The following is a 57,671-nucleotide window of genomic DNA, read 5'->3' on the forward strand; positions in this document are numbered from 1 at the left end:
AGGCGCACCCGCGCAACCCTGCAGCGGGACGGCCAATACAGCGAGCGGAGGCAGGCGTCGCAGGCCTGGCAAACGTACCATGGGCAGGATGGCATGGACGGCCCGGAAAATGGTCACGCCAATATAGCAGCGCAGAATCGGGATTGTCCAAGGGACAAAGAAAATTTAAAGTGGCGGCTGAAAAATGCCAAATCAGAATGGCAGAATGGGCGTCCCATGCGCAGGGGAGTACAGGCTGACGGGCATCGAACTCTCAGGCCTGTTCGTCGAACGGCTTGCTGCCCAGCACGCCCACCACATGATCGACAAAGCAGGTAATGCGCGAGGCAAGGGCGGTGTTGCGGTAGTAGACCGCGTTGATGGACTGACGCACGTCGAGCGTCTGCCGGGCGAACAGCGGCACCAGGCGCCCGGCCCGACGGTCGGCGCGCGTCATGAAATCGGACAGACAGACGATGCCCTGGCCCGCCAGCGCTAGGCTGCGCAGCGTCTCGCCGCTCGATGAGGCGATGGTCGGCTTGATATGGACGGTATCGCCGTCGTTGTCGCGCAGCGGCCAGTCGTTGAGCGAATCGGGCTGGCTGAAGCCCAGCAGCACATGGCCGGCCAGCTGCTCTACCTTGGTCGGCGTCCCGTGGCGCTGCAGATAATCCGGGCTGGCAAGCACCCGGATGCGGCTTGTGCCGATGGGACGCGCATGCAGCGTGGAGTCTTTCAGCGCGCCGATGCGGAAGGCCACATCGGTCCGCTTTTCGATCAGGTCGGTGATGCCCTCGTTGGAGTTCAACTCCAGTTCCACCTCGGGATAGCGCAAGCGAAAGCCTTCCACCAGGGGCACGATCACATGCAGCATGAAAGGCGTGGCCGCGTCCACGCGCAGCCGACCGAACGGACGCATGCGCCGGGCCGCCATCTGCTCTTCGGCCTCGTCCATCATCGACAGGATGGCGCGCGCATGCTGCAGGAAGGCGGCACCTTCCTCGGTCAGTTCGAGCCGGCGCGTCGTGCGGCGCAGCAGGGTGGTCTGGAGCTTCTCTTCAAGCCGGCTCAGCGTCCGGCTGGTGGCTGACACGGTCAACCCCAGGTGTTCCGCAGCGGCGGTGATCGAGCCGGTGTCCACGACAGCCGCGAAGGCCAGCAATTCGTCGATGGTCGTTTTCATTCTTGATTCCAGATCAAATGAAACCGACTTATACACGGCTTTTTTCGCAAAGGTAAGTCTGCCAGGCGGCGATCGCCAGGTTGGAACGGATCACCGGGCCTGCACCGCCGTCTGCGATTGGGCGCGCCGGATGCAGGTCACCAAAAGCACGACGATGGGCAGCGCCACGGCGGCATAGCCGAACCGCGTGTAGGCCAGCGCGCCCAGGATTGCTCCAACTGCGAAGGACAGTACGCTGGGGACCATCTTTCCCAGCCTGGCGCGAATCGGGCCCCGTGCCTCTGGCGACGCAGAAGGGAGGTCCACCAGATCGATAATTACCTGCGTGCTGTTGCCGGTCATGATGGTGGTCGGACCAAGATCCGCCAGCGACGTGCGCGACAATGCGTTCTGGATCGCCATGGCCGCCACGGCCAGCAAGCCGGCAAGCATCGCCAGAGTCGAGTCCGTGCCGGCGCCCAGGGCGTGCATCCGCAGGCCAACCCCGGCAAACGCTGCCAGCAGCACGATCTCGGCGGCAATGAGCGGCACCACCGGGCCGCGACCGCGCTGGATCAGGCGCTTCTCGGTCAACCGCGCCAGGGCGACCGCGCCAACGAAGACCGGTAGCGCCACCACCTTCAGGAACAACCCCTCGGTGCTACCCACCGACTCCACCCCAATCATGATCAGATTGCCGGTCACATGCGCGGTGAACAGCCCCGCCAGCGCGATAAACCCGATCACGTCCGTATAGCCGGCCACGAAGGCGAACGCCCCAATATCCAGCTTGCCCCCGCTGGCTGCGTTGCCTGCGTTGCCTGCGTTGCCTGCGCTACCGTTTGTGGCCATGCCAACTCCTTGTTCAAACCATCCGGACGGACCCAATCACGCCTTGCGCGTCCCATGTGCCGAACTATAGTGATTTGCTGGCCCGCACAAAGGCGCCTGTGCAGTCAGAGTCATTCAAATTTACTGAAACGAGGGAGCCGAGATGAAAAAGGGCTACTGGGTGGCCGCCGTCGACATCGCCGATGCCACCGGCTATCAGGGCTACATCACCGGCAACAAGGCCGTCTTCGACAAATACGGCGCCCGGTTCCTGGTCAGGAATGGCGAAAAAACGGTGGTCGAGGGCTCGCCACGCTCCCGCATCGTCGTCATCGAATTCGAAAGCTATGCCCGCGCGCTGGAATGCTACCGATCACCGGAATACCAGGCACTGATCGCGCTGCGCGCACCGTACTCGCAGGCGGATATCGTGGTGATCGAGGGGTATGAGGATTCGGGTGGGTGATTGGGCGCGATATGGCGATGTTGGCGGGCTCGCGGCATCTGCAGCACAGTGGGAGGCTATATTTTATTTAACATAATATGTATTATTTCTGGAAGGTATGTCAGGGCCAATTAGACTTGTCGTACTTAGGCCAAATAGAAATGTCGTACCCCCTTGCCAGGACTGGCATGCTGGTGGCTTTCCGTCTATCCGAACCGGAGGCCGCGATGCGCAAGCCCGAGACCATCACGATGACGATGCGAGAACTCGATCGACTCAAGGTGATTCAGGCCGTGGTCGACCACGGCCTGACGGTCTGGCGCGGCCGAGAAACTCGGTTTGTCGCGGCGTCAGGTGGCGACACGAGCGTAGAAAAGATGACGTGATGTATCCAGGCTCATCGAGTCGCTCGACGCTGGCAGCGCAGTTCCCCACAGCTCTGTGATTGGGTGCGTACGTTGAAACTCAACCACGCGCGCATTGGGGCGCGACAGCCGGCCCGACCGATGCTGCCCACTTTCCGCAGTGGTCACCTGCCAGCGTCAATCGAACTCGATCTTGCACTCGCTCAGCGGACACAAGCGGCCGTCCGAGACCACGAACGTATCGCCTTCTATCCGGGCCAGCAGAAGGTGCAACGCCTGTGCGCCAGCTTCTATGTCCTTCCGCCAGCCCTCAAGATCGCCATGGTAGCCAATTGCATGAAACAGCTGACCACAAGACAAGGTGATCTTACAACCTCGCTCGTTAACTCCACCGTGCTTAGCATTCGGCGGGTTGGTGAACTCCGTAAGGTTTCTAAACTGCTTTCGGAACTTGTTCTTACCATCGTCAGCGAAGTACACAAACTCCGTGCCCTCTACAGCGACAGTGCCCGGAATCACCCGTGCATCTTGCCTCTCAAGCTTTCCTCCTAGAATCTGCTCTAGCCGCTCCAACTGGCTGGTCATAACTTTCTTCCTATCACTTGGTCGGCGTGATCACGAACTTGAAGTTCTTGACCCCCGAGTTGCTGAACACCTGACTATAGTAAGCGGCAAGCTGCGGGCTGTTGGTATGGTACACCACGCCACCATCGAAGCCCGCCGCGTATTTTTGCGCTTGGGAAACCATGTTTTGCTGTTCGACGCGAGCCCAGGGAGTCATCCCATTGGGGCTGTTTGGGTTACGCAGCGACGTGGCCCAATCATCTACGTATTTCGCTTCGACGGCAGTGAGCCTTCCGTCAAGAATCGCCACATCGTCAGCAATACCGTTAACCCGCTGACCATTTACAACAGCCGTATATTGCCGCTCCGCGAAGGGAGTATTGTTGTACATCCCTTGGACAGCGTTCTCATAGCTTTGAGCCTTATCGATCGAACGGTTCCCGGTTACGGAAACAGCGTCCGTCGTTGGTAGACCGCTCGTGCTGTTGCCGGAGCCGCCCGCCGATCCACTTTCGCTATCGCCGTTTCCGCTGGAGAGTATTGCATTACCAGGTGCCCCCGGTGACGCAACCGGCGGGGTCAACACACACTGACCACTTGGGCCGCAAGCCATCAGCGGCGGCGTCACTACGGCTCCGCCCGTCGCCGGCGGATTGCCTCCGTTTGTCGCATCCACCAACGGATTCGCCTCCGTCGGTGGCGTCTGTCCCGGCATCATGCCCACGAACTGGCGATACCAGCGAGCCAAGTCGCCGCCCATGTTGCCGTAGTTCTGTTGCAACCAATCAGCCATCGACTGGGTAAGTGTCTTGGCACTGGTCGAGTTATTGAGCGCCTCGTTCTGCGCCGCGCCGGCCGCCGCGCTCGCGTCCCGTCCGAGTGCACCTGCCAGTGCCCCACCCGCCAACATCGCGATGGCCGCCGTCGCCGCGTTGTACGCCCGGTTATCGTAGCTCGTCGTCGTGGTCACCGTCCCGTCGCCATTCGCCGTCGTTGTCACGGTCTGGCTGCCGTCGTACAGCCCGTCACGCACCAACGGCGCCACTACTGCGCTAGTGGCCCCGCCAATGGCACCACTAGCGCAGTCAGCTCCCATCGCACTTTGTGCAGCACAACCCAGCGCAGCGTGGGCGGCAACATTCTGCAGCGTTAGCGGATCTGTGGAGTTACCAATCGCGTTAGCGCCCAGAGCGGCTGTTTGCGCCACAAGGTTATTCAGGAACGCCTGCCCAAAGCTGCCGCCGTTGAAGGCGGTATTGACTCCGGCGCTGATCAGGCCGGTACCGACCATACCGATGGCCTGCTGGTAAATGGTGCCTGTGGCGCCGTCCTTCGCCGCCTGTAGCACGCCTCCGGCCGTATTGCTGCCTGCGAGGTTCGCCAGAGTCTTAGTTCCCTCCAGCGATTTCCCCCACTCGCTCAAGCCAAAGCTGTTGCCGTCAAACGTGATGCCGTTGGTCAACCCGGCGGTAACCGCACCGATCAGGCCAGCCTGGGCAATCTTGCCGAAATTGAGGCCTTGCCCGGAGACAATCTGGCTCGCGAGGCTGCCGGCCATGCTGGACAATGCCGCCACGACCATTGCCTGACCGAGGGTCATACTGGCCAAGGCGACACCCATCGCGGCGGCAGCAGCGCCGGCCGTCACGATGGACGCCGCCACCGCCGCCACCATCGCCACAATCTGGCCGATGATGCCGAAGCCCTTCTTCTCCTTGATAAACCGCGTATGGATGTCGTCGGCGACCGTGCCTTCGGTGTAGTTCAGCCCCAGGCTTTCCTTGAGCTGCGCCACCAGCGCTGCGCTGGCGTCAGGGTCGACCGAGCCGTCGGCGCGGGTCACGCGGAAGGCGTCGTTGATGGCGCGGATGCTGTCGGCTTCGATGTCCATGTGCATCGCCGACAGGAAGCCGCCGGGCTGCACCACGGTGCCGGTCACCACGTTCCAGCCGCCCTGGGCCTTGTACGCGTTGGTGCCGATGGACACCACGTTCGGGCTCAGGTCGATGCTCTCAGCCTTGACCGTCAGCGTGTCGCGCGCGATGACCTGACCGGTGTTGCGAAGCTGGCCGTCGACGGTCAGCTTGATGTTCTCGCCGCTGATCGTGCCACCCGTAGGCACCGCCAGCGCCTGTGCATAGCCCTCAGGCAGATAGACCTGCGGCACGAGCGCATTGACGCTCGGGCAGATCGTGCTTGCGAGCGTGCATCGGGGATCGGGTACCGCCTGCTCGACGTACCACAGCATCGGCGCGTCCAGCGCCTTCACCTGGTCGACACTCAATGCCTGGCCCAGCGCGAGATTGTGTTCCTTCGCGTAGTCCGCGGCATTCTTGTAGAGCGCCAGTTTTTCCTGATCGGTCACCGACAGGTTGTTCTGGCTATCCCACGACAGGCCGCTGATGAAGCTTTCCTGCCCCGTCTGCGCCAGCGCGGCATGCTGTAGTTTCTGCCCTTCGGTATATGGGTCGTAGTAGAACGTCACGTTGCCTGGGCGCAGTTCTGGCGGCAATTGCGCCAGCAGGCTGTCCGGCGTCACGCCAGCCAGCACCCCGGTAGCCGGGTTCGGGTTGACGTACTGCGCACGGTCGTTCGACGTGGTGGGGGCGGTCACCGGCGTGCCGTCCGGCTTGGCATTGAAGTGCCAGTCGACGGCAGGCGGTGTCGTTGCCGTTGGCGCGGTCGGCGTGGCTACCACCACTGGCGTGAACTGCCACGGCTCGGTAGGGTCCGGCGCGACTGTCGCCGTAGGCGGCAGCGATCCGGCCGGCACCGGCGACAGACCGAGCGGGATGACCTGCTGCGGCGGGGCGATGGGCGGCGTGGGCTGGTTCGGGCTGGTAATGCCGTTGACCATGGACGCACCGGTCAGGTCGACAGCCTGGCCCAGCAGATTACCGGTGTTGACGATCTGGCCACCAGAATTGACGGTCAGCGCATTGCCCGCCTGGATGCCGGACGCGATGCTGCCCAGCACCGAACGGCCGCCGGTATCGTGCCAGCGGTCGCCGCCGCTGCGGTCTTCCTGCCAGCGACCGATCCAGTCGGCATTGAGCGCGATGGCGGTGTTGTCCACCCCGCCGCTGGCCTGCACGTTGACATTGCGGCCGCCGCTGATCAGCGCGCCATTGTTATTGAGCGACCCGGTCTGGATCGTGACGTTCCGGGCGCCAGAGATTACCGCTGCCGGACCGGCAGCAGCGTCCTCGGTGGCGCGGCACTGGCTGTTGCCATAGGTACCGCCCGGATTGCAGCCACCGGCATACGCAGGATTCTGGCCGCCATAGCTCTTGTTCAGCTTGACGGGATCGACGGACTGGTTGATAAGCGCCGCCGCCGTGATCGAGACATCGCCAGAAATCGACTGGATCGCACCGGCCCGGTTGGTTACCGTGCCGCCGGTCGTGAGGTCCACATTGCCCTGCGCGGCCAGCGTGGCATTCAGGTTCTGCACGCCGCCTGCGTTGATGGTCAGCGAATTGCCGGCTGCAATGGTGGAAGGCGTCTGTTGCCAAGCCACCGACTGCACGGTGGGATTGCTATCGTCCGGACAGTCGCCACCTGGCACACAGCCGACCTTCGTCGAAACACTGACGTCGTACACCCCCTTGTTGGTGAAGGTACCCGGGGTCTTGATCTTGACGTTGCCAGCAGCGGCGATATCCCCAGCGTTGGTCAGGTCGCCCGATCCGGTCAAGGTCAGGTTGCCGCCCGAGGTGATCTGCCCTGCCTTGCCGAGCTGGTAAGTTGTCGACGACTGCGTCGGCGCCGCCACAGCAGCGTTGTTGACGTCGCGACCAATGTTGACCGGTGCGCCGGTGATGGGTGGCATGCCACAACTGTCACCCATGCATGGCGGTATGATGACGCCAAACAGCAGTTGCTGGTTGTCTCCCTTGAGCCCAGAAAACGGAACTGTCTGTGCCAGCCGGTTGAGCGTGGCTAGGAGCGCATTGAATTCGGCCTGGTTGACGACGTCTGTCACGTTGTCCATCAGCGTCGCCGATCGGCCATTGTCGAAGTTTCCGACGTTGAGCGCGACATTGCGTGCGGCTGAAATGATGCCGCCCTTGTTGGACAAGGTCGACGCGACGATATCGAGATTGCCCCCAGCGATGATTTGGCCAGCAACGCCGTCCGCCTGCTTGATGATGGTGCGGTCTACGGTCGGCAACGCGATCGCCGTGCCCACGGCATTGGCCGGGTACGGACTGTTGGCATCGACCAGTTGCCACATCGGAATCCATGAGATGCCGGCATCTCCACCCGACGTATAGGGGTAGTAGCCGACCTCCGGCGCCAATGCAGTGCCGTCGAGAGTGCGACGGATATCGCTCAGCTTCAGGTTGGTGGGCGTGCCCGCCGTAGGCATCCATGAGCATGAATCGCAGCCAGACTGCTCCCACGGCGCGTAGCTGCCGATCACCGCCGAGTTGATCAGCGCCTCGTTGCTGACCTTGCCGGTCGTACTCCCCCCATCCACCGGCCCTGCACGGTCGTTGACCACGGCCCCCGCCGCGATATGCATATCGCCGTTGGCGCCGACCACGCCGGCCACGTTGGTAACCGTGCCGCCGATGTCGATCTTGAGGTTGCCGTTGGCCTGGATCTTGGCGCCGGTATTGTCGAAGTTGCCACCCGTGATGGCGATATTGCCCAGCGCCTCCGCCACACCGCGGTTCGTGACGTTGCCGTCCAGCGCAAGGTCGCCATTGGCGTGCAGCGTGCCCGTATTGGTCAGGTTGCCGGAGGACAGCGAAACATTAGCGCCGCCGATAATCTGCCCGGTGTTGGTCAGGGCACCGCCAGTAGCCAGCGACAGGTCGCCCGCCTTCTGGATCGTGCCGCTGTTGCTGATGCCCTGGCTGGCGTTGAGTACGACGCTGCCGCCCGGCACCGTCCACGTGCCGGTGTTGCTGATCGCCAGTGCGCCCAGTGTTAGCGTGCCATTGGCATCGAGCTTTCCCGTGGCCATGGCCGATGGGTCGAAAACCTGGTTCGGCGCGTTGAGTGTCAGGTTGTTACCCGCCAGCACCTGACCGCCGACGTTATTGAAGCTGCCGTTGCCACCAAGCACGGTAAACGCCAGATTGCCGCTCAGCGGATTCTGGCCGCTGAGGTCGCCGGCAAACAGCGTGCCGCCCGAGTTGTTCACCAGTGCACCGGCCGACACCGTGAGCGTCTGGGCACCGGACAGCAGCCCCGCCGCATTGTCGAAGGCGTTGCCAATGGTCGCGTTGACGTTCTGCCCACCCAGTACGCCACGGTTGGTCAGGTTCCCCACGTTCAGCGTGACGGCACTGCCGGCCAGCGTCCCGGTGTTGGTCACCGTGCCGCCCGAGACCTGCATCTGTTGCACTGCCGCTGTTCCACCCGCGTTGATGACGGTCGCGCCGCTCAGCGTCACGTTGGTCGCCGTGGTGTCGCCGGTCAGCGTCAGGCCACGCGTGGCGGCGACGTCCAGCGTACCGCTGACAGCGTTCTGCTGGCCCGGCGGCGCGCCTATCGAGACGTCGCCACCGCGCAGCGTGGCATCCTTGCCGATCCAGGTGAGGTCGCCCACCTTGAGCGTCCGGCCTGCCGACGCACCGAGACTCCCGCCCACCAGCGTGCTGCCAGATAGCGTCGCATCCTGCGCGGCCGTGACATTGGCATTGCCCAGGCTCGTCAGCGACCCACTGATCGTGGCCGAACCCGTTGCAGCCGACACGCTGGCGTTGCCGCCGCTCGACAACTTGCCGGAAACGTTCGCGCTGCCGCCGGCCGCGATAGCGATATTGCCGTCGCTCGTCAGTGCCCCGTTGACGACAACGTTGCCGCGTGTGGCGGTGATGGCCGTATCGCCCGCGCTTTGCGCCTGGCCGCCCACCGTTACATCCTGCGCCGCCTTCAGCACGATGCCGGCATTGCTGCCGATCTGCCCGCTGGTGCTAATGCTGCCAGTCCGGGCCGCGACGTCGAGCCGGCCCGTGGCCACCACCTGGCCACCCAGGCTGACATCGGTACCCGCTTGCACGGTGAGCGTGCCAGGCGACACAACATTGCCCGCCGTGGTGACGCTACCGTCTACGCCGGTCAGCGACACATTGCCCGTGGTACTACCCGCAGCGCCGCGAATCGTCAGATTGCGCTGTGTAGCCAGGTTGAGGTCGCCGGCCGACACGGCGCTACCGTCGATGACAGTGTCCCGCGCTGCCTGCAGCGCGATAGTGCCCGGCGACGTTACGTCGCCGCCCAGGCGGATATCGCCCTGCCCGTCCTGCCCCGCCGCCTTGACGACAATGCTGGCGCCGTTGATGGCTCCGCCCACATCCACATTGGTCGCTGCGTCGAGCGCTACGGCATCCTGTGCCTTGACGCCACCCACACCACGAATGACGCCGCCCGACGTCACGGCGATGCCGCGCCCCGCCTCCAGCGTGCCGCCCAGGGTCACGTCGCCAGCCGCGTTGACCGTATAGCCCGCCTCGGCGCGGCCGTTGCCGGATGCCTCCAGCGTACCGGCCGCGTTCAGCGCCGCCGCCTGCTTCGCGTAGGTGCTGCCCACCTTCACGTTGCCCGACGCATCGATGGTCAGATTGCCCGCCGATGCAGCAAGGTTGCCATCGGCGCGCACCCCCACACCTACGGCCGTGCTGACGATGCGGATCTGCCCGGCATTCATCGCCCCGAACGCCGTGGCATCGATGGCTAGGCCGTTCGTGGCCGAGGTGTTCGTGGCGGCATTGTTGACGCCGGTGGGCGTCGTCGTGAACCCGTCGCCATCTGGCTTTACCAGTTGGCGCCCCGCCACCAGGTTGATCTGGCGGCCGGCGTTCAGCGCCGCATCGATGCCGATCGACTCGCCGATCAGATTGATATTGCCGACCGTGCCTTCGATGCCGGTGCTGGCCGACCCCGGCGTCGGGTTGCCGATCTGGATGCGGCCGCCCTGCACCAGGAATCCCGCCGACGCGGCAGCATCGAAGCTTGTGGCGGCGCCTGTGGCCGAAAGCCACTGCGGCGTGCCGGTCGTCAGTGTCACCTGCGACGTGTTGGTGAAGCCCGCGCCGTTGGTATAGACACCGCCCGGTGCCGCTACCACCACGCCGGCCTGGGCGCCGAACACCTCGACCATGCCGTTGATCTGCGCCGGCGCATTGCTGGTCACCTGGTTGACAATCAAACGCGCCGGCCCCGACGTTGCGAGGTTGCCATTGGCCGCCACCTGGCCGCCCAGGAACGCGCCACCGCCGGTGGCGCTGTTGTTCAGGATCAGCCCAATCGGATCGACGACGAACGAGCGGTACTGGTTCAGCGAGATGCCCTGGGCATTCGGCGCGGTGATGCCTACGACAGGCACGCCACCTTGCGGTGCGCCCGGGCCGGTCGTGGCAGAGATCGTCGGCGTGAAGCGGATCGGCGCAGCCGGATCCGTCACTGGTACGGCCATGGCCTCGGCGGGGCCGAAGCGCAATACCACCGGAACCTGGTCCATTGCCCAGCGCAGCAGTCCCTGCCGCACTGCGCCGACATGCGTGGCGAAGGCATCCACAGGCGTTGCGCCCGCACCTAGTACACCTGCCGCCTGCCTGGACTGCTGCAACGTGATCGACATCGGCCCTATCCACAGCGTCGTGGCCAGACATGCCGCCAGGGCACGCGCCGCCAGGCTGCGGCGGCCACGGTCGGCCAGCGACAGGTCGGCCGGCACGTCCGTGGGAACGTCAGCGGAGGTCGAGGAAACGGGGTACAGCGTGGCCGAGCGGTCGCGTTGCATGGTAGGGCTGAACAGCGTCAGACAAAAAACTTGGAACGGCAGCGTGAAACGCCGCCGGCGAATCGGGCGTAGCAAATGCGGCGCGAATTACTGGGTGATCTTTGCCTTGGTCAGCAGGCTCGTGACCAAGGCAAGCGTGGCGCGCTCCAGCGCCTGCGCCTGCAGCGCCTGCCGGATGCCGGGCGCCGCCGTCTCGAACGCAGGGATCTGCGTCGGGCGGACGGCATCGACCTTGACCAGATAGCGGCGTTCGCCCAGCGAGACCGGCGCGGGCGTAATGGCACCCGGCGGCAGCGATGCAATTGCCTGCGCAATCGGCAGCGGCAGGTTCTGGGTCTTGCCCTCCTGCACCGGCACCTTGAAGCTGATCCATTCCATCGCACCGCCAGCGGTTTTTGACGGGGCGAGGCTGATGTCCTGCGCCACCTTCGCGAAGTCCTCGCCGGCCTTGATACGTGCCAGCGCAGCGCTGGCCGCGGCATCGTCGGCCACTTCGATGACCCGGGCCTTGTATTCCTGGCCGCCCAGCGTGGCCACAATGGCGTCGTAGCGCGCCCGGACTTCTGCATCGGTCACCGGCGCGGGCTTGATATGGTCCTTGAGCCAAGCCTGCATCAGCACCTGATTCCGCGCGTCACGCAGCGATGCCTGCACGTCAGGGCGCTGCTCCAGCGCCTTGTCCTTGGCGGCCTCCTGCCGGAACAGTTCTTTGGCAATCAACTGCTGCTTGATCGCCTCGCGCGCCTGCGGAGAATCGGGCAGGCCCGCCGCCTGCAGGGTGTCGGTGATAGCCGTATCGGCGATTGCCACGCCATTGACCGTGGCAGCGTGCGCGCACTGAAGCCCCAGTGCGATGACGGCACCCAGAGCGAGACGAGTAAAGTTGCCTTGCATGGCTTGTGCTCCCAATTTCTAGTAGATCCAGTTCAAGGTGGCCAGCACGACACCGCGCTTCGGCCCGAGATTGGCGGGCTGCGCCAGCGGCCCGCCCACCAGCAGTTCGCTCGTGAAAGTTTGTTTGGCCCACTGGGCTGACAGGCGGATGCCTGCGCCCGCCCCCACCACGGCTTGCCATCGGTGGGTGGCCACGTACTGGGTTTCGCCGCCATCGAGAAAGACATAGGGCTCCATGCGGATGCCCGCAATCGCCGGCGCGTTGGCCCATGCGACCTCATTGCGCAGGTACGCCCCCCGGTCTCCCGCAATCACTCCTTCCCGAAAGCCGCGCACGGTGCTCATCCCCCCCGCGTAGATCTGCTCGGAGCCAAACAACGCAACGTCGGTCCACTGCCCCACCAGTTGCGCCCGCCAGGCCAGTTGCACGCGCTCCGCGATGACCGGGAGCGGCAATTGCAGCGTGGTATTGGCGTCGAGCTTGTTGAACTGCGCGTGGGCCTCGTCATGGCGGATGTCGGATGGGTCTGGCGTGGCGTGGAATGCCGACAATCCACGCGAATAGCCGGCTTCTGCCGTGACATAGCCTTGCTGGCCGTTGGCAGCAAAGCGCCAGAGCCCATTCCACGCGGCTCGCAGTACTGTCAGCCGTTGCGGATCCAGTTCGAGGTTGTTGATCTCACGCTCGGTCTTGCGCCAGGTCAGCGTCAGGTCCAACGCCTGTCGCCCGTGCTGGTTGCGCGTAATGACGCGATTCCAGCCAAACGTATGGCCCAACGTGCGGCCATAGAGCAGCGCCGTATCGCCAATGGTGTTCTGGTACTCGGACAACGACGCCGTATAGCTGAACGTGTTGTAGCCAAACGGCACGGCCACCGACGCCACGGCCGCATTGGTATCTGTCGTGCCAACGTAGCTGACGCCGAGCGATTCCTGCAGACCGAGCGCATTGTCGGCATCGATACCCAATCGCGTGCGGGAAATGCCGGTCACGCGACTACCGTAGTTGTCGACGCCCGCATTGAAGCGGAAGCGGTCGCCGGGCTGGTTGGCCAGTGCCACGACCGATCCGCCGGGCGTCTGGCCCGGCAGGATCTGCATCTCGGCCCGATTGCGGCGCAGACGGTTGAGTTGATCGACGCCCTGCTCTAGATCCGCCAGCCGCAAGGTGTCGCCCGTCGCCGGAAACTGCCATACCGTGCCCGCGTCGGTGATCCATCCGCCTGCCACCGTATCGAAGAGCGGCAGCGGGCCAGGGCGTAGGGTCTTGCCGTTGAGCTGGAACGACTCCACCCGCCCCGGCACCACGGTCACGCGCAGGACACCACTGGCCAGGTTCTGCTCGCCCAGGTAGGCGCGCGTGGTGATATAGCCGCGCGCGACAAACGCCTCGGTGAACCGGCGCAGCAGCAGGTTGATGCGATTGGCACCAAGCTGGCGGCCAGCAAACGGGGCCGTAATGGCTTCGACGTCTGCGTCAGACAGTACGGTGTTACCCACCACCTCGATACGGTCGATGGCAAACGTGGTGGCCGTCTCTTCAACATCCTCGACGCGCACGTCCGGCGCCGTGGGCACGCGGTTTTCGATCTGGGCGGGCGGTTGCGTCGCCTCGCGCTGCAGTTCGCGCTGGCGCTGCTCGCGCAGCAGTCGCTGGGCCGGGTCTTCGGGCGGCACGAGTCCAACTGGCGGCACCTGCGCCATCGCCGATCCGGCAGCGGCCACGAGCCAGCATGCGGCGGCGCGAAGATGGTTTCGTCGCGTCGTGGATGTCATCGCCACATCCACGACGTCAGGCCAAGATGGCTTTCCACGGAAACCGGTGTCTGCTGGCGAGGACGGGATATGGTGGTGGCACCGGCGACCGACACATCGCCATCGAAGCTGCCTCCCGACACGACGGCATCGCCGCCAATGCGGGTGCGGCCCGTTGCCATCCAGCTACCGCCTACGTCCATCGCGTAAAGGCGCGCCCAGGTATCGCCGAAGAACACCTTGAAGCCCCGATCACGCGCGATGGCTGTGTAGCCTGTCACACCCGAAGCGTAGGTCACTGGCGAATTGACCGTCAGGTCGCCAATGGCCAGCACGCGCCCGCCAAGGTTCTCGGCCAGCTTGCCTGCGGTGATGTCTATGCTGCCACCAGCGGACAGCAGACCGCCCGTTACTGCGGTATCGGACGATGCCGAGGTACGGCACACGATCATGCAGGTCCGCGAATAGTGTGCCGATCCCGTGGTCACCCCTTGCGTGCGGAACGTATCGGCGGCATGGATCGTGATCGCGCCGTTGTTGGCATAGATCTCGCCCCCGGTGTTGATCACATTGCGGCCGCTGAGCGAGGTGCCGGTGTCGGACAGCAGATAGGCAATCTGGCCGGGACGGTCGGCGGCGCCATAGTCAATATCGAACGTGCTGCGGCGTTTGGTCAGCACCAGCCACCGACGGGCGGATTCGGCATCAACAACGGCCTGCTCGCCATTCGCACCTGGCTGCTTGGTGATCTCATTGATCAAGTCGCCGGTCGCGGCGACATCGAGCCGGGCGTTGGACAGCATCCGCGCATGCCGGTTGACGATGTCGCCGCCGGCACGCACGACAACGTCGTCGGCTGTGCCGAACAGGATGCCCAGGTATTGGGGTGTCGAATCGTTCCAGAGCAAGCCGCCCGTACGCACGGTGACCGCCCCTTCGGCACCCGGCAACGTACCCCGGCGCTGGCCCTGGACCAGGGCACCGGTATTGACGAGGTCACTGTCGACATTGACCACTACGCCCCCGCCATTGGCGACGATGGTGGACTGGCGGCCGGCCGATGCCAGCACCATGGATCCGCTGTGGAGCGTGACGTCGGTGGCCGCGAGTACGTCGCTGTCCTGCTGTCGCCACGCCCCGGCAACGTCTGCGGTCACCGCGCCGCCCGAGGAAGCGAAGACAGCGTCTTGCAGCGCAATGTTGCTGGCTTTGGCCGAGGCACCGCCGACGCCGTCGATATCGGCCCCGTTGAGTTGCAGGTCCGTCGCGGCGATCGACACTGTGCCTCGGAGCGACGTCAGCGATGTGCGCGTACGCCCGGCGCTGACGACGAGTCCGCCTACGCCCTTGCCTTCCATCAACACATTGCCGTTGGCGCTAAGCTGCACCCCCGAAAGCGCCACGCCAGCGCCAGCGTCGAACACCCCCACGCCACCACTGGCGTTCAGCACCGTGTCAGTCAGGGACACCGTTCGGCTGTGCGCCTGGCCCGATGCGCCGATTACGATGTCACCCGTTGTCGCCGTGCCAGCCGTCAGGGCGCTGTCGGCCATGCTGATGCGGTCGGACAAGACCTGCATGTGACGTCCGGCCGCGATCGTGCCCGTGCCTTGCAGCCCGCCGCTTCCGATCAGCACGTCGCGGTTGGCGGTGATCTTGCCCGAGCCGAGCTCCAGGTCTCCACTGCCGGAGATCACGAAATCCCCAGCAGTGGCGTAAGCCGCGCCAGCGTTGCGAACGCCCGCGCCCTGGTCGGTCACGATCAACTCCACGCGACCGCCAATCAGGCTGCCTGCTGCGGTGATATCGAGCGCCATCTGCTTGGACGTCGCGCCAGTACCGGCCGTATAGGAGATCCACGGTGTCAGGTTGTCGCCCGGCGAAACGCTGGCATCGATTTCCGCATGGCTGTCACCGACCACGGCGCGTACGCGCGAATTGGCGTCGGTGTAGTAGTTCTCGACCTTGCCAGCGACCCGCAATTGCTTGGCGATCAGTTCGAGATTGAGCAGCGTGCCGGACAGGCCGCCAGGCCCGATGTCGATCAACCCCTGGTTTGTGGTCAAAACCAGATTGCGCTGCAACTGCCCGTTGACCGTGAAGTCGTTGAACGACACCTGGCCGGTGGTCAGGGCCAGGTTGCCGATGTTCTGCACCACCATGCCGTTGACACTGATGCCGTTCGGATTGGCGATCACGACATTGGCACGCGGACCCAGCACGCTGAGCGGACCTTCGAGCAGCGACGGATTGGTGCCCGTCACCTGGTTCAGGATCGTGCGGGCTCGGGCCGTCGCGTTGTCCAGGTCCACGCCCGCGCGTGGCACGTTGAACTCGCGATAGCTGTTGGTAGAGACGCCACCTACGGCGCCCGCCACGCCAACCGTGATGCGGCCGCCAGTCCCCACGTTGACGGTGGTGGCCGTGCTGCCGTCCGCCACAACACCTGCCCCTTGGACGCGCATGGCCAGCGCGGCGAACGCCAATGCCGTAACAGTGCGCCACGCGCGCGAACAATGCGCCTGCGGCGCAGGCGCACCCCGTAGAACCCGAAATCGAAACAACGAACCGCTCCCTTCTATTTTTTGATGCGTAGGGAGCGTGGTCGCTTGCAGCGCCGCCCCCCTACTTCTTCATAGGGCGCGAAATTATCAAATTTGGACTTACTGGCAAATACCTCTTGCGGGCGTAAGGATCTTGGATGTAGGCGGGACGCAACGCCTGAGCATTGCGCTCATCGGCCTACCCGGATCAAGGCCCGTGCGCCCTACGAACTCGCTAGGGGGTATAGACCCGCGAATGTAGGAGGGCCAATCCCTTTGGATGTGAGCGTTTGAGAGCAATCGGCAAGGCTCAAGGAATCCCCGGGAATGCCGTTAAGCAGGATGCGGTGGCATTCGCCCCAAATTTTCGGTGCTGGTCTCCTCCCCTCGGTTGGGGGAGCCTCACCCTACTGCAGTAGGATTTGCAAGCGTGCGCGTAGGCCGTTACCCGGGCGAAGCTTGACGGCGCAGGCGGCAATATGACGCATCGCGGACCGTTGACCCCCATTCAAAACACCTCGCAAGCCTGATCTTCCCAGGCACGCGAAATGCGTCCACCCGGTTGCTAACGGCCTATGTAGAGGCGCGCCAGCCCTTCCCATAGGCGTTGTGGGACGAAATGGCTATGTCTACACGCGAGGGCAATCTGTGGAAGCGTTTCTTTAGCATCGCCAAGCCATACTGGCTGTCACGGGAAAAGTGGAAGGCTTGGGCGTTGCTGGCGATGCTGGTGTGCCTGTTGTTTGGCCAGACGTGGACCAATGTGCTCTTCAACCGGCAAACGGGGGAGTTTGCCTCCGCGCTCGCTGCCAAGGACGCCGACCGGTTCTGGGACGCCATCAAGGTCTTCGTCTACGTCCTGATTGCCGCCGTGCCTGTCTATGCCTTTTACTACTACACCCGGCACAAGCTGTTCATCCAGTGGCGAGCGTGGATGACGCACCACTATCTGGACAAGTATTTCGGCGGCTGCGCCTTCTATACGCTGAATGCAAATACGGCCATCGATAACCCGGATCAGCGTATATCAGAGGACATCAGCACCTTCACGCAGCAGTCGCTGTACTTTCTGCTCTTGATGCTGGGCGCGGTGCTGCAGCTGATCGGGTTCAGCAAGGTACTGTGGTCGATATCGCGCGAGTTGGTGGCGTTCCTGGTGCTCTATGCCATCTGTGGCACGGTGGTCTCGGTGCTCTGCTTCGGCAAGGTGCTGATCGGGCTGAACTTCTACCAGCTCAAGTGCGAGGCCGACTTCCGCTTCAGCCTGATCCGTGTGCGCGAGCATGCCGAATCGATTACTTTCCATCGCGGCGAGCAGCACGAATCCGATCATGTGCGCAGCCGGTTTCAGCATGTGTTCGCCAATTTCAACAAGCTGATCCGCTGGGAGCTGAATCTCTACCTGTTCCAGTATGCCTATGCGTTCCTGACCCTGATGCTGCCCAGCGTTATCGTCGCTCATCGCGTACTGGATGGCGAACTCGAAGTTGGCAGTGCGATCCAGGCCGCCGGTGCCTTCGCGGCCGTGCTGGCGGCACTGACGGTCATCGTCGATAACTTCGAGAGCCTGAGCCGGTTCCTCGCGGGGGTGGACCGGCTGACCACTTTCGCCTCTTCGCTGGCCTCCACGCGCATCGTTCGCCGCAAACCTGGCAGCCACATCGAGCATCGTCGGGGCAACACGCTGTCGCTGGAGCACCTGACGCTGCATACGCCCGACTACCAGCGCACCTTGCTCAATGACCTCACCGTAACGGTGGCGCCAGGCAGGAACCTGCTCATCGTGGGGCCCAGCGGCGGTGGCAAGAGTTCGATATTGCGCGCCATTAGCGGCCTGTGGAATTGCGGCAGCGGCCGAATCGTGCGCCCTGAGGCGGACCAGATGGTGATCGTGCCGCAGCGTCCCTACATGGCGGTCGGCAACCTTCGCTGTCAGTTGCTCTATCCCGCCTGCGCGGGGCGGCACATACCGGACGTCGAGCTTCTGAAGCTGCTCGATATGGTCAACCTGCCCGACATGGTGCAACGGTTCGGCGGGCTCGATGCGGAACTGGATTGGGGCAAGGTCCTGTCGCTCGGCGAGCAGCAACGCCTGGCATTCGCCCGGCTGCTGCTGGCGCGTCCCCGCTATGCCTTGCTTGACGAAGCGACCAGCGCGCTGGACATCGGCAATGAGACCCGCCTCTACAGCCAGCTGGTCGCCGGCCCCACCACGATCGTCAGCGTCAGTCACCGCCCCACCCTGCTGCCGTATCACAACGAGGTGCTGGAGTTGTGCGGCAATGGCGACTGGCAGCTTTACCCCACGCACGATTACCGGTTCGCCCGGTAGCCAGGTGCCGGCGTCCTGCATGACTGGCGATCCACACCCGACAACCGGACGTTCTTCGTGAGGCAAATGGCTCCGCGTATGGCGAGTCTCGGCAGCTTTACAAAACAGGAAGTTCTGTCTTGGTCGGGATTGCTTTTTTGGAGGTGCGTGTGGCCGGGACGTGTCGCGGTCAGGGCCGGCATGCCGTTTGCTGACCTTACCCCAGTGAGTTGGACGGCAGGCATGGGGAGACGCATCGGAAATGAGAATTGCACAAATCGCCCCCCTGCACGAATGTTGCCCTCCCAAGCAGTACGGTGGCACCGAGCGAGTCGTCGCCTACCTCACCGATGAACTTGTCCGTCAGGGTCACGACGTCACCCTGTTCGCCTGTGGCGATTCCTCGACACCCGCCCGCCTGGTCAGTTGTGTTGACCAGGCCCTTCGATCCAACCCCGCCGTCAGGGACCCGTTGCCGTATCACATCATGATGCTCGACGAGGTGTGCCGGCGGGCAGATGAATTCGACGTGCTGCACTTCCACACCGAGATGCTGCATTTCCCGCTCATTCGGCGCATATCCCAGCGCACCGTCACCACGCTTCACGGCCGGCTAGATCTGCCTGACCTGAAGCCGTTCTACGAGACGTTCTCCGATGTGCCGCTAGTGTCCATCTCGCTGGCCCAGCGCCTGCCCATGCCGCCGGTCTCTTGGGCCGGGAATGTCTATCATGGGTTACCGGAAGGCTTGCTGGCATTTCATTCCATAGCACGCGGAAGCTACCTTGCTTTCCTGGGCCGGATTTCCCCGGAAAAACGCCCGGACCGCGCCATCGAGATTGCAGTACGCTCGGGCATGGCGCTCAAGATCGCCGCAAAGGTTGACGCGGTTGACCGCGCTTATTGGGACACCACGATCGCACCGTTGATCAGGCGCCACCGGAACGTCGAATACCTGGGCGAGATTGGGGAACGCGAGAAAGCCCGGTTTCTGGGTGACGCCAGCGCATTGCTGTTTCCCATCGATTGGCCGGAGCCTTTCGGCTTGGCCATGATCGAATCCATGGCATGCGGCACGCCGGTCATCGCGTTCCGTTGCGGTTCGGTGCCGGAAGTGGTGGAGGATGGCGTGACGGGCTTCATCGTCGATTCCATGGATGCAGCGGTGGATGCTGTCCGCCACATCGGCGATATCGATCGCGCTGGTGTCCGCCGCAGGTTCGTCCGGCGATTCAGCGCGACGCGCATGGCGCACGATTACATTGCGCTCTATAACGGCACCAGATACGCCTCGGAACCTGCCAGGCAGGTGGCGTTCCCGGCCTCACCTGCAATCGCTGGCCTGGCGGCCTGATCTTGGAGGGCGAACGATGCTAGATACTCCGGAAGACGCCGGCAATCAGACTCCTGACGCCGCCCCTGCCGCACCGATCATCGTCGCGGCCTCACGCTCTCTGCGGGAAGGCCACACGCGTACGCTCAAGCATGGCGACATCTTTGCGGTATTCGACCAGCGCGGCGATGCCGTTTCGGGCGGAGGCGGATCGGACGGCCTGTACTACCGGGACACCCGTCACCTCTCCCACTTCCACCTTACCTTTGGCGGCTGGTGTCCGATACTGCTCAGTTCCGTGCTGCGCGACGACAATGCCGCACTCACCTGCGATCTGACGAATCCTGATCTCTTCGATGCCGATGGACGGCTCGCGATGGCGCACGATCTGATCCATTTGCGTCGATCAAGATTCCTGTGGGACGGCACATGTTATGAACGTCTGGCCCTGAGAAACTATGACGAACGACCCCGGCGGATTGCGATCGAATTGGCCTTTGCCGCGGACTTCGCCGACCTGTTCGAGGTGCGAGGCGCCCGCCGCGTCAGGCGAGGCAAGATGCAGGCAACGGAAATGTGCACGAATGGGGCAACGCTGGCCTACACCGGTCTGGACGGATACGAGCGCACCACACACCTTCGCTTCGACCCGCCTCCCACGCGCCTGAGCGAGAACGAGGCCGTGTTCGATCTGGAGTTGCCCCCGCTGAAAACCCAGTTGCTGTATATCGAAATCTGCTGCGACAGCACCCGGCAGGACGACAGTTCGCCGCGTCGGGCGTTTCCGACGGCATTGCGCGCCGCGCGTCGTTCCCTGCAGACGCTATCCAGCCGTGCGGCACGCATCGTCACATCGAATGACATATTCAACGAGGCGACGGGCCGCAGCATTTCCGACCTCTATATGCTGAGCACCCGCACGTCATACGGCCCGTATCCGTATGCCGGCATTCCCTGGTTCAGCACCTTCTTCGGCCGCGACGCACTGATCACGGCACTGGAAACACTCTGGCTGGACCCCGCCATTTCTCGCGGTGTGCTGTGCTATCTGGCCGCAAACCAAGCCACAACCCTGGACCCGGCGGCCGATGCGGAGCCCGGGAAGATCCTGCATGAAAGCCGCCAGGGCGAAATGGCCAATCTCGGTGAAGTGCCGTTCCGGCGCTACTACGGCAGTATCGATTCCACGCCGCTGTTCGTCATGCTGGCCGGTGCCTATATGGACCGCACCCACGATCAGGCAACGATAAGGGAGCTTTGGCCGCATATTGAAGCGGCGCTTCAGTGGATCGAAGACTACGGCGACCGGGACGGCGACGGCTTTGTGGAGTACGGCCGGTATTCGTCCGATGGGCTGCTGAATCAAGGGTGGAAGGACAGCCGCGATTCGATCTTTCACAAAGACGGCACGCTCGCACAAGGGCCCATTGCCCTTGTGGAAGTCCAGGCGTATGTCTATGGGGCGTGGAAGGCCGCCGCCGGCATCGCGCGCCGCCTGGGGCATGGCGAGCGCGCCGCGGCGCTGGAGGCGAAAGCACACGATCTGCGCGCGAGATTCGACCAGGCGTTCTTCGATCCCGAACTGGGCACCTACGCACTGGCGCTCGATGGTGACAAGCAGCCTTGCCGCGTGCAGAGCTCCAACGCGGGCCACGCGCTATACACCGGCATTGCCTTGCCGGAACGCGCCGAGACCGTTGCGGCCGCACTGATGGGAAGCGCGTCGTTCTCCGGCTGGGGTGTGCGCACCGTCGCCGCGACAGAGACGCGCTACAACCCCATGAGCTACCACAATGGATCGGTATGGCCCCACGACAACGCTATCGTCGCCGCCGGGTTCGCGCGCTACGGCATACATGACGCGGCCCTGGGCATCTTCGACGGTCTATTTTCGGCCGCGACGCATATTGACCTGCGCCGGTTGCCCGAGCTCTTTTGTGGTTTCGCGCGTCGGCGCAATCGCGGGCCGACCCTATATCCGGTGGCATGCAGTCCACAAGCCTGGGCCGCCGCGACGCCGCTGTCGTTGTTGCAGTCCTGCCTGGGACTCGATTTCGACCTGGCCGCCGGCGAGATCAAGTTTCGTCATCCGCGTCTTCCCGATTTCATGGACGAAGTGGCGCTGTATGGACTGACGCTTGGCAGCGAATCGGCAGATGTTCTGCTCAAGCGTGCCGCCCGAAGCGTCATGGTCAGTGTCCTGGGCCGGCGCGGAAATGTGGTCGTCACCACCACAAACTGATGGTTGGCCGACATCGGGGCCAGACTTGCCTTACCACGCATACTTGATCCCTACCCGTACCGCATACTGGTAAAAGCTCTGTGCACCCCACGCACCTGACACGTTGGTCCAGCCCGTCCAGCGTTTGCCCAGATCGGCATTGAGGCCGAGCTTGACCTCGTAGCGATTCGACGGGTACATGCTGCCCAATGGCAAGTCGTTGAACGATATGCTGCTGGTCACACTGGTATGCCACCAGTTCAGCGTCAGATATGGTTGAAGCTTGCGGTCGTCCGGGCGCAGGAACGTGCGATGCAGGCGGGCGCCGAGGCGTGTGATCCAGCCGTGGGAGTTGGCGCCCGTCACGCGCGTGCCGCCGGGCTCGGTGATGTCCGATTCGCTATAGCCGACATAGACGACCTGGCCTTGCGGCTCGATCACCCAGTCGTTGCGCAACGGCATGGCGTAGCCCGTTTCGCCGGAGACCGCCCAGCCCTGGGCGTTGTACCGCACCGATGGCAATTGCTGGCCATCGACGTGGTTGGTGAACCAGCCGTACTGGAACCACGTGTCGACATAGGCGCCAAGCTTGTTCGTCGTTCTGGTACCAGGTGCCGTAGCCGCCCACGCCCCACCCTTCGACGGTTCCCTTGGCGCTGAACGGATTGCCCTGGGCCGTCGCGTTGGTGTTGGCATAGCCGTAGCTGCCCATCAGCCCGACGTGAGCGCGGTCGGCGCCACTGAAGACCTGCCATTTTGCAAGCTCGGCGCCCCCGTGCATCAGGAAGGAGTTGGTGCTGGCCTTGAAGATGCCATTGGCGCTTTTGCTGCCCTGCCAGTTACCCACCACCCGCAGCCATCCAGCACGCGGCTTGTCCTGGCCGGGATCGAAGCCCTGCCCTTCCACATACTGCGGCTCACCGAGCCGATCGTGCAGGCTATGGACGAACATCTGGCCTGCAAGGTGCTGATTGGCCAGATAGGCTGAAACTTCCGGCCGGTAAAGCGGCGTCGGCGGGCCAGGCGGCGCGGGCGGGTCCGGTGGCGTGGGCGGATTGGGCGATGTCTGCTCCGAACGCAGATACCACGCATCGGCACTCGACCCGTCGGCCGCGCCACGGAACAGGCGGTATTCGTAGGCGCCAGCCACGGCACGGCCGTCCAGCGCGAAGGCGGTCGCGGCGGTGGTGCCCCCGTTCACGGCGTCCACCACCTGTATGCCATTGGCGGTGGTCACAGCGCCAGCGCCACCCGCGTTGGCAATCCGCAGGCCAGTGGTGCCTGCCGCGGTGCCGCCGTTGATCACGATCCTGTCGCTGGCGGCGCCATCGCCAGCCAGCACCGTATTCAGTCCAATGGTGCCGTTGCCGCTCAGCGCCCCCTGGATGGTCAGCGTCTTGAACGCGCCGCCAGCGGGCGGCTGAAACTGCACCAGCGCGCCGCTTGCCATGCCAAGGTTGGTGAGCTGGGAATTTGCGGTCATGTTCCAGCGGCTGGTGCCGTCGATGGTCACGCTGACTGGATCGATCTTGCCGGTCAGCACCGCGCTGTTCTGCAGGTTGGCCGTGACGACGCTCGCGGCGTCGGCGGTGATGTCGCCGGTCAGGCTGGTGCCATCCATGACGAAGCTGACCCGGCTGCCGCTCGTGCCCGATCTCAGCGCGTTCAGCAACAGGCCGCTGCCGGTGCTGGCCTGCACGCCTCCGGACAGCGTGATACTGGCCGACGTCCCCTCGACACGAAACAGGTCGCCGCCTGCGCGAATGCTGCCGCCCTGGACGGTCACGACATTGGAAGCCGGCGCCGCGGGCGGCTCCGCCGTCACGGCCGTCGTCGCACCGTCGGGCACTTCCGGCGGCAGCGCGGCAATCAGTCCCGATTGCGCCACGATGCTGACACCGTGCTGCGCCGCCGTGAGCGCGGTATTTGTGAGTCCGACCGTGCTGTTTCCCACGACCAGCGCCCCGACGCCCGCATTGCTCGCCAGGCTGGCCCCCGTGACGCTGACAGTCGAAGCCCGCGCGGCGATGGCAGCGGCATCGGCGCCGCGCGTGGTGACGCTGCCGCCGTTCAGGGACACCACACCGCCCTCACGGGCCAGCAGGCCGTGCGCCTGGACGCCAGCGGTATCGATCGTGCCTGTGATGCCCAGGGTCAGGGTCGACGGCTTGCCGTTCAACAACCCGCCCGCGTCGGCGCCGTACGCGCGGTCACCCTGGGTCGATATCTTCAGCGTGCCATTGACATTGACGGCCGCGCCAAGGCCCGCGTGGATGCCAATGGCGTCGGCGCCCGTCGTGGCGATATCCATGTCGCGCAGCGTGACGCCGGCGCCGGTCAGCACCTGGACGGCCGTCGAGCCTGCGCCGGCCGTGGTGATCCTGACACCGCTGGCGGTCAGCACGTCGCCGGTAGGGCCACCGGCACTCAATCTGTCTGCATACAGGCCGAACGAGTTGGCGCCATTCACCGCCACCGTGCCGCCGGTCAGGTTCACCGTTGAACTCAGCGATGAAGCACCGCGCAGCTGGTCGCCGGTGACAGCAATGTTCGTGTCCTGCGTGGTAATCGTCGCGCCGCCTTGCGCCAGCACGGCCATCGCGGGATCGGAGCCGCTGACGCGGTTCAGTGTCACGCTGCCCCCATTCACCGCGATGCGGCCGGCATTGTTGCCGACTACGGCCGACGAGGCCGTGCTGATCACCGCGACGTCGTTGAGCGTGATCGATGAACCGGTTGCGCGCGCCAACACCGTATAGGAAAGCGCGCCTGGAAAGCTAGATCCCAGCAATCCACCAGATAGCGTAGCAATTCCGCCAGTGTCCGCGGCAATCGCCGATGCGCTCGATGTATTGGTTGTCGCGGTCAGATTCGTGCCGGTCAGGCGTCCCGTCCCCGTCACGTAGATCGCGGAACTGTCACGGCCCGAACTGGTGGCGCTGGCGTATGTGGTGTTGTTCGCCGTGACCGGCGTAACGCCATTGACGATGAGCTGAGCCGCCGCCGCAGTTCCCGGTAGACCCAGCGATATTGCATCGCCGGCCATCGCTGCGAAAAGCAGGCTCCGCCGCATTGCGCGGCGACGGGAATCACGCAGGATTTTCATTTTGGTTTCTGTCCAGAATTCCATCACTCGCCGCACGGATATTGGGGCTTCGTGGAGAATAAGATTGGCAGATCACCAGGTGAAGTGAATCGTTTTTAAACGTCAGATAAACATCTTCTTGTCACTTACGCACATCCATTCCCAACTGCAGATATTTTCGCTATCCACCCGCGACACGGGAATATCAAACAGATTCTGATTATTCAGAATATTCGGTTTCGTGATGCACGGATATTTCGCGCACCGCTACCTTCGCGCGCGAGCCCGCTCCACAACCTCGAATACCCCCATGCCGGCCAGCATGGCCGCGACAAAACCGACGGCCTTGGGATACCCCGCACCCAGCGCAACCAGTGCCGGGCCCGGACAAAATCCTGCCAGCCCCCAGCCGATACCAAAGCACGCACTGCCCAGCACCAGCCGCGCCGTGACGCCGGTATTCGCCGGCCACTGCAGCGGCAACCCCAGAAACGTTCGTCCGCGGCGCCGGGCGACAAATACGCCGAGCAAGGTCAGCGCGATGGCGCCGATCATGACGAACGCCAGTGAAGGGTCCCAGGAACCAGCCAGATCGAGAAAGCCAAGCACCTTGGCCGGATTGGCCATGCCGGACACGATCAGCCCGATGCCGAATACCAGGCCGGCCAGCAGCGCAAACAGGAATGGCATGCTCAGGCTCCCAAAATGTGCCGCTGCACGAAGACTGTCAGAAATCCGGCCGCCATAAAGGTCAAAGTCGCCACGATGGACCGGACCGAGCCGCGAGACATTCCGCAAACGCCATGTCCGCTGGTGCACCCACTGGCGTAGCGCGTGCCCAGTCCGACCAGAAAGCCGGCCACCATAATTTCGGGCCAGCCTGCATCGATACGGGACATTGCCGGCAGACCAAATGCCGCCGCCATAACCGGTGCGCCAATCAGCCCCATGAGAAAAGCGACGCGCCACGCCATGTCTTTGCGCGGCAATCCGAGCAAGCCGCCCAATATCCCGCTGATGCCGGCGATGCGGCCGTTAAAAAGCAGCAGGACCGTGGCGGCGATACCAATCATGACGCCGCCCGCAAGCGAAGCCCACGGGGTGAAGCTGGAGACGTCGACCAGCATTATCGTAGTTCCTCCAAGAAAGCCGTGATCATGCCATGCGCCTTGTCCGGAACCCAAACGCCGTCAAAAGCGCATCGTCGCCGTGCGCAAATGGTGGAGCAGCGCCACGCTATGCTGCCCGTAAAACCACAGATCATCGGAAACAAGAAAGGCGATCAGCCATGAGGCCGCGACGACAAACAGGTCGCAGCGCCCGCTTTTCCACCAGTTCAGCGAATGGCGCCCGGCGATCCACGGCACGCCCAGCGGATTTGGCCAGTCGGCCAGCAGGTGCATGACACCGCCGCATGCGAAGCCAAATGCCGGCGCAGCCAGCGCATGTGTGCCCAGCGCGTGCCAGGACCACACCAGAAGACCGACCCATGCGACGCCCCAGTGCGTCCAGGACCGGTGGGTAATCCAAAGGCGCCGCGACCTTGACCACCAGGCCACTTCCAGCCAGTCGGGCGCGGTGCTGCCGCACAACGCGGCCACGAAACCGAGCACGCCCGCCCAATACCACCCGTCCCCGCCGTGCCTGGCAATGACGGCAACGGCGATAACGGCCGCCGCCCATCCGGTGGCGTGATGTGCCTTGTTGGAAGCCATGGTGAAGCGATGCGTTGTCGGCGGCGGTGGTCAGGGGGCCGCAATCTTGGCAGATGTCCACGGGAAACGCCAGCGATGCAGGCAAGGCCCGCCCTGATTGTCTTGACGAGCGGGCAACCCCGGCCCGGCGATCATAGGACCTTGGTCCAATGGAACACGCGGCTTGATCGGACTACCGTGAGCAGACCTTACCCTGGAGCCCAAGCATGAAGCCCATCGTCATTCTGACCAGCGCCATCCTTGCCCTGTCCGCCTTGCCCGCCATGGCGCAATCGGCAAGCGGGGCCAAAGCCCAGCCACCCAGCGACGAGATTGTCCATATGCGGCAGGAAATCGCCGCCGCACGCAAGACATACGACACCAAGGTCGCCGAGGCGAAGAAGGTCTACAACGAGGCAAAGGCTGCGGCAGCCAAGGAACGTGATACGGCGATTGCCGCCGCGCGCGCCACGGCGAATCAGAAGAAGTCGTAGCCACATCCATGGCGGCGCGCCCGATTTCCGGACGGCGCGCCCCACACCGCGCAGGGCATCGTCCTTGACGCCATGCCCATCCGCGACGATCTGAGCCGAAGCCCTGTGTAGGTTCGGCCGGACCCGCCAGCGACGTCCCCGCCCTCCTTCGCGCCAACGTGTCGATGCGCCGAGGTACCGCCAGCCGGTACAATCGCCCGGCGGCCATCGCAGCACACGCTCCCCACCCAACAAGATCCATCGCCTGCCCGGCTGGCAACGCGGCCCGCATCGTGCCGCCGCGCCAGTACTCCCATGAAAACAACCCGCATCGATTCCACCACGCTGTTCCTGCTGACGTTTCCGCCACTGGCCTGGGCCGGGAATGCGATTGTCGGGCGACTGGCAGCGGGCAGCGTGCCGCCGATCACGCTGAATCTTGTGCGCTGGCTTATCGCGGGCCTGCTGCTGGCGCCCTACGCGTGGCCAGGCGTGGTTGCCCATCGGGCGGCGCTGTGGCGGCACACGGGCATGCTGGTCGCCATGGGCGTACTGTCGATCGCCAGCTACAACGCGTTCCAGTACCTGGCGCTGACCACCTCCACGCCAATCAACGTCACGCTGATCGGCGCATCGACGCCGCTCTTCCTGCTGATTATCGGGGCCTGCTTCTTCCGGGAACGACTGCGGACGTGGCACGTGGCAGGCGCCCTGCTGTGCCTGGTGGGCGTGTCGTTCGTATTGATGCGTGGCGAGCCGGCCCGGCTGGCCCAGATGGCATTCGTCGCGGGCGATCTGTTCATGCTGGCTGCAACGATTGCCTGGAGCGTCTATACCTGGCTGCTGCGCAAACATCGACCGGATCTGCCGCTGCAGGTGTTGCTGTTCGCGCAGATCGTAGCCGGCGTGATCGCGAGCATCCCGTTGGCCGCGTGGGAGGTCGGCACCCTGAGCCAGCCGTTGCAATGGAGCAGCAAGGTCGGCTGGATCCTGCTCTATGTGGGCACCGTGCCGTCGTTGCTGGCGTACTTTGCGTGGGATCGCGCCATTGCGCGCGCCGGTGCCCAGCTGCCGGTGTTCTTCATCACGCTGACACCGCTGTTTGCCGCCGTGCTGTCGACCGTGCTGCTGGGCGATTCCCCGCATTGGTATCACGCCGCCGGCCTGGTCTGCATTGGCGCCGGCATCTGGCTGGCCCAGCGCCGCTAGGCCACGCGGCCAAGGAAGCCCGGCCAGAAGGCCGGGCCAAAAGCGGGTCAAGCCCGGCGCCAGATCGCTTTACCGCACCGATCTGAACGCCGCCCGCAGTTCCTCCGCAAACAGCTGCGGCTGTTCCCACGCCGCGAAATGACCACCCTTGGCCACCGCGTGGTAGTAGTACAGCGACGGGTATGCCTGCTTGCTCCAGCTTTCCGGCGCCTGGTAGATCTCGTGCGGGAACACGCTGATGGCCACCGGCACCTTGATATCGCGCGTCTTCTGCGTCTCGGCGCTGAAGTTGTTGTTGTTGTTCTCCCAGTAGAAGCGCGACGACGATGCGCCGGTATTGGTCAGCCAGTAGAGCGTGATGTCGTTCAGGATGGCATCGCGCGACAGCACGCGCTCGGGCACGCCGCCACTGTCGCTCCATTCGGTGATCTTCTCGTACGTGAACGACGCCAGGCCCACAGGGGAGTCCGACAGCGAATAGCCGATGGTTTGCGGACGCGTCACCATCATCGCGCCATAGGCGGCATTGCGGCCGAAGAAGCGGCTCAGGGACTGGTAGGCCTTGCGCTCCGGATCGGTCAGCTCGGAGGGCCCCGCCTCGCCGGCCAGGATCGACTTCATCAGCGGGCCCGGCACCGTGGCGGGCATGTTCAGGTGGATGGCCTTGAGTCCCGGCGGCGCCTGGCGGGCGAGCGCGTCGGAAATGACCGATCCATGGTCACCGCCTTGCGACACGTAGTGCGTATAGCCCAGCCGCTTCATCAGGGTGTCCCAGGCACGCGCCGTGCGATCCGGGCCCCAGCCCAGTTCAGCAGGCCGCGCGGAGAACCCGTAGCCGGGAATCGACGGAATGATCACGTCGAACGCATCTTCGGCGCGGCCACCATACGCGGTGGGGTCGGTCAGCGGCCCGATGGTCTTTGTGAACTCGAACACCGAGCCCGGCCAGCCGTGCGTCAGGATCAGCGGCAGCGCGTTCGGATGGCGCGACTTCACGTGGATGAAATGGATGTCCAGCCCATCGATCTTCGTCACGAACTGTGGCAGCGCATTGAGCTGCGCCTCGGCCTTGCGCCAGTCGTACTGGGTGCCCCAATACTTGACCAGTTCCTGCACACGGGCGGTCTGGATGCCCTGGGAATCGTCGCTGACGGTTTCCTTGTCTGGCCAGCGCGTGGCCGCGATGCGGCGGCGCAGGTCGTCCAGCTGGGCCTGCGGCACGTGTACGTGGAAAGGGCGGATGCTTTCGTCGGCGTTGGCCTGGGTGGCGGCGGCCTTCGCCTTGGGGGCAGCGTCCGCGGCGCTGGCGGGCTGCAGGTATCCGGCGAAAGCGATGGCCGCCAGTGTGGCCGCGGCGGCAACGGTCCGGCGAGCCGTCGGGAAATCTTGGGTCAGAGCATGCGACATCAATGGTTCTCCTGGTTGGCGCCGCCTGTTTCCTGACGGCAGGAAACCGTAGCGGGCGTGAATGAACCATCGCAGTCTAGAAACGGAATGCTCGCGTTAAATGTCGATCCATGCACCTTTTTGGATCGTCATGTATCGCCTGGCCACGGCGATACAAGCGGATACAGATCGCGCAGCCGGTCCGGCGACACGGGGGCGCACACCATGCTTCTACGCGCATCGGACCGGACCGGAGGCCGCCGACTACCTGGCTTCGACGTACCGTTTGAAATTGTCGAGAATGCTCTGCCAGCCCTGTTGCTGTTGTTCCACCGGGTATTCCGACTCCGGGTCGAAGCTCACGCGCACCGTCACGCCTTGCGGGCTATCGGCAAAATCGACCTCGGCGTTCCGGTCGCCAAAGGCGTACACGATGCGCCGGTTCGGCACGATCTCGGTGTAGGTGCCCGCGAAATCAAAGCCCATGCTGCCGTCCTTGGCCTCCATCCGCGACGAGAACGCGCCGCCAACGCGCAGATCGACCGACGCGGCCGTGGTGTGCCAGTCATCGGACGCAGCATTCCACTGCTTGATGTCCTCGGGCGTGGTGTAGGCGCGCCACACGTTGTCGATCGGGGCGGCGACGGTGGTTTGTACGGTGAGCTTCATTGTTGCGTCTCCTAAATAGTTAGCCGGACGGATAACTATAGGTCGCCGTCATGACGAACGCAATCGCAATCTTCGACGGATACCCATCCCTTGGCCGCCTGGCCTGCCACTTTTCCATTCCCCAGATGATTATGTTGGAGATGGTCGGGATGGCAGCACATCATGCCGTCGCGCTCCGTTTGCACCGCGCAATCCGGGAGGTTCTGTTCCGGTCCGGCCCCTAAAATCGATGTCACCACAAGGGCATTCGCATCCGGAGACCGATCATGGGCCGCGCCGAACCACTTCAGCCACTGCAGATCGATGGCGATATCGATCCGCTGGAAACACAGGAATGGATGGACGCCCTGAGCGGCATCGTGTCGGCGGCGGGGCCCCGGCGCGCGGGCTTCCTGCTGGAACGGCTTGGCGAGCATGCCGCCCATCTGGGCCTGGACACACGCCCGCACCCCTACTCCGCCTACCAGAACACCATTGCGCCGCAGGCGCAGCCGCCCTACCCCGGCAACCTGGCCATCGAACAGCGGCTGACGGCCATCCTGCGCTGGAATGCGCTGGCGATGGTGGTCCGCGCCAACAAGGCGTACGGCGAACTGGGCGGCCACCTGGCCAGCTACGCGTCGGCCGCCGAGATCTTCGAAGTGGGCTTCCAGCATTTCTTTCGCGCCGATACGCCGGAGCGCAAGGGCGATCTGGTCTTCTTCCAGCCGCATTCGGCCCCCGGCGTCTATGCGCGTGCGTTCCTGGAGGGCCGCCTTTCCGAGGCGCAGCTGAGCCGCTACCGGCAGGAAGTCGATGGCGGCGGCCTGTGCTCGTACCCGCATCCGTGGCTGATGCCCGATTTCTGGCAGTTTCCCACCGGCTCGATGGGCATCGGCCCGATCAGCGCCATCTACCAGGCGCGATTCCTGCGCTACCTTGCGCATCGCGGCATTGCCGCCACGGCCGGCCGGCGCGTCTGGGGCGTGTTTGGCGATGGCGAGATGGACGAGCCCGAATCGCTGGCCGCCTTGTCGCTGGCCGCCCGCGAAGGCCTGGACAACCTGACGTTCGTGATCAACTGCAACCTGCAACGGCTCGATGGCCCGGTGCGTGGCAACGGCCAGGTCATCAACGAGCTGGAATCCCTGTTCAGCGGCGCGGGCTGGAACGTCATCAAGGTGATATGGGGCTCGGAATGGGACGCCCTGTTTGCCCGCGATACCAGGCACGCGCTGCTCAAGCGTTTTGCGGCCATGGTCGACGGCGAGTACCAGAACCTGGGCGCCAAGGACGGCGACTACAACCTGTCGCACTTCTTCCACCAGGACCCGGAACTGAAGGCGCTGGTGGCGGGCATGAGCGCGGCCGACATCGACGGCCTGCGTCGTGGCGGCCACGACCTGCGCAAGCTGCATGCGGCCTATCATGCCGCCGCCCATCATCCCGGCCAGCCTACCGTGATCCTGGCCAAGACCAAGAAGGGCTACGGCATGGGCAATGCCGGCGAATCGCGCATGACCGCCCACCAGCAGAAGAAGCTCGACATCGAAGCGCTGCGCGCGTTTCGCCACCGTTTTGCGCTGCCCATCGACGACGCCGCGCTGGAATCGATGCAGTTCTACAAGCCAGCCGACAACAGCCCCGAAATGGCGTACCTGCGCGAGCGTCGGGCTGCTCTGGGCGGGCACCTGCCCCGGCGCACCGCCACCGCGCCGGCCTTGCCGGTGCCGCCGCTCGACAGCTGCGCCGGCTTCGCCCTGACGCCGGACGGGCGCGAGGTATCGACCACCACGGGCGTGGTGCGTCTGTTCACCAACCTGATAAAAGACCGCACGCTCGGCCCGCGCATCGTGCCGATCGTGGCCGATGAAGCGCGCACCTTCGGCATGGCCAACCTGTTCCGGCAGATCGGCATCTACGCGCCGCAGGGCCAGCTCTACGAGCCGGAGGACGCCGGCTCGATGCTCTACTACAAGGAAAGCCGCGACGGCCAGCTACTGGAGGAAGGCATTACCGAGGCCGGTGCGATGGCGTCGTGGACGGCGGCGGCCACGTCGTACAGCGTCAGCGGCGAGCCGATGCTGCCGTTCTATATCTACTACTCGATGTTCGGCTTTCAGCGCGTGGGCGACATGATCTGGGCCGCCGCCGACCAACGCGCCCGCGGTTTCCTGATCGGTGCCACGGCCGGCCGCACCACGCTTTCCGGCGAGGGCCTGCAGCACCAGGACGGCAGCAGCCAGCTGGTAGCCGCCACGGTGCCGAACTGCCGCGCCTATGACCCGGCATTTATTGGCGAGGCCGCAATCATCATCGACCACGGCGCACGCGCGATGCTGGAGCAGCAGCGCGACGAGTTCTACTACATCACAGTCAACAACGAGAACTACGCGCATCCGCCCCTGCCCGCCTCGGCACACGCCGACGTGGTGCGCGGCATGTACCGCTTCGGCACGCGCGGCGACGGCGCCGCGCGCGTGCGGCTGCTGGGATCGGGCCCCATCCTGCGCGAGGTCATCGCCGCCGCCGACCTGCTGGCGCAGGACTGGAACATTGCCAGCGAAATCTGGAGCGTCACGAGCTTTCCGGAACTGGCCCGCGATGCGCGCGAATGCGAACGCCAGCAGATGTTCGGCACCGGCGCGGACCCTGCCGACATCACCAGCCATGTCGCGCGCTGCCTGGCCGGCACGGTTCCGGTCATTGCCGCCACCGATTACGTGCGCGCCTACGCCCAGCTGATCGCGCCGTACGTGCCGGCCCGCTATATCGCCCTGGGCACCGACGGCTTCGGCCGCAGCGACACACGCGGCGCGCTGCGGCGCTTCTTCGAGATCGACCGGCACCATATCGTCGCCAGCGCGCTGCATGCCATCGACGCCGCGCTGCACGCCCAAGCGCTGGCGCGTTACGGGCTGGCTGCCGGGGCGGCGCCCTGGAGCCGCTGACTGGCAGGCGGCCTGCGCCGACAGATGCGGTCAGTGGCATCGCGATTGGATGCCACGGCGGGTCCCGGCCCGGGGTTCGAATCCGGCGGCGTCAGGGCTGGATGGCGCGCTGCGCCTGGCAGCATTCCCGTGGCAGCGTCACGGTAAATACCGTGGTGCGAAGCTCGGGCGACGATTCGGCCACCACGGTGCCGCCGTGCAGCATGGCCAGCTCGCGGGCGATATAGAGCCCGAGCCCCAGCCCTTCGGAATGGCTGCCGCCAGTGGCGGCGACCGTCGCGCCCATCCCCGAATGGAAGGCGTCGAAGATATGCGGCAGCACGCGGGCATCGATGGTGCCGCCGTTGGACACCGCCACCGTCACGCGGTCCGGGGCCGTGCCGTCCACGCGCACGGTCACCGGCGTGCCGGCATCGCCGTGCTGCAGCGCATTGCCCACCAGGTTCTGCACCACCTGGGCAATCAGGTCGGGATCGATCGTGGCCCGGGTATCGCCGAGTTGCTCCAGCACCAGCTGCAGCTCGCCGCGCGACGCCTGGCATTCATCGACGATGGCTGCGCAGATCGCGCCCAGATCCGCCGCCTGCGGCATCAGGCTGACCCGTCCGCCATGCAGGCGCGCCACATGCAGCAGCTGGTCCACCATGCGCGCCATGCGCTGGCTGCTGCGGGCAATCCGGTCCGTGGCCGGCTTCAGCTTTTCCTCGCCCCCGAAGCGGCCCAGGAACGACGCCGAGGCGATGATGGCCGATAGCGGCGTGCGCAGATCGTGCGCCAGCACGGCCATCAGCATTTCATTGGTCTTCAGCAGCTGCTGGGCGGTTTCCAGCTGCTCGGCCAGTAGCTGCTTTTGCTGGGCCAGTTGCACAAACACATCGACCTTGGCCGACAGCACACGCGCATCCACGGGCTTGAACAGGAAATCCACCGCGCCCGACGCATAGCCGCGAAACGCGCGCTGGCTGTCATGCCCGGCGGCCGTCAGGAACAGGATCGGGATCTGGCTCGTGCGCTTGCTGCCGCGCATCAGTTCGGCCAGTTCGAAGCCGTCCATCTCGGGCATGTGCACGTCCAGGATGGCCAGCCCGAATTCGTGGTCGAGCAGCAGTTCCAGCGCCTGCGCGCCGGAATTGGCATGGACGATCTCTATACCCGGCTTGGCCAGTACGGCGTCCAGCGCGGTCAGGTTGGCCGCAATGTCGTCGACGGCGAGGATCTTCACGGGAGCTTGCATGGTAGGCGTCATTCAGTCAGGCGGGCCAACCCGTGGCCGATCGCTTCCAGGGTCAGTATGTGGTCGGCCGCGCCGCGCGCGATCGCCTCTTGCGGCATGGTCTCCACCATGGCCGATTCCGGCGACTGCACCCAGGTGCGGCCGCCCGCCGCGCGAATCACGGCCAGGCCGCGCGCACCATCGTCGTTGGCGCCCGACAGCAGCACGCCCAGCGCGCCCTCCCGCCACGCGACGGCGGCCGACTCGAACAGCACGTCGATCGACGGCCGCGAAAACCGCACGGGCGGCGCCACCGACAGGGCCAGCCGCACGCTGTCCGGCGTGTCGGGGTCCCGTTCCAGCAGCAGGTGATAGTCCGGTGGCGCCAGATAGAGATGGCCCGGCTCGACCGTCAGCTTGTCTTCCGCCTCGTGCACGGGCATTGCGCAACGCACGGCGAACAGTCCCGGCAGCAGGCTCGGGCTCGACGCCAGCTGGTGCATGACGACCACGACCGGCGGCATGAAGCGCGCGGGCAGCATCGGCAATACGGCGTTCAGTGCCTCCAGCGCGCCGGCCGAGCCACCGATCACTACTCCCCTGCACGGTTGCGTCGCGGTCTGCATGATGGCGCCTCAGAGCTTGCGGTACAGCCGCTCGCGCGACGACACCGCCTCGAAATCCTGCACATGGGCGCTGAACAGCAGGCTTTCCTTGCTGCCCAGCCCCAGGAACCCGCGCCGCGCCAGCGCATCGCGAAACAGGCCGATGGCGCGGTCCTGCAGCGGCCGGTCGAAATAGATCAGCACATTGCGGCACGAGATCAGCTGGGCTTCCTGGAACACGCTGTCGGTCGCCAGGCTGTGATCCGCAAACACCGACTGGCGGATCAGCTGCCCGTTGAACTTGGCCTTGCCATAGGCGGCGTGATAGTAGTCCGACAGCGACGCCCGCCCGCCGGCCGCCAGATAGTTGGCGCCGAAGCTGCGCAGCCGGCCGGCGTCGTACACGCCCGCGCGCGCGATGGCCAAGGCCTCGGGGTTGATATCGGTGGCATAGAAGACGGTGCGCTCCGCCAGGCCCTCTTCCTCGAACAGGATGGCCAGCGACCACAGTTCCTCCCCGCTGCTGCAGCCGGCCACCCACACGTTGACCGACGGATAGGTCTGCAGCACCGGCACCACGTGCTCGCGAATCGCGCGGAAGTAGGACGGATCGCGGAACATCTCGCTGACCTGCACCGTCAGGTACTGCAGCAGCCGGCCGAACAGCACGGCATCGCGCAGCATGCGGTCCTGCAGTTGCGACAGCGTGGTCAGGTTCAGGTCCCGCAACGCCTGCTCCAGCCGGCGCCGTAGCGACGCCCGCGCATAGCGCCGGAAGTCATGCTGGTATTTGCGGAAGATGGCCTCCAGCAGCAGCTCCAGCTCGATGTCGAAGTTGGCGTCGAGCAGCACCGTGCCGTCTTCCCACGCGGCGTCGGCCAGCGGTTCCGCGTCCTTGGATTTCAGTTTGCGTGTAGCCATACGCGACACAGCGAAAGCAGTTTGTCCACATCGATCGGCTTGGCGATGTAGTCGTTGGCACCGGCCTGCAGGCAGGCCTCGCGGTCGGACTGCATGGCCTTGGCGGTGAGCGCGATGATCGGCAGGCGCGCGTACTGCGGCATCTGGCGGATGTGCCGCATGGCCGTGATGCCATCCATCTCGGGCATCATGATGTCCATCAGCACCAGGTCGATGCCGTCCATCCTGTTCAGCAGGTCAAGGGCCTCGCGCCCGCTGCGGGCGATCTCCACGGTGGCGCCCAGCGGTTCGATGACCTTCGACAGCGCGAAGATATTGCGCGCGTCGTCTTCCACCAGCAGCAGCTTGCGGCCGTCGAACGTGTCGTCGCGGTTGCGGGCCGCCCGCAGCATGCGCTGGTGTTCCGGCGGCAGCGACGACTCCACGCTGTGCAGGAACAGCGTCACTTCGTCGAGCAGCCGGTCGGGCGAACGGGCCCCCTTGATGATGATCGACTTCGAGTACCGGCGCAGCTTCTGTTCGTCCTCGGCCGACAGCTGCCGGCCCGTATAGATGATCACGGGCGGCATGGCGCCGGCATTGGCCTGCGCCCGCTGCGCCATATGGGCCAGCAGGTCGTGGCCGGTGCCGTCGGGCAATACCATGTCCATCACCACACAGTCGAACGGCGTGCCCTCCAGCGCCGTCTTGGCCGCTGCCACGCTGTCGGTCGTCACGATCTCGGCCTCCAGCGATTTCAGCAGCGCGCGAATGCTCTCGCGCAGCGCCGGGTCGTCCTCGATCACCAGCACCCGGCGCTGGCCCGCCGCCATGCGTGCCTCCAGGCCCCGGATCGCCGCCGCCAGCTTGTCGCGCTCGCTGGGCTTGAACGTGTAGCCCACCGCGCCCAGGTGCAGTGCCGCTTCGGCGTGATCGCTGACCGATACCAGATGCGTCGGGATATGCCGCGTGGCGGGGTCGCGCTTGAGCCAGTCGAGCAGCGTCAGCCCCGACTGGTCGGGCAGCGCCACGTCCAGCAGGATGCCGCACGGCTGGTGCTGGCGCGCCAGTTCGAGGCCCTGCGCCGACGTGGTGGCGTGGATGCAGTCGAAATCGAGCTCGTGGGCCAGGTCGTAGAGAATGCCGGCGAAATCGATATCGTCCTCGACCACCAGGATCAGCCGGTTGCCGCGCGTGCGATGGTCGCGGTCGTCGGGAATCGGTGCCGGATAGCCCGGCTGCACGCGCTCCATGGGCTCTTGCGCAGGCGCCGGGGCAGGCGGCACCGCGCGCGATGGCGGGGCCATCACCAGCGGTGCCGGCGCGCTGGCCGGCTGCGTCATCAGGCCAGCCTGCGTGGCGGAGTCTGCGCCGAGCAGGCGCGGCACGGTCAATGCAAACACGCTGCCCTGGCCCGGTTCGCTGGCCACCGAGATCACGCCGCCCAGCAGGCGGCCCAGCTCGCGCGAGATCGACAGGCCCAGGCCCGTGCCGCCATAGCGGCGGCTGGTGGTGCCGTCGGCCTGCTGGAACGCCTCGAAAATGACCTGCTGCTTGTCTTTCGGAATGCCGATGCCGGTGTCGCGCACCTCGAAGCGCACCGCGTCGTCACCGTGCGCGGCCAGCGCCAGCGTGACCGCGCCCGATTCCGTGAACTTGAACGCATTCGACAGCAGGTTCTTCAGCACCTGCTGCAGACGCTGGTTGTCGGACACGATGGCATCGGGCACGCCGGGCAGGAATTCGACGCGGAACGGCACGCCCTTCTGCTCGGCGATCGGCCCGAACATGCCCTGCAGCGCCTCGGTCAGCGCCTTCAGTTCGACCGTTTCATGCTCGATCACCAAATGGCCGGCCTCGATCTTGGACAGGTCGAGGATATCGTTGATCAGGTTCAGCAGGTCGGTGTTGGCCGCGTGGATGGTGGATGCATAGCGCACCTGCTCGGCGGTCAGCGTGCCTTCCTTGTTCTCCTGCAGCAGCTTGGCCAGGATCAGCGCACTGTTGAGCGGCGTGCGCAGTTCGTGCGACATATTGGCCAGGAATTCGCTCTTGTACTGGTTGGACCGCTCCAGCGCCCGGGCGTTGGCGGCCAGTTCGGCCTGGAAGGCCAGCATCTCCCGCTTCTGGCCTTCCAGCCGTTGCGCGTGTTCTTCCAGCTGGACGTTGGTCTGTTCCAGCTCCGCCTGCTGGGCCTCGAGCCGCGCCTGCGAATCCATCAGCGCGCGGCCGCGCTCTTCCAGTTCCTCGTTCGATACGCGCAGTTCTTCCTGCTGGACCTGCAGTTCCTCGCTCTGGCGCTGGGTTTCGCCGAGCAGCTTTTCCAGGCGGCCCCGGTAGGCGGCCGCACGCAGGGTCATGCCGATCGGGTCGCCAATGCGTTCCAGCAGTTCCACGATGTCGGCCGTATCGCGCTGCATGGCGACAAAGCCCAGTTCCACCACGCCCACCACGTCGCCTTCGGCCGTCAGCGGCGCCGCCACGATCTCGTTGGGCGTCGTCCGGCCCAGGGCCGAGGACACCTGCAGATAGTCGGCCGGCAGGCCGCCCACCGCGATCACGCGGTTTTCCGCCGCCGCCTGGCCGGCCAGCGTCTGCCCCGCCGTCAGCGTCTGGGGCAGCTCGTCGGCATTGGCCAGCGCCCAGGTGGCCACGCGGCGCATCTGGTCGCCATCCACCTGGTACACCACGCCCACGTGCGCCTGGAAGGCCTGCGCCAGCACGCGCACCAGCGCATCGGCCACATTGCCCGCCGACTGCGGATTGCGCACCGCCTGGTGCACCCGCACCTGCGTCTGCTGCAGCCACGCCACGCGCTGCATGGCCGCCTGGGACAGGATGTAGCGATACACCACCCCCGCCAGAAACCACAGCACGACCACGCCCGCGCCGCGGTTCGCGATGGCATAGATCGGCCGGATGCTGCTGGCAGGCGACACCGCGTAGCCGATGCCGATCAGCACCGTGCCCACGGCGGCGACGATCAGCGGCAGCCTCGGGTCATTGCCGTACAGGGTCAGGCAGACCGGCACCAGGTAGAACAGCCACGCCGCCACCCCAAGCGGGGTGAACGCATCCATGCCGAACACCACGGCCATCGAGACCGGAACAAGGATCGCGCCGAACAGGAAGCGTTGCAGGGAAGACGGTTGCATACCGGCGGGATAGAAGGAAATCGCGGCTGTGCACGCGCCAACGACCGCATGGCGCGCAACAACCAGCCGAAGCGACTTATGCTACCCCGCGCCAACGGAAATGGCTGTCGGTGTCACGCCGACATCGGCCGGGGCGGGCCGCCCCAGGCCTTGCCGCGTCAGGCCCTGGACCTGGCTTTCGGCTTGGCCGCGGCCTGGTTCAGCGCCACCGCCGCGCGGATCAGGGCCTTCAGGGCGGTTTTGTTGATGGTGTCGCCCTCGCGGAAGTCGATCGCTCGGCGCACGTTGCCGTCCAGGCTCGAATTGAACAGCCCCTTGGGATCGTCCAGCGACGCGCCCTTGGCGAACGTCATTTTCACGGTGGCCTTGTAGACCTCGCCCGTGCAGAGGATGCCGTCGTGCGACCACACCGGCACGCTCCATTTCCACTCCTCGATCCCGTCGGGATCGGCTTCCCGGACGATGGCCCGCAATTGCGCCAGCATCTCGCCGCGCCAGTCGCCAAGCTCCGCAATCCTGGCATCGATCAGCTCGGCGGCCGGTACGCCGGCCTGCGGTTCTGCCTTCTTCATGCTGCTGTCTCCCGGTGAATGGTTGATACATCACTATAAATCACACCATGACGGAATCGGACAGCGCCGTCCGCTTGACAACGCATTCTCCAGTCACAATACTAACTAGACTTTCATTCTCTAACGGAGAACGACACAATTGTGTCGTCGCACAGTGTGGAACTGGCAGAACTCGAGATTTTCCGGGCGGTAGCGCGCGAACAGAGCGTCACCCGGGCCGCCAAATCGCTGGACCGCGTGCAGTCGAACGTGACGACACGCGTGAAGCAGCTGGAGGAAAGCCTCGGCGTGGACCTGTTCCAGCGCGCGAACAAGCAGATGATCCTGACCCCGGCCGGACAGCGCCTGCTGGGCTATGCAGACCAGCTGCTGGCGCTGGCCGAAGAGGCACGGCAGTCCATGCGCGCCGATGCGCCGAGCGGCCGCCTGCGCGTGGGGTCGATGGAAAGCACCGCGGCCACGCTGCTGCCCCGGCCGCTGGGCCGCTTCCACGCCGCCTGGCCCGACGTCGAACTGGATCTGAGCACGGGCACCTCGCAGGCGCTGGCGGACGGGGTGCTGGAACGCCGGCTGGACTGCGCCATCGTGGCGCACCCCGGCACGGGCAATCCCGGGGACATCGACCTATCGGAAATGGGCGCGGGCCTGGAAGGGGTGTTCCTGACCACCGAGGACCTGGTGCTGGTGCTGCCGGCGACCCATCCAAAGGTGCGGCGCCCCGAAGACGTGACGCTGCGCCAGCTGGCCGCGTTCTCGCGCGGCTGTACCTATCGCCGGTGCGCCGAGGACTGGCTCGAACAGGCTGGCGACGATGTGCGCCGCCATCTCACCGTTATCGAACTCCCCTCGTACCACGCCATCCTGGCGCAGGTCACGGCAGGCTCCGCCGTGGCCATCGTGCCGCGCTCGCTGCTGGCGATGCAGGCCAATACGGGGGCCCTGCAGACCGTGCCGGTCCGCAAGGTGCATACGTACCTGATTCGCCGCGCCGCTTTCACCACCTCCGCCTACGCCGCATTCGAGCAGGAACTGCGCCGTAGCCAGCCCGCATGACAAGGAACGCCGCCATGGAAGCCAATCGTCAGAACCCGTCCCGCAACCTGTTGTCGCGCCTGGGCATCCGCCTGCCCATCATTCAGGCGCCGATGGCGGGCGTCAGCACTCCGGCCATGGCGGCGGCCGTGTCCGAAGCCGGCGGCCTGGGCTCGCTTGGCGTGGGCGCCATGGACGCCGAGGGCGCACGCAAGGTGATTCGCGAAACCCGCGCGCTGACATCGAAGCCCTTCAACATCAACGTGTTCTGCCATGTGCCGGCCAAGCCCGACGCCGAGCGCGAATCGGCCTGGCTGAAATACCTGGGCTCTGCCTTTGCCGAATTCGGCGCCACGCCGCCCGGCGCGCTGCGCGAGATCTACAAGAGCTTTGTGGTCGATGACGCGATGTACCAGATGCTGCTGGAAGAGAAGCCGGCCGTGGTGAGCTTCCATTTCGGCCTGCCCGCGCAGGCATGGATCGATGCGCTGAAGGCGGCCGGCATCGTGCTGCTGGCCAGCGCCACGTCGCTGCAGGAAGCGCGGCAGATCCAGGCGGCCGGTATCGACGCCATTGTCGCGCAGGGCTTCGAGGCCGGCGGCCATCGCGGCGCCTTCGATACCGAGGCCGAGGACGAAGGGCTTGGCACGTTCGCGCTGACCCGCGTGCTGGTGGCCCGCACGAACCTGCCCGTCGTCGCGGCTGGCGGCATCATGGACGGCGCCGGCATCGCGGCCGTGCTGGCGCTGGGCGCCGCCGCGGCGCAGCTTGGCACGGCGTTTGTCGCCACCAGTGAATCGGCCGCCGATGCCGCCTACCGCGCCGCGCTGACCGCCGACGAAACCCGCCCGACCACGCTGACCCGCGCCATCTCGGGCCGCGCGGCACGCGGCTTCACCAGCCGCTTCACGCGCCTGGGCACCGCCGCGGGCGCCCCGGCAATCCCCGACTATCCCGTGACGTACGACGCCGGCAAGGCGCTGCACGCGGCGGCAAAGGCCAAGGGCGTCAGCGAATTTGCCGCCCAATGGGCCGGCCAGGCCGTGCCGCTGGCGCGCTCGATGCCCTCGGCCGAGCTGGTCGCCGTGCTGGAGCGCGAACTGCGCGAGACATTGGATCAGTTGAGCAGCGTGCGGGCGGTGTTGGGCTGAGCATGCGTGCGCTGCGGAACGTTCAGGCCAGCAACCGGCTCCGCGCAAACTCCCCCGCCGCCCAGTCCAGGAACGCCCGCACACGGGGCGATAGCTGGCGCGAGCGCGGATAGAGCAGCGACACGGGCTGCGACGGCGGCGGCGTGTCGCGCAGGATCTCCACCAGCGAGCCGCGCCGGAGCTGCTCGACGATATGGAAGCGCGGCACCTGGGCGATGCCAAGGCCCAGTTCGATACCGGCCAGATAGCTCTCGGTGCCGGTGACGGCCAGCGGGCACGGCAGCGACAGGCGCTTCAGGTCGTCGCCAACCTCGAACTCCAGCGGCGTGACATTGCCCGTGCTCATCTGGCGGATACCCACCATCCGGTGGCCCGCCAGCGATGCGAGATCGGACGGCGTGCCGAAGCGTTCCAGGTAGGCGGGCGTGGCGCAGGTCAAACGATCCAGCATGGCCACCTGGCGGGCCACCAGTTCGCTGTCGGGCAGCCTGCCGTAGCGCAGCACGCAGTCCACGCCCTCCTGCACCAGGTCGACCCAGCGGTCACCTTCGCTCATCGTGATCTGCAGGTCGGGGTAGCGGCTCAGGAAATCCGGAAAGCCGGGCATCAGGAAATGGCGAGCCAGCGTGCCCTGGACCTCGATCCGCAGCATGCCGCGCGGCTCGGCGCCGCTGAAGCCGCCCTCGGCGTCCTCGATGTCGTCAAGGATGCGCAGGCATCGGCGGTAATACGCCTCGCCGTCCAGCGTGGGCCGCACCACGCGCGTGGTGCGCTGTAGCAGCCGCACGCCCAGGCGCTTTTCCAGGTCGGCGATCACCTTGGTCACCGTGGAACGGGGCACCTCCATGTCGCTGGCAGCCAGCGTGAAACTGCGGCGCTCCACCACCCGTGTGTAAAGCCGCATTGCGTCGAATCGGTCCATCCGCGCCCCTTTTTGTGCCTTTTAATACGCTTATGAACACATTGTTTCCACGACAGAACAAGTGCTGGCAATTCTAGACCGATTATCCAAACCAGACTCTCGCGCATAGTGCAGTGACACCGCAGCCAGACGCGGTTGCCCACCACCCATGACCGACCGGAGCCCAGCCATGACCGCCGCCCTTTCAACCCCCTCCCAGCCGACTCGCGTCGCCATCGTGACAGGTGCCTCGCGCGGCATCGGCGCCGCCATCGCCCGACGCCTGGCGGCCGACGGCCTCACGATTGTCGTCAACTACGCCGGCAGTGCCCGCGAAGCCGAAGCCGTGGCCGCGGACATCGAGGCCGCCGGCGGCCGCGCCCTCACCCATCAGGCCGACGTCAGTGACCCGGCTGCCGTGGCCCGCATGTTCGCCGCAGCCGAGGCGGCGTTTGGTGGCGTCGATGTGCTGGTCAACAACGCCGGCATCATGAAGCTCGCCACGCTGGCCGAGACCGACGACGCGCTGTTCGACAGCGTCATGCATATCAACGTAAAGGGCACGTTCAACACGTTGCGCGAGGCGGCACGGCGCCTGCGCGACGGCGGCCGTGTCATCAATCTGTCGTCCAGCCTGGTGGGCCTGCTGATGCCAACCTACGGCGTCTACGCGGCCTCGAAAGCGGCCGTGGAAGCCCTGACCGCCGTGCTGATGAAGGAGGTGCGCGGCCGCAATATCACCGTCAATTCCGTAGCCCCGGGGCCGACCGCCACCGAGCTGTTCCTCGACGGCAAGTCGCCGGAACTGATCGACCGCATGGCAAGGATGGCGCCGCTCGAACGCCTGGGCACGCCGGAGGATATCGCCAACGCCGTGGCGTTCTTTGCCGGTGCAGACGGGGCGTGGGTCAACGGGCAGACGCTGCGGGTCAATGGGGGGGTGATTTGAGGTCGGTCTGCGGGTTGTTGCTGTCGGTTTGCTCCCCTCTCCCGCAGCGCGGGAGAGGGGTCGGAGGAGAGGGCGCGGCGGTCCAAATCGAGACCCTCGCATCCCGAGAGGCTCGCCCTCTCCCCCGCCCCTCTCCCATAAATGGGAGAGGGGCGACCATCTCTGGCGAAGCCAGCTGTTGTCCGCCCCGCCCTACCCCGCCAGGTGCCCTCTCAGCAGCCCGTTCACCTCGCCGGCCTTTTCCATCTGGCTCATGTGGCCGGCATCGTCGAACACCGTCACGGTGGCGCCAGCCGGGGCGTTTTCCGCGTGGGCGGGCGGGACGACCTGGTCCCGGGCGCCCCAGATCACCAGCGTGCGTTTGCCCGCCTCGGCCAGGCGCCGGCCCGGTTGCTCGCGCTGGCGGCCATCGGCGAACAGGCTGGCGCCCAGTGCCGCCAGTGCCTCGGGCACGCCGTCAAGCCGCTTGTACCGCAGCAGGTCGTCCAGCATCTGCCGGCTGACCAGATCGGGGTTGGCGAACAGCAGTTCGATGACCGGCTTCAGGTCGCGGCGCGACTGCGCGTTGACAAAGCCTTCCGTGTAGCCGTTGTTGATCTCGTCGCCAAAGCCCACCGGGGACACCAGCGCGACGGACAGCACGCGGTGCGGGGCGTCCACGGCCAGTTGCGCGGCAATGCCGCCGCCCATCGAATGGCCCACCAGGTGCGCCTGGCCGATGTCCAGCGCGTCAAGAAAGCGGGTCACGAAGCCGGCCATCTCCGCCAGCGTCGTGCCAGCCAGGCGGGGCGTGGTCTGTCCGTGCCCCGGGAGATCCAGCGCCACCACGGTGTACGTGTCCGCCAGCGGATCGAGGTTGAACAGCCAGTTGTCCAGATCTCCGCCAAAGCCGTGGAGGAAGAGCACCGCCTCCGCGCCGTGGCCCCTGCGGGCGTAGCGGACGCGCAGGCCGTCGACCTCCACGAACTGATAGGCGGGGCCGGCTTCGTCTTCATCTTCGTCGTCGGCCGGCGTCTCGTAGCTGGCGACATACGCGTCGATTTCCGCATCGCTGACCTCATCGGGTGCGAGTACGCCAAGCAGCGCCTTCACAGGCAGCACGTCGCCCGCCTCGGCCACCTTGCGCCGCAGCGTGCCGGCGTCGGGGGCTTCCACGGCGTTGGCGATCTTGTCGGTTTCCACATCGAGGATCGGCATGCCCACGGTAATCTCTGCGCCGGTGTCGACCAGCCAGGCATTGATGGTGCCTTCCTTCATCGACAGGCCCCACTTGGGCATCACGATCGGGGTGATTGCTGCGGCCATCAGTGCTTGCCTCCCTTCATGGTCTTGCGCGCGGCTTCCACGATGCGGGCTGCGCTGGGGATATACAGGTCTTCGAGCGTCGGCGAGAACGGCACCGGCGTATGCGGCGGGCAGACCATCTCGATGCCGGCCTTGAGCGCGCCAAACGCCTGCTGCACGGTCTGGGCGGCGATGTCGGTGGCGATATTGCAGCGCGGGCTGGCTTCGTCCACCACCACCAGGCGGCCGGTGTTTTCCACCGATTCGAGCACGGTGTCCATGTCCAGCGGCGACAGCGTGCGCAGGTCGATCACTTCGGCCTCGATGCCGTCCCTGGCCAGCGTGGCCGCCGCCTCCAGCGCGCGATGCACCATCAGGCCATAGCTGACGATGGTCACGTCCTTGCCGTCGCGCGCGATATTGGCCTCGCCGAACGGGATCGCGTAGGCGCCCTCGGGCACGTCGCCCTCCAGCCCGTACAGGTTCTTGTGCTCGCAGAAGATCACGGGGTCGTTGTCGCGGATGGCCTGGATCAGCAAGCCCTTGGTGTCGTACGGCGTGGAAGGGCACACCACCTTCAGCCCCGGGATATGCGTGAAGATCGGCGTCAGCATCTGGCTGTGCTGCGCGGCCGCGCGGAAACCGGCGCCGACCATGGCGCGGATCACCACCGGCGTTTCGGCCTTGCCGCCGAACATGTAGCGGAACTTGGCGGCCTGGTTGAAGATCTGGTCGAAGCAGACGCCCATGAAGTCGATGAACATCAGCTCGGCGATCGGGCGCATGCCACAGGCAGCGGCGCCGATGGCGGCGCCCACGTAGGCCGATTCGGACAGCGGCGTGTCAAGCAGGCGGTCGCCGTGCCTGGCATAGAGCCCCTTGGTCACGCCGAGCACACCGCCCCAGGCGTCTTTCTCGCCGTCGGCCCCTGCGCCGCCGACAATATCCTCGCCGAGCATGATCACACTCGGATCGCGGGTCATTTCCTGGTCGATCGCCTCGTTGATCGCCAGCTTCATACTGAGTTTGCGGGCCATGATGCTGTCTCCTTTGTTTTGGAATGGCTTAGTAGCTCACGTAGACATCGGTCAGCAGGTCTTCGGGCCCCGGCAGCGGCGCCGCCTTGGCCTCCTGCACGGCGTGGTCGATCAGCGCGGCCACCTCGCGGTCGATGGCATCGAACTCGTCGCGCGTCACCACGCCGGCCTGGGTCACGGCCCGCGTGAACAGCTTCAGGCAGTCCTTGTTGGCCCGGATATCGTCCAGCTCGCCCGCGCCGCGATAGGTCTGGGCGTCGCCCTCGAAGTGACCGTAGAAGCGGACCATCTTGCATTCCAGCAGCGACGGGCCGCCCCCTTCGCGCGCACGCCGGATGACCTCGCCGGCCGCCTCGTGCACGGCAAAGAAGTCGGTGCCGTCCACGGTCACGCCCGGAATGCCGAAGCCGGCCGCGCGATCGACATAGCTGTCGACGGCCGTGCCATAGTCGCGCGACGTCGATTCCGCGTAGCCGTTGTTCTCGATGACGAAGATCACCGGCAGGTTCCACACCGCCGCCAGGTTCAGGCTTTCCAGGAAAGTGCCCTGGTTCGACGCCCCGTCGCCGCAGAACGTGATGCCGACCTCGCCCTTGCCGCGAAACTTGGCCGCCAGCGCCGCGCCGCAGACCAGCGGTGCGCCAGCGCCCAGGATGCCGTTGGCGCCCATCATCCCCTTGGACAGGTCGGCGATATGCATCGACCCGCCCTTGCCGTTGCACGAACCGCCCTTCTTGCCGTAGATCTCCTTCATCATCGCCACCGGGTCCACCCCCTTGGCGATGCAGTGGCCGTGGCCCCGGTGCGTACTGGCGATGCGGTCGCCATCGTGCAGATGGTGAAGAATGCCCACGCCCGCCGCCTCCTCGCCGGCGTAGAGGTGCACGAAGCCGGGAATATCCCCCCGGCCGAAATCCACATGCAGGCGTTCCTCGAAATCGCGGATCGTCCGCATCTTGCGGTACACGGTCAGCAATGTCTCCTTGTCGAGGGGCAGCTGCGCTGACTGCGAAGTGCTGGCGCTCATGGTCGTCTCCTTTGGTGGTGGTACTGCCTTGTGATGGTGGGATGAAGGGGGGCCGGCTCAGGTCAGCGCCGGCACGCTGCGCATCAGCTGCTCGCACGCGGCGTAGCGCATGCAGGCCGCCACGTCGATGCTGCGGAACGCGTGGTCGTGCAACGTGACGGTTACCTCGTCGTGCGGCCCGAACGCCAGCTCGCGTTCGCCGTCCAGCGCGACGATGCCGGCGCGCTGGCGCACACGGTGCGGCCGCGCGTGCGCAATGCGGTGCCAGCCGGCAATCGGCACGGTGCAGAGCAGGCCCGGCGCAATCGGCGCCAGCAGATCGAAGGCGCCCTCGCCGGCCGGTGCCAGCTCGATGGCCAGGCCGCCCGGCTCACGCCGCCCAATCGGCTCCAGCAGCCCGGCGATGGCCGACAGGCCAATTGCCTGCGGATCGGCATAGGCCACGTAGACGGCGGCCAGCGTGTCGGCCCGCCAGAGCGCACGGGCGCCGATGAACTGCTCGTGCGCGATCACGGCATCGACCAGGGCAATATCGCGCCGGAAGCCGCCATCGGCATCGCGAATCACGATATCGAGCCGCTTGTTCGACGCCAGCGCGCGGCCCGCGGGAATCTGCCCGGTGGCGTACAGCCCCGCGGCCAGCCCGGTGATGGTCGGCTCGCGCATTTCGGGGAAGGCGTTGTTGGTGCCGGTGGAAAGCCCGGCAATCGGCACTGCGCCGCATTCGCGCACCACGGCGCGGTGCGTACCGTCGCCACCCAGCACGATGATCACGGACACGCCGGCTTCGGCCATATGACGGGCGGCGTGCAGCGTATCGTCGACGCGCGCGGTCACCGGCATGTCGATGAAGTCCACCGCCGGCAGGCGGGCATCGGGCCCCTGGTGGCGCGTCAGGTGCCGGTTCAGCATGACGCGCAGGCCCTCGCGGTCCGGCATCATCATCACGCGGTCGATGCCGCTGGCCGCCAGCGCGGCCAGCAGGCGCAGCACGATATTGACGCGGTCGGCCAGCTGAAGGCTGTTGGCGTTGGCGATCACGCGGCGGATATCGCGCGCCGATACGGGATTGGCGATGATGCCGACCAGCGGTACGCCCATGTCCTGTCTCCTGTCGCTCTTGTCGTGACAGGGTCTTTGCAATGGGTGTGCCAGGGACTTGGCGGCGATGCCAGGGGCGGAAATCGCGGGAAATGGTGTGCGGCCCCACGGGATAACCCGGAGGCCGCACGCCATTGCGCCGGGTCAGGGTGTGACAGGTGTCACAGTACAGGTGTCCTGGGCTGGACAGTCGTCACGGCTGGCTGCCATCGCGCCGGTTGGGCGACGCGATGCCGTACCGCTCCATGCGCCGGTATAGCGTCATGCGGCTGATGCCGATCTGCCGCGCCACCGCGCTCAGGTTCCAGCCCGACGCGCGCAGGTACTGCATCAGCAGCATGGCCTCGGGTGTAGCTTCGGGCGGCACCGCCCGGGCCTCGGCTTCCGCATCGGCCGAACGCAACGCGGCGCCTGCCGGGGCGCTGGCACCGAATCCGTCGGGCAGGTCATCGGGCGTGACCACGCCACCGTGGCAGATCGCGCAGGCGTATTCGATGACATTGCGCAGCTCGCGCAGATTGCCGGGCCAGCGGTGGGCATGCAGCCGCTGGCGCGCGGTGTCGGCCAGCGTCACGGTTCGCGGATTGCGCGGCCCTGGCGCGGCCCGCTGCCCGGCATCGCCGCCGGCCAGCATCTTGTCGATCAGCCAGTCCAGGTCCTGCCGCTCGCGCAGCGGGGGCAGCTCGAAGCGCGCGCCGTTCAGGCGGTAATAGAGATCCTCGCGGAACTGGCCGGTTTCCACCAGTTGGTCCAGCCGGTGGTGCGTGGCCGAGATCACGCGCACATTGACGGGCACCGGCCGCGTGGCGCCGATGGGCAGGACCTCGCCTTCGGCCAGCACGCGCAGCAGCCGCGATTGCAGGTCGCGCGGCATGTCGCCAATCTCGTCGAGGAACAGCGTGCCGCCATCGGCCTCCTGGATCAGGCCGCGCTTGCCGCGCGCCCCGGCCCCGGAAAAGCTGTTGGGCAGGTGGCCGAACAGTTCGCTTTCGATCAGCGTTTCGGGAATCGCCGCGCAATTGAACGCCACGAATGGCTGGGCCCGACGCGCGCTGGCCTGGTGCAGCGCCTTGGCGAAGTATTCCTTGCCGCTGCCGGTCTCGCCGTGAATCAGCAGGTGGATGCGCGCATCGACCAGCCGTGCCGCGCGTTGCAGCTGCTGTTGCATGGCAGAGTCGCCGCCGCTCAGGGCCGCCAGCGCGGCCGGCAGTGCCGCCACGGGTTGCGCATCAGGTCGCGACTGCCAGCGCAGCGCGGGCGGCATCACGCTCAGGTACAGCAGGCCGCCGCTACGGTGCAATGCCACCAGCCGCTGTTCGCTGGGCCGGGAATAGACAAAGCGCCCCAGATCGTCGATCCGGGCATCGAACAGCGCCTCGAACGACTGCCCCAGCACGGGCGTGCCGGGGCTTTCGCCCTCCAGCATGCGTCTGGCGCGGTTGTTGCAGCCGACAATGCGGCCTGCGGCGTCGAGCGCCAGCAGGTATTCGGGGCTGACATCGACGAACTCCGGCGCGACATTGAGCTTCAGGATCCAGTCCCGGTGATGGACGCGCAGGAAGTTGGCGTTTTCGATATGGGCGGCGTAGATGCGCACCATCTGCAGCGCCAGGCCCTGGCTGGCCTTGGCCTCGGGCGACGTCAGCGCCGAGATGTCCAGAATCGCGTTGAGCCGGCCCTGCGTGTCGAACAGCGGCGCGGCGGTACAGGTCAGCGGGATATGCGTGGCATCGAAGTGATCGGCCTGATGGACGGTCAGCGCCTCGCCCGTGACCAACGCCGTTCCGACGGCACAGGTGCCCGCGCCGGCTTCGCTCCATTCCGACCCCAGGTAGAGGCCCGCGTGACGCAGCGCGGCGTCGGTATTGGCATCGCCGATATAGTCGACGGTCACCCCCTGGGCATCGGTCAGGAGCACCACATACCCAAGGCCGGCGACGTGACCATATAGCGATTCCAGCCCGTGCCGGGCGATGCGTGCGAAGTCGTCGATCCGCTGCTGGTGCTCGCGCAGGCACGACGGCTCCACGATCCGCGCCTCTTGCATGCGTGACGGGTCCAGGCCGTACTGATGGACGCAGCGCCGCCACGAGTTCTGGATCATCGCGTCGTGCCCGATTGGCGCGGCGGATTCGGCAGGCAGGGGCAGCCAGGTGGTGGCATGCACCACGGTTTCGATGTGCTCGCGTTGCCGCAGGTCCATCGCTGTCTCCTTATCGGTCTGCGGGGTACTGTATCCCACCGCCCTGCCGGCGCAAACGCGGCGCTGCACCATCGCGCCGCGAAATGCGCTGGCGATCACTTATTGGCGGTTAATGGCGTTATTAACTCGCTGTCCGTCCCGCTTGCCGCCGTCCAACCCACCGGGTGCAGCGCGATCATTCGGCGGTTAATCGCATTTTGTTGTCCGATTCTCAAAACAGCGTTTCCCGTGACGGCACTTCACTTGCCGCCCTATACGCGGGATCATCCAGGGTTGCCAAAAACCGGAAGAGTCCCTCACATGTTCGAGCGTCGTTATGGGGCCGTGGCCCTGTCAGCCTGCGGCCTGATCGTCCTGACCGCCCTGGCGGCCACGCGTGCCGTGTCGTGGTGGTGGGTGGCGCTGCCGCTGGCGCTATGCCTGGTGGGCGCCCACGACCTGCTCCAGCGCCGCCACGCCATCCTGCGCAACTACCCCATCTGGGGTCACGCGCGTTTTTTCCTGGAATTCATCCGCCCGGAAATCCGCCAGTACTTCATCGAGGACGATACGTCCGAGGCGCCCTTCTCGCGCGCCCAGCGCAGCCTGGTGTACCAGCGCGCCAAGAACGAGGTGGATAGCCGTCCGTTCGGCACCGAATCTGACGTCAAGCGCCCGGGCTACGAATGGATCAGCCACTCGCTTGCCCCGACCAAAATCCCGTCGGCCGATTTCCGCGTCACGGTGGGGGCCGACCGCGCCCAGCCCTACGACATCTCGGCCTTTAATGTTTCTGCGATGAGCTTCGGCGCGCTGTCGGCCAACGCCATCCGCTCGCTCAACCGCGGCGCCAAGATTGGCGGGTTCGCCCACGACACTGGCGAGGGCTCGATTTCGCCCTATCACCGCGCCGAGGGCGGCGACCTGATCTGGGAACTGGGCTCGGGCTACTTCGGCTGCCGCCGCGCGGATGGCAGTTTCGACCCCGAGCTGTTCGCCAGGCAGGCAGCCGACCCGCAAGTCAAGATGATCGAGGTCAAGCTGTCGCAAGGCGCCAAGCCGGGCCATGGCGGGGTGCTGCCAGCCGCCAAGATCACGCCCGAAATCGCGGCCACGCGCGGCGTGCCGATGGGTGTCGATTGCGTGTCGCCCGCCGCCCATAGCGAATTCTCCACGCCGCTGGAACTGCTGCAATTCGTCGATCGGCTACGTAACCTGTCGGGCGGCAAGCCCACCGGCTTCAAGCTGTGCATCGGCCATCCGTGGGATTTCTTTGGCGTGGTCAAGGCGATGCTGGCATCGGGAATCCTGCCGGATTTCATCGTGGTCGATGGCGCCGAAGGCGGCACCGGTGCGGCCCCGCTGGAGTTTGTCGACCATATCGGCGTGCCGCTGCAGGAAGGGCTGCTGCTGGTCCACAACACGCTGGTCGGCGCCAACCTGCGCGGCAAGATTCGCGTGGGCGCCAGCGGCAAGCTGATCAGCGCGTTCGATATTGCCCGCACGCTGGCGATGGGGGCGGACTGGTGCAATGCGGCCCGCGGCTTCATGTTCGCGCTGGGTTGCGTGCAGGCGCAGAAGTGCCACACCGACCGCTGCCCCGTGGGCGTGGCCACGCAGGACCCGGTCCGCCAGCGCGCCATCGTGGTGCCGGACAAGGCCGAGCGCGTGGCCAATTTCCATCGTCATACGGTGCATGCGCTGCAGGAACTGCTGCAGGCGGCCGGGCTGCATTCGCCCGGCGAACTGACCCCGCACCATATCGTGCGGCGTCTGTCGCCCAGCGAGGTCAAGCCGATGTCCGAGCTGTTCGATTTCCTGCAGCCGGGCGACCTGATCAACGGCAACCTGCGTTTCAGCCTGTGGGAAAAGTACTGGCCGATGGCCCGCGCGGACCATTTCGGCATCCCGGTCTGATCAGTACTCGCCCAGCGCCCAGCCGCTGATATAGGCGAAGTATTCGCGCAGCCAGGCGTTGTAGCGCACGTACAGCGGCGTCGGCGCAGCCACGCCCGACACCGCGCCGAAGCCGGCCTTGCGCGCAATGCGCTCGGCGCGCAGCAGGTGAAAGTCGCTGGTCACCATCGCCAGTGGCGCGTCGGCGCCGATGCCATGCTGTGCCAGCACCTGGCGCGAGAAACGCATGTTCTCCTCGGTGCTGGTGCTGCGGTCCTCGCGCAGCACGCGTTGCGGCGCCAGGCCATGGCGCACCAGATAGTCGGCCATCAAGCCGGCTTCGGTGCAGTCGAGCCCCCCGAAATCGCGGCCGCCGGTCACCACGACCGGCACCGCCGGCCACTGGCGGGCCAGCGCCAGCCCCGTGTCGAGGCGAGACTTCAGCGTGGGGGATACCTCGCAGTTGGGCGATCCGGACCCCAGTACGAGGATGGCCGCCGGCGGCTGCATGGCTGCGTCAGGCGCGGTGAGCGTGGTCGGCGCATGGGCGCCATGGCTCAGGAAGCGGAAGAAGACGGCGACGCTGAGCAGCCAGACGATCAGGATTGCCCAGCCGGCGCGCCATAGCCACGCCGCGCCCGGATACGTGCGGCGCCAGCGCGCCACCGTGTGCCAGCGCGCCGCCAGGGCAAGCGCGGCCAGTCCGAGCACGCCCGGCACGACCACGCCAAAATTCATCACGCCCCGCAGCGCCAGCATCAGGGCATCGCCAAGCAGCACGCTGCCCAGCAACGCCATCGCTATTCGCCACCCTTTCGATCGATTCGCCATTCCCGCGTCCACAAGCTGTGTCAGGCGGCGATGCTACAACCGAATGGCGGCCTGGCGATTGTCAGCTGGCAAGAAACTTCACCACCGCCTGGTTGAACCCGTCCACCTGCTGCAGGTTGGAAAGGTGCGCGGCGTACAGTTCGACGTACTGCGCGCCGGGGATGGTATCGGCCAGATAGCGGCCATCGGCGGGCGGTGTCGGGATATCGCCCGAGCCGGCAATGACCAGCGTGGGCGTGGTGATGCGGCCAATGTCGGCACGCAGGTCGGAATCGCGCACGGCCAGGCAATTGGCGGCGTAGCCACGCGCATCGGTGGCGCCGAGCATGGCGCGCAGGTGCTGGACCAGTTCCGGCTGCTGCGCGGCGAAATCGGGGGTCAGCCATTTGTCGACCACGGCGGCGGCGATCGACGCTACACCATCGCGCTCCACGGCGGCGGCGCGGTTGGTCCAGTTCTCGGGCGGGCCGATATAGGCAGCCGTATTGCAGAGCACCAGCTTCTGCAGGCGGTCGGCGTGGTGCAGCGCCAGCCACATGCCCGTGATGCCGCCCATCGACAGGCCGCAGAAATGCACGCGCTGCAGGCCCAGGTGATCGAGCAGCGCGATCACATCGCCGCCCAGCTGGGCGATGCGGTACGGGCCCTCGGTCACGGCCGACTGGCCATGGCCGCGCGTGTCGTAGCGCAACACTCGGAAATGCTTCGTCAGTGCAGCCATCTGCGGCTGCCACATCTCGAAGCTGGTGCCCAGCGAGTTGGACAGCACCAGCACCGGCAGGCTGGCATCGCCATCGAGCTGGTAGTGGAGCTTGACGCTGGACGGGGCGGACAGTTCGGCGAAGGGCATGATCGGGCTCCGGCTCAGTTCTGGGCGATGGCCGAACCGTGCTGCGCCAGCGCGGTGACCTTCATTTCCATGTACGGATACAGCGGCAGCGCCGTCAGGATCGCGTGCAGCTCGTCGGCGTCCTTGACGTCGAAGATGCTCACGTTGGCGTACTGGCCAGCCACGCGCCACAGGTGACGCCACTTGCCGTCGCGCTGCAGTTGCTGCGAGTAGGCCTTTTCGTCGGCCTTGATCTTGTCCGCCACCTGCGGATCGAGCGAATGGGGGATACGGACAGTCATTTCGACCATGAACAGCATGGCGGCTCCTTCTTGATTAATGGGGGTGACAGGCGCGTGGCGGCATCAGACGGTGGCAACCGGCGTCACAGGAGATCCCATCGCGCCGGGCAGCCGCAACGGCGGCGCCGACAGGAAAAAACGGTGGCGGCCCTCGGCACGCAGATAAGCCGCCAGGTCGCGCAGGTGCCAGAGTTCGCCCAGCGGCAAACCCAGCTTGAACAGGCAGTGGTGATGCAGCGGCAGCATCGGCACCGGCCCGGCGCTGTCGGGCACCGGCCGCGCCGGATAGCGTTCCACCGCGTAGTTGTCTGCCGCGATCGCGGCGATGTCGGTGTCCGTGATCCACTGCAGCAGGCGCTCGTCGCGCCCGTCCAGCGCACAACAGCTGTTGTGCAGCAGCGCGGCGTCGGGCTGGCCCGCCATTTCCACGAGCATCTCGGCAAACCCGGTGCGCAGCACCAGGATGTCGCCGCGGCCTACCTCCACGCGGTCGGCGTCGATCACGCGCATCAGGTCGTCGTAGCCCACCGTGCGGCATTCGCGGCCGTAGTGGTGCGCCAGGTCAACCAGCACGCCGCGCGCCTGGATGCCGTGCGTGGCGAAGGTCTCGATGCCCAGCGCCTCGGCGTGGCTATGATCGTGGCCGCAGGCGTGCGCCGCGAAGTGGTCGGCTTCGGCGTAGTCCACCGGCCCGACGATATCGGTATTGGGCCGGAACCCGTTGTAGTACACGCGCTCGGCCACGCCGTCGCCGTCGGCATCGAACAACGCGCCCACGTGCGCCAGCGAATCCCATTGCGTGGAGTACTGCATCGACAGCAGCACCTGGTCGTCGCTGAGCACATCCAGCGCGCGCGGGTCCACCTTGGCCAGCGGGAAGTTGACGTACGCGACGTCGCCGCGGAACGTGGGCCGCAGCACCGGCGGATGCCGGCGCGGGTTCAGCACGTTGCCGCCGGGCAGGTCCAGCGGCAGCGACAGGCAGAACGTACGGCCGCTGCGGATTTCCTGGGCGGCGGCCCGCACGCAGTCCGCCGTGATCAGGTTCAGGCGGCCAAGCTGGTCGTCATCGCCGAAATCGCCCCAGTTGGCGCCTTCGGGTCGTTGCTTCCATCGTTTCATGAGAACGGCTCAGATATCAGCTCAGAGATGGCGCACGCCGTCCAGGTAAGCCTTGCGCCAGCGCACGATCCTGACCTCGGCAAACAGGTCCGCCTGGTGGAACGGATCGGCCTCGATAAAGGCCTGGGCCGCCTCGCGCGTATCGACGTCGAGGATGTAGATCCCGCCGCCGCCATCGCTGCCGTCGTCGTTCAGCTTCGCGCCGCAAGCCAGCAGCAGCTGCTTGTTGGCTTCCAGGTAATCCAGGTGCGTGGGCCGGTTGGCCTGGCGCACGTGCTGGTGATTGGGCTTGTCGAAGGTTTCGATCAGGTACGGCATGCAAGGTCTCCAGGTTGTACGTACTGCGCAAGGACTTCAGTGGGTGGCCATGCCCCAGGCCAGCATCGCCACGATGTAGATGGCACCGACCCAGAACATCATGATCACGGTGTAGCCCATCACGTCCTTGAGTTTGAGCTTCGAGAGCGCCAGCGCCGGCAGGATCCAGAACGGTTGCACCAGGTCGTTCCACGCGTTGCCCAGCATCACCGACATTGACGTCTGCGCCACCGAACTGCCGATGGCCTTGGCCGCATCGACCATGAACGGGCCCTGGATCACCCAGTGGCCGCCGCCGGACGGGGCAAAGAAGTTGATCACGAAGCTGCTGACCAGGCCCCAGAACGGCAGGGTCTGCGGCGTGGCGATATCGACGAACACGCGCGAGATGGTATCCACCAGCCCCGAGCCCGCCATCACCGCCATGATGCCCGCGTAGAACGGATATTGCAGGATGATGCCCGAAATCGTCTTGATGCCTTCGTTGAGCTTGGCCACGTAGTTGGCCGGCGTGCCCAGCAGCAGCACGCCGATGAACAGGATCAGGAAGTTGATCAGGTTCAGGTCCAGCGTACCGCCCTGCATGAAGTACAGCACCGCATAGGCCATGCCGCACAGCCCGATCAGCAGGCTCAGCAGGCGGCTGTTGTTCATGCGCGCGGCCAGCGTGTTCTCGATGCCCATGCTATGGCCGCCGGCTACCGGTTCCCGTGCCTCCGGTTCTTCCTGGATCTCGACCACGTCCCTGGCATCGCGCGGATGCAGCATGGCGTTGAGCAGCGGCAGCGTGACGATCACGGCCAGGCTGGTCAGCAGCATCGGCACCGAAAAAATGGTGTCCTTGAGCGCGATGACGCCCATCAGCTTTTCCATCGGGTGTCCCGGCGTGGAGATCAGCACCGGGATACTGGCCGACAGGCCCAGGCCGTACATCGTGAAGCCGCTATAGGCCGAGGCAATGATCAGCGGGTAATGCACGCCCTTGACCTTCACAGCCAGCTTGCGCGCGATGATGCCGCCGATCACCAGGCCGAAGCCCCAGTTCAGGTAGCTGCCGATGCCGCCCACCAGCGTCGCCACGATGATCGCGCCACGCGGCGTGGCCACCCGGGCCACGATGCCGTTCAGGAAGCGGTCCACCAGCGGCGCGGTGGCCAGCACGTAGCCCATGGCCAGGATCACGGCCATCTGTGTGGTGAACGAGAGCAGGTTCCAGAAGCCCTTGCCCCAGTTGGTGATGATGGCGCTGGCGCCCTGCCCCTCCACCAGCATCGCCATGACCATGCTGAGCAGCGTCAGGCCGATGGCAAACACGAAGGGGTCCGGCAGATACCGGCGCATCAGTTCCGTAAAGAACCCGGCAACCTTGTTCAAGGCTTGTCTCCTGAGAGTCGAAATGACCGCATGTCGAACCAGCGTTCTACATGCGAACGTCTTTTAGTCGTGCCCGGGAGCGTAAGACTTTGTATCGAGCAATGTCAAGGCAACGAATCGGCCCATTCATTCCGTTGCGCGCAACAATTCGATGCTGCGGCGCAGCGCAACATGACCCATTGCCGATAGCCCGAGGGCCGGTGTTCATCAGGGGGAAACAGGGATTTTGCGATGCAGCATCGACCTTTCAGGTCAGAAAGGTGGATGTCCGGTATCCGCACA

General features: G+C 65.6%; 42 protein-coding genes and 3 pseudogenes (1 of these 45 cut by a window edge). 12 read left to right on the plus strand and 33 right to left on the minus strand.

Going from position 1 to position 57,671, the window contains the following annotated elements; genetic code table 11:
* The 3 genes from AC3FJ6_RS18650 to AC3FJ6_RS18660 all read right to left on the minus strand — a co-directional run.
* A protein-coding gene (locus AC3FJ6_RS18650; protein WP_488773330.1) for a hypothetical protein crosses the window boundary here: on the minus strand, nucleotides 1-81 show its start. Its footprint begins 201 nt before the window's first position; only the first 81 of its 282 coding nucleotides appear in the window; the start codon lies at nucleotides 79-81; its stop codon lies off the left edge, out of view.
* 172 nt (nucleotides 82-253) lie between these two features.
* The gene (locus tag AC3FJ6_RS18655) at nucleotides 254-1,162 is read right to left on the minus strand and encodes a LysR substrate-binding domain-containing protein (RefSeq protein WP_488773212.1); all 909 of its coding nucleotides are present in this window, start codon (nucleotides 1,160-1,162) and stop codon (nucleotides 254-256) included.
* 90 nt (nucleotides 1,163-1,252) lie between these two features.
* The gene (locus tag AC3FJ6_RS18660; protein ID WP_488773213.1) at nucleotides 1,253-1,993 is read right to left on the minus strand and encodes a YoaK family protein; all 741 of its coding nucleotides are present in this window, start codon (nucleotides 1,991-1,993) and stop codon (nucleotides 1,253-1,255) included.
* 142 nt (nucleotides 1,994-2,135) lie between these two features.
* Between AC3FJ6_RS18660 and AC3FJ6_RS18665 the strand changes: the two genes are divergently transcribed.
* Nucleotides 2,136-2,438: a DUF1330 domain-containing protein gene (locus AC3FJ6_RS18665; RefSeq protein WP_153950409.1), complete on the plus strand. Its 303-nt coding sequence runs from the start codon at nucleotides 2,136-2,138 to the stop codon at nucleotides 2,436-2,438.
* 206 nt (nucleotides 2,439-2,644) lie between these two features.
* Nucleotides 2,645-2,774 (plus strand): annotated as a pseudogene (locus tag AC3FJ6_RS18670) (helix-turn-helix domain-containing protein); the annotation flags it as partial.
* Between the two features lie 5 nt (nucleotides 2,775-2,779).
* On the opposite strand, the pseudogene AC3FJ6_RS18675 reads toward AC3FJ6_RS18670, so the two are convergent.
* The 6 genes and pseudogenes from AC3FJ6_RS18675 to AC3FJ6_RS18700 all read right to left on the minus strand — a co-directional run.
* Nucleotides 2,780-2,920 (minus strand): annotated as a pseudogene (locus AC3FJ6_RS18675) (Tn3 family transposase); the annotation flags it as partial.
* A gap of 39 nt (nucleotides 2,921-2,959) precedes the next feature.
* Nucleotides 2,960-3,367, minus strand: a complete 408-nt coding sequence (locus AC3FJ6_RS18680; RefSeq protein WP_488773214.1) for a hypothetical protein — start codon at nucleotides 3,365-3,367, stop codon at nucleotides 2,960-2,962.
* 13 nt (nucleotides 3,368-3,380) lie between these two features.
* Nucleotides 3,381-11,105 (minus strand): two-partner secretion domain-containing protein, encoded by a 7,725-nt coding sequence (locus tag AC3FJ6_RS18685; protein ID WP_488773215.1) that lies wholly within the window; start codon nucleotides 11,103-11,105, stop codon nucleotides 3,381-3,383.
* A gap of 87 nt (nucleotides 11,106-11,192) precedes the next feature.
* Nucleotides 11,193-11,999 (minus strand): peptidyl-prolyl cis-trans isomerase, encoded by an 807-nt coding sequence (locus AC3FJ6_RS18690; RefSeq protein ID WP_488773216.1) that lies wholly within the window; start codon nucleotides 11,997-11,999, stop codon nucleotides 11,193-11,195.
* Between the two features lie 18 nt (nucleotides 12,000-12,017).
* Entirely contained in the window at nucleotides 12,018-13,775 is a 1,758-nt protein-coding gene (locus AC3FJ6_RS18695; RefSeq protein ID WP_488773217.1) for a ShlB/FhaC/HecB family hemolysin secretion/activation protein, read from the minus strand.
* Nucleotides 13,772-16,219 (minus strand): two-partner secretion domain-containing protein, encoded by a 2,448-nt coding sequence (locus AC3FJ6_RS18700; protein WP_488773218.1) that lies wholly within the window; start codon nucleotides 16,217-16,219, stop codon nucleotides 13,772-13,774. Before AC3FJ6_RS18700 ends, AC3FJ6_RS18695 begins: the two co-directional genes overlap by 4 nt.
* A gap of 697 nt (nucleotides 16,220-16,916) precedes the next feature.
* On the opposite strand from AC3FJ6_RS18700, the gene AC3FJ6_RS18705 reads away from it, so the two are divergent.
* From AC3FJ6_RS18705 to AC3FJ6_RS18715, 3 genes are all read left to right on the plus strand, one after another.
* Nucleotides 16,917-18,629, plus strand: coding sequence for an ABC transporter ATP-binding protein/permease (locus tag AC3FJ6_RS18705; RefSeq protein ID WP_488773331.1), 1,713 nt, complete (start codon nucleotides 16,917-16,919; stop codon nucleotides 18,627-18,629).
* A gap of 241 nt (nucleotides 18,630-18,870) precedes the next feature.
* Nucleotides 18,871-19,962 (plus strand): glycosyltransferase family 4 protein, encoded by a 1,092-nt coding sequence (locus tag AC3FJ6_RS18710; protein WP_488773219.1) that lies wholly within the window; start codon nucleotides 18,871-18,873, stop codon nucleotides 19,960-19,962.
* 16 nt (nucleotides 19,963-19,978) lie between these two features.
* On the plus strand, nucleotides 19,979-22,183 hold the full coding sequence (locus tag AC3FJ6_RS18715) for an amylo-alpha-1,6-glucosidase (protein ID WP_488773220.1): 2,205 nt from the start codon (nucleotides 19,979-19,981) through the stop codon (nucleotides 22,181-22,183).
* A 30-nt stretch (nucleotides 22,184-22,213) separates the two neighbouring features.
* On the opposite strand, the gene AC3FJ6_RS18720 is transcribed toward AC3FJ6_RS18715, so the two are convergent.
* The 5 genes and pseudogenes from AC3FJ6_RS18720 to AC3FJ6_RS18740 all read right to left on the minus strand — a co-directional run bounded on the left by AC3FJ6_RS18720 (nucleotide 22,214) and on the right by AC3FJ6_RS18740 (nucleotide 26,962).
* A complete protein-coding gene (locus AC3FJ6_RS18720; RefSeq protein WP_488773221.1) occupies nucleotides 22,214-22,858 on the minus strand; it encodes an autotransporter outer membrane beta-barrel domain-containing protein in 645 nt (214 codons plus the stop codon).
* A pseudogene (locus tag AC3FJ6_RS18725) lies at nucleotides 22,818-25,292 on the minus strand (autotransporter outer membrane beta-barrel domain-containing protein); the annotation flags it as partial. The gene AC3FJ6_RS18720 and the pseudogene AC3FJ6_RS18725, both read right to left, overlap by 41 nt.
* 222 nt (nucleotides 25,293-25,514) lie before the next feature.
* Nucleotides 25,515-25,937, minus strand: coding sequence for a DUF6691 family protein (locus AC3FJ6_RS18730; RefSeq protein ID WP_488773222.1), 423 nt, complete (start codon nucleotides 25,935-25,937; stop codon nucleotides 25,515-25,517).
* A gap of 2 nt (nucleotides 25,938-25,939) precedes the next feature.
* A complete protein-coding gene (locus tag AC3FJ6_RS18735) occupies nucleotides 25,940-26,374 on the minus strand; it encodes a YeeE/YedE family protein (RefSeq protein ID WP_488773223.1) in 435 nt (144 codons plus the stop codon).
* Between the two features lie 63 nt (nucleotides 26,375-26,437).
* The gene (locus AC3FJ6_RS18740) at nucleotides 26,438-26,962 is read right to left on the minus strand and encodes a metal-dependent hydrolase (RefSeq protein ID WP_488773224.1); all 525 of its coding nucleotides are present in this window, start codon (nucleotides 26,960-26,962) and stop codon (nucleotides 26,438-26,440) included.
* 206 nt (nucleotides 26,963-27,168) lie between these two features.
* Between AC3FJ6_RS18740 and AC3FJ6_RS18745 the strand changes: the two genes are divergently transcribed.
* Nucleotides 27,169-27,435, plus strand: a complete 267-nt coding sequence (locus AC3FJ6_RS18745; protein ID WP_487522076.1) for a hypothetical protein — start codon at nucleotides 27,169-27,171, stop codon at nucleotides 27,433-27,435.
* Between the two features lie 294 nt (nucleotides 27,436-27,729).
* Complete coding sequence (locus tag AC3FJ6_RS18750) at nucleotides 27,730-28,623, plus strand: DMT family transporter (RefSeq protein ID WP_488773225.1); 894 nt, start codon at nucleotides 27,730-27,732, stop codon at nucleotides 28,621-28,623.
* A gap of 69 nt (nucleotides 28,624-28,692) precedes the next feature.
* On the opposite strand, the gene AC3FJ6_RS18755 is transcribed toward AC3FJ6_RS18750, so the two are convergent.
* Together AC3FJ6_RS18755 and AC3FJ6_RS18760 are read right to left on the minus strand one after the other, a co-directional pair.
* The gene (locus tag AC3FJ6_RS18755; protein ID WP_488773226.1) at nucleotides 28,693-30,030 is read right to left on the minus strand and encodes an epoxide hydrolase family protein; all 1,338 of its coding nucleotides are present in this window, start codon (nucleotides 30,028-30,030) and stop codon (nucleotides 28,693-28,695) included.
* Nucleotides 30,031-30,273: 243 nt separating this feature from the next.
* Entirely contained in the window at nucleotides 30,274-30,678 is a 405-nt protein-coding gene (locus AC3FJ6_RS18760; RefSeq protein WP_487522079.1) for an SRPBCC family protein, read from the minus strand.
* 266 nt (nucleotides 30,679-30,944) lie between these two features.
* On the opposite strand from AC3FJ6_RS18760, the gene mdeB reads away from it, so the two are divergent.
* Nucleotides 30,945-33,608: an alpha-ketoglutarate dehydrogenase gene (gene mdeB / locus AC3FJ6_RS18765; protein ID WP_488773227.1), complete on the plus strand. Its 2,664-nt coding sequence runs from the start codon at nucleotides 30,945-30,947 to the stop codon at nucleotides 33,606-33,608.
* A gap of 91 nt (nucleotides 33,609-33,699) precedes the next feature.
* Here mdeB and AC3FJ6_RS18770 read toward each other — a convergent pair whose 3' ends face one another.
* The 5 genes from AC3FJ6_RS18770 to AC3FJ6_RS18790 form a co-directional block, all read right to left on the minus strand.
* Nucleotides 33,700-34,842, minus strand: a complete 1,143-nt coding sequence (locus AC3FJ6_RS18770; protein WP_488773228.1) for a hybrid sensor histidine kinase/response regulator — start codon at nucleotides 34,840-34,842, stop codon at nucleotides 33,700-33,702.
* Between the two features lie 8 nt (nucleotides 34,843-34,850).
* Complete coding sequence (locus AC3FJ6_RS18775) at nucleotides 34,851-35,447, minus strand: chemotaxis protein CheB (protein ID WP_153947886.1); 597 nt, start codon at nucleotides 35,445-35,447, stop codon at nucleotides 34,851-34,853.
* Between the two features lie 9 nt (nucleotides 35,448-35,456).
* On the minus strand, nucleotides 35,457-36,347 hold the full coding sequence (locus AC3FJ6_RS18780) for a CheR family methyltransferase (RefSeq protein WP_488773229.1): 891 nt from the start codon (nucleotides 36,345-36,347) through the stop codon (nucleotides 35,457-35,459).
* A complete protein-coding gene (locus tag AC3FJ6_RS18785) occupies nucleotides 36,329-39,481 on the minus strand; it encodes a response regulator (protein ID WP_488773230.1) in 3,153 nt (1,050 codons plus the stop codon). Before AC3FJ6_RS18785 ends, AC3FJ6_RS18780 begins: the two co-directional genes overlap by 19 nt.
* Before the next feature lie 158 nt (nucleotides 39,482-39,639).
* Entirely contained in the window at nucleotides 39,640-40,053 is a 414-nt protein-coding gene (locus AC3FJ6_RS18790; protein WP_488773231.1) for a DUF1801 domain-containing protein, read from the minus strand.
* A 156-nt stretch (nucleotides 40,054-40,209) separates the two neighbouring features.
* Between AC3FJ6_RS18790 and AC3FJ6_RS18795 the strand changes: the two genes are divergently transcribed.
* Nucleotides 40,210-41,106: a LysR substrate-binding domain-containing protein gene (locus AC3FJ6_RS18795; protein ID WP_488773332.1), complete on the plus strand. Its 897-nt coding sequence runs from the start codon at nucleotides 40,210-40,212 to the stop codon at nucleotides 41,104-41,106.
* Between the two features lie 14 nt (nucleotides 41,107-41,120).
* Nucleotides 41,121-42,236: an NAD(P)H-dependent flavin oxidoreductase gene (locus AC3FJ6_RS18800; RefSeq protein WP_488773232.1), complete on the plus strand. Its 1,116-nt coding sequence runs from the start codon at nucleotides 41,121-41,123 to the stop codon at nucleotides 42,234-42,236.
* Nucleotides 42,237-42,258: 22 nt separating this feature from the next.
* Here the strand turns inward: AC3FJ6_RS18800 and AC3FJ6_RS18805 are convergent, their stop codons facing one another.
* A complete protein-coding gene (locus AC3FJ6_RS18805) occupies nucleotides 42,259-43,158 on the minus strand; it encodes a LysR family transcriptional regulator (RefSeq protein ID WP_488773233.1) in 900 nt (299 codons plus the stop codon).
* Between the two features lie 169 nt (nucleotides 43,159-43,327).
* Here AC3FJ6_RS18805 and AC3FJ6_RS18810 point away from each other — a divergent pair, with 169 nt between their 5' ends.
* The gene (locus tag AC3FJ6_RS18810) at nucleotides 43,328-44,086 is read left to right on the plus strand and encodes an SDR family oxidoreductase (protein ID WP_488773234.1); all 759 of its coding nucleotides are present in this window, start codon (nucleotides 43,328-43,330) and stop codon (nucleotides 44,084-44,086) included.
* A gap of 192 nt (nucleotides 44,087-44,278) precedes the next feature.
* Here the strand turns inward: AC3FJ6_RS18810 and AC3FJ6_RS18815 are convergent, their stop codons facing one another.
* The 5 genes from AC3FJ6_RS18815 to AC3FJ6_RS18835 form a co-directional block, all read right to left on the minus strand.
* Nucleotides 44,279-45,391 (minus strand): acetoin dehydrogenase dihydrolipoyllysine-residue acetyltransferase subunit, encoded by a 1,113-nt coding sequence (locus AC3FJ6_RS18815; protein ID WP_488773235.1) that lies wholly within the window; start codon nucleotides 45,389-45,391, stop codon nucleotides 44,279-44,281.
* Entirely contained in the window at nucleotides 45,391-46,407 is a 1,017-nt protein-coding gene (locus AC3FJ6_RS18820; RefSeq protein WP_153947901.1) for an alpha-ketoacid dehydrogenase subunit beta, read from the minus strand. Before AC3FJ6_RS18820 ends, AC3FJ6_RS18815 begins: the two co-directional genes overlap by 1 nt.
* Before the next feature lie 28 nt (nucleotides 46,408-46,435).
* Nucleotides 46,436-47,434, minus strand: a complete 999-nt coding sequence (locus AC3FJ6_RS18825) for a thiamine pyrophosphate-dependent dehydrogenase E1 component subunit alpha (protein ID WP_488773236.1) — start codon at nucleotides 47,432-47,434, stop codon at nucleotides 46,436-46,438.
* Between the two features lie 57 nt (nucleotides 47,435-47,491).
* Complete coding sequence (locus AC3FJ6_RS18830) at nucleotides 47,492-48,535, minus strand: ATP-NAD kinase family protein (protein WP_488773237.1); 1,044 nt, start codon at nucleotides 48,533-48,535, stop codon at nucleotides 47,492-47,494.
* Between the two features lie 193 nt (nucleotides 48,536-48,728).
* The gene (locus AC3FJ6_RS18835; RefSeq protein ID WP_488773238.1) at nucleotides 48,729-50,738 is read right to left on the minus strand and encodes a sigma-54-dependent Fis family transcriptional regulator; all 2,010 of its coding nucleotides are present in this window, start codon (nucleotides 50,736-50,738) and stop codon (nucleotides 48,729-48,731) included.
* A 300-nt stretch (nucleotides 50,739-51,038) separates the two neighbouring features.
* Here AC3FJ6_RS18835 and AC3FJ6_RS18840 point away from each other — a divergent pair, with 300 nt between their 5' ends.
* Nucleotides 51,039-52,634, plus strand: coding sequence for an FMN-binding glutamate synthase family protein (locus AC3FJ6_RS18840; RefSeq protein WP_488773239.1), 1,596 nt, complete (start codon nucleotides 51,039-51,041; stop codon nucleotides 52,632-52,634).
* On the opposite strand, the gene AC3FJ6_RS18845 is transcribed toward AC3FJ6_RS18840, so the two are convergent.
* From AC3FJ6_RS18845 to AC3FJ6_RS18870, 6 genes are all read right to left on the minus strand, one after another.
* Nucleotides 52,635-53,411 carry a YdcF family protein gene (locus AC3FJ6_RS18845; protein WP_488773240.1) on the minus strand — a complete coding sequence of 259 codons (777 nt, stop codon included), beginning with the start codon at nucleotides 53,409-53,411 and terminating at the stop codon, nucleotides 52,635-52,637.
* 94 nt (nucleotides 53,412-53,505) lie between these two features.
* Nucleotides 53,506-54,294, minus strand: a complete 789-nt coding sequence (pcaD, locus tag AC3FJ6_RS18850; protein ID WP_488773241.1) for a 3-oxoadipate enol-lactonase — start codon at nucleotides 54,292-54,294, stop codon at nucleotides 53,506-53,508.
* A 14-nt stretch (nucleotides 54,295-54,308) separates the two neighbouring features.
* Nucleotides 54,309-54,593, minus strand: coding sequence for a muconolactone Delta-isomerase (gene catC, locus AC3FJ6_RS18855; protein WP_488773242.1), 285 nt, complete (start codon nucleotides 54,591-54,593; stop codon nucleotides 54,309-54,311).
* A 45-nt stretch (nucleotides 54,594-54,638) separates the two neighbouring features.
* Nucleotides 54,639-55,697: a cyclase family protein gene (locus AC3FJ6_RS18860; protein WP_488773243.1), complete on the minus strand. Its 1,059-nt coding sequence runs from the start codon at nucleotides 55,695-55,697 to the stop codon at nucleotides 54,639-54,641.
* A 21-nt stretch (nucleotides 55,698-55,718) separates the two neighbouring features.
* Nucleotides 55,719-56,015, minus strand: coding sequence for a YciI family protein (locus AC3FJ6_RS18865; protein WP_488773244.1), 297 nt, complete (start codon nucleotides 56,013-56,015; stop codon nucleotides 55,719-55,721).
* Nucleotides 56,016-56,051: 36 nt separating this feature from the next.
* Nucleotides 56,052-57,389, minus strand: coding sequence for a short-chain fatty acid transporter (locus AC3FJ6_RS18870; RefSeq protein ID WP_488773245.1), 1,338 nt, complete (start codon nucleotides 57,387-57,389; stop codon nucleotides 56,052-56,054).
* Nucleotides 57,390-57,671 lie beyond the last annotated feature (282 nt).

This window comes from Cupriavidus sp. 94F1 (assembly GCF_057798875.1).

Bases quoted from the DNA above. Each gene is read 5' to 3' on its own strand.
- AC3FJ6_RS18685 (WP_488773215.1), bottom strand. From the start codon at position 11,105: ATGCAACGCGACCGCTCGGCCACGCTGTACCCCGTTTCCTCGACCTCC.
- AC3FJ6_RS18755 (WP_488773226.1), bottom strand. From the start codon at position 30,030: ATGTCGCATGCTCTGACCCAAGATTTCCCGACGGCTCGCCGGACCGTT.
- AC3FJ6_RS18735 (WP_488773223.1), bottom strand. From the start codon at position 26,374: ATGCTGGTCGACGTCTCCAGCTTCACCCCGTGGGCTTCGCTTGCGGGC.
- AC3FJ6_RS18750 (WP_488773225.1), top strand. From the start codon at position 27,730: ATGAAAACAACCCGCATCGATTCCACCACGCTGTTCCTGCTGACGTTT.
- AC3FJ6_RS18805 (WP_488773233.1), bottom strand. From the start codon at position 43,158: ATGGACCGATTCGACGCAATGCGGCTTTACACACGGGTGGTGGAGCGC.
- AC3FJ6_RS18730 (WP_488773222.1), bottom strand. From the start codon at position 25,937: ATGCCATTCCTGTTTGCGCTGCTGGCCGGCCTGGTATTCGGCATCGGG.
- pcaD (WP_488773241.1), bottom strand. From the start codon at position 54,294: ATGCCCTTCGCCGAACTGTCCGCCCCGTCCAGCGTCAAGCTCCACTAC.
- AC3FJ6_RS18665 (WP_153950409.1), top strand. From the start codon at position 2,136: ATGAAAAAGGGCTACTGGGTGGCCGCCGTCGACATCGCCGATGCCACC.
- AC3FJ6_RS18865 (WP_488773244.1), bottom strand. From the start codon at position 56,015: ATGCCGTACCTGATCGAAACCTTCGACAAGCCCAATCACCAGCACGTG.
- AC3FJ6_RS18695 (WP_488773217.1), bottom strand. From the start codon at position 13,775: ATGACATCCACGACGCGACGAAACCATCTTCGCGCCGCCGCATGCTGG.
- AC3FJ6_RS18810 (WP_488773234.1), top strand. From the start codon at position 43,328: ATGACCGCCGCCCTTTCAACCCCCTCCCAGCCGACTCGCGTCGCCATC.
- AC3FJ6_RS18800 (WP_488773232.1), top strand. From the start codon at position 41,121: ATGGAAGCCAATCGTCAGAACCCGTCCCGCAACCTGTTGTCGCGCCTG.
- mdeB (WP_488773227.1), top strand. From the start codon at position 30,945: ATGGGCCGCGCCGAACCACTTCAGCCACTGCAGATCGATGGCGATATC.
- AC3FJ6_RS18655 (WP_488773212.1), bottom strand. From the start codon at position 1,162: ATGAAAACGACCATCGACGAATTGCTGGCCTTCGCGGCTGTCGTGGAC.
- AC3FJ6_RS18760 (WP_487522079.1), bottom strand. From the start codon at position 30,678: ATGAAGCTCACCGTACAAACCACCGTCGCCGCCCCGATCGACAACGTG.
- AC3FJ6_RS18720 (WP_488773221.1), bottom strand. From the start codon at position 22,858: ATGCCAACACCAACGCGACGGCCCAGGGCAATCCGTTCAGCGCCAAGG.
- AC3FJ6_RS18740 (WP_488773224.1), bottom strand. From the start codon at position 26,962: ATGGCTTCCAACAAGGCACATCACGCCACCGGATGGGCGGCGGCCGTT.
- AC3FJ6_RS18780 (WP_488773229.1), bottom strand. From the start codon at position 36,347: ATGGCTACACGCAAACTGAAATCCAAGGACGCGGAACCGCTGGCCGAC.
- AC3FJ6_RS18830 (WP_488773237.1), bottom strand. From the start codon at position 48,535: ATGGGCGTACCGCTGGTCGGCATCATCGCCAATCCCGTATCGGCGCGC.
- AC3FJ6_RS18705 (WP_488773331.1), top strand. From the start codon at position 16,917: ATGGCTATGTCTACACGCGAGGGCAATCTGTGGAAGCGTTTCTTTAGC.
- AC3FJ6_RS18845 (WP_488773240.1), bottom strand. From the start codon at position 53,411: ATGGCGTTGCTGGGCAGCGTGCTGCTTGGCGATGCCCTGATGCTGGCG.
- AC3FJ6_RS18690 (WP_488773216.1), bottom strand. From the start codon at position 11,999: ATGCAAGGCAACTTTACTCGTCTCGCTCTGGGTGCCGTCATCGCACTG.
- AC3FJ6_RS18825 (WP_488773236.1), bottom strand. From the start codon at position 47,434: ATGAGCGCCAGCACTTCGCAGTCAGCGCAGCTGCCCCTCGACAAGGAG.
- AC3FJ6_RS18745 (WP_487522076.1), top strand. From the start codon at position 27,169: ATGAAGCCCATCGTCATTCTGACCAGCGCCATCCTTGCCCTGTCCGCC.
- AC3FJ6_RS18840 (WP_488773239.1), top strand. From the start codon at position 51,039: ATGTTCGAGCGTCGTTATGGGGCCGTGGCCCTGTCAGCCTGCGGCCTG.
- AC3FJ6_RS18815 (WP_488773235.1), bottom strand. From the start codon at position 45,391: ATGGCCGCAGCAATCACCCCGATCGTGATGCCCAAGTGGGGCCTGTCG.
- AC3FJ6_RS18775 (WP_153947886.1), bottom strand. From the start codon at position 35,447: ATGCAGACCGCGACGCAACCGTGCAGGGGAGTAGTGATCGGTGGCTCG.
- AC3FJ6_RS18790 (WP_488773231.1), bottom strand. From the start codon at position 40,053: ATGAAGAAGGCAGAACCGCAGGCCGGCGTACCGGCCGCCGAGCTGATC.
- AC3FJ6_RS18770 (WP_488773228.1), bottom strand. From the start codon at position 34,842: ATGCAAGCTCCCGTGAAGATCCTCGCCGTCGACGACATTGCGGCCAAC.
- AC3FJ6_RS18680 (WP_488773214.1), bottom strand. From the start codon at position 3,367: ATGACCAGCCAGTTGGAGCGGCTAGAGCAGATTCTAGGAGGAAAGCTT.
- AC3FJ6_RS18860 (WP_488773243.1), bottom strand. From the start codon at position 55,697: ATGAAACGATGGAAGCAACGACCCGAAGGCGCCAACTGGGGCGATTTC.
- catC (WP_488773242.1), bottom strand. From the start codon at position 54,593: ATGCTGTTCATGGTCGAAATGACTGTCCGTATCCCCCATTCGCTCGAT.
- AC3FJ6_RS18820 (WP_153947901.1), bottom strand. From the start codon at position 46,407: ATGGCCCGCAAACTCAGTATGAAGCTGGCGATCAACGAGGCGATCGAC.
- AC3FJ6_RS18660 (WP_488773213.1), bottom strand. From the start codon at position 1,993: ATGGCCACAAACGGTAGCGCAGGCAACGCAGGCAACGCAGGCAACGCA.
- AC3FJ6_RS18785 (WP_488773230.1), bottom strand. From the start codon at position 39,481: ATGCAACCGTCTTCCCTGCAACGCTTCCTGTTCGGCGCGATCCTTGTT.
- AC3FJ6_RS18700 (WP_488773218.1), bottom strand. From the start codon at position 16,219: ATGCGCGTCCAAGGGGCAGGTGTTGTGGCGGACGGCAGCACGGCCACC.
- AC3FJ6_RS18710 (WP_488773219.1), top strand. From the start codon at position 18,871: ATGAGAATTGCACAAATCGCCCCCCTGCACGAATGTTGCCCTCCCAAG.
- AC3FJ6_RS18835 (WP_488773238.1), bottom strand. From the start codon at position 50,738: ATGGACCTGCGGCAACGCGAGCACATCGAAACCGTGGTGCATGCCACC.
- AC3FJ6_RS18715 (WP_488773220.1), top strand. From the start codon at position 19,979: ATGCTAGATACTCCGGAAGACGCCGGCAATCAGACTCCTGACGCCGCC.